Raw genomic sequence first — 56601 nt, 5'->3', positions numbered from 1 at the left:
CTGTATTCCTGCGGTAGCGCCTCCCAACGAATAGAAAGGCAGAGTGCCGCGATGGCCCCTGAGGACGTTTTACGCGCGGAGATTGCTGCGTGGGCTACCAACGACGTCGACGAGGTGATGAGTCATTTCGCCGACGACGCCACTTTCGACATCGGTCCTGACTGGCCGAAAGTATCTGGGCGCGAGGCGATCTACGACTTGATGAAAGGGTTCTTCGGTCGTGGAACGGTCGTAGACCTCAAGATTCGCTATCTGGCTGCCGACGGTGACGTTGTTTTGATGGAGCGCTTCGATCACTGGATTATCGAAGGTAAGCCGTTGTCCTGGCCGGTCATGGGTGCCTATCAGGTCCGGGACGGCAAGGTCGTGGCTTGGCGGGAATACTACTGGCCGCCGAACAAGGCCTGAGACGGCATGGTGGATTGCCCCTGCTCGGCACGCCGAGCGGGAGAACCTCTGATGCGTAGAGCGATTCGCCTGTGGCCTCGCCAGGCACTCCAGATCGCCGACTGACGCGTGCGAAGTCAAAGCAGCTCAACTGAAGGGGACGGGAGCGCTGCCCGGTCCGCAGAAATCCGTGTTGGAGATATGCCCCGAGGATCTGGCGGTGCGGAAGTTGTTGGGGCAGAGGAGAGTCTAGAGCGCTATCGACTGATGGTTGTCGCGCCCGACGTCGCCGAGCTCGTGACCGTTGCCGGTGGCTGGCTCTTCGATCGGGCGATGGCCGGCTGGGACGTCACCGCGCTTGTCAACGAAGGTTCCGATGTGCGCCCGTTACGCATTCTCGGTGTTGGTGCGGCGGAACTGGAATCCGTATCGTCCGCGGATGGTCCTGCAATTGCGCCGCGTGCCATCTCTATCGGGGGTCACTACTACTCGAGCGATCCTCGGATGCGCGAACTCATCCGCCGCATTGCGGACGGCGGCGCGACCGAGCTGACCGTATGGGGATGTGTGTGTCCGGCCGACTTGAGTGCGAGCCTGCTTCCGGTGAACTATGAGTCCACGTCTGCGGCGCGGGTGTTCAAGAAGCACGCACTTGCCGCGGTCGGGTGCCTGGATCCAGCGGTCGAACCAAACGAGTCATTCTGGTGTGGTGTCACCGCACTCAAACACATCGACAGCATCTAGCCAATACCCCTGGGAGGTTCATGTGTTCAGTGTTACCGAGAACATCGATATCGCGTCGACACCGGAGGCGGTCTGGTCCCTGGTAGGTGATCCGGCGGCCATCTGCGTTTGGCACCCGGGCGTTGCTACCTCGCCGCTCGTCGACGGCGTGCGTTACTGCACGCTGGCCGATGGGGGAGAGGTCGCCGAGCAGATTGTCGAACACTGCGATCGGCTGCGTTACTACATCTACGCAGTACGGGGCAGCGAGTTCGGAATGGTCGACTATCAATCGCGTATCAATGTGCTCGGTATTGACGGTGGCGGTGCACGGATGGAGTGGACCGGGCAGTTCGACGCCGCCGAGCCGGCGCACGGCGGTCTTATCGCGGAGTCGGTCGCCGCCACCTACCGGGATGGTCTGACCGCGGTGCGGAACCGCTTGGTGTGCTGACCGTTTGGCTCTTTAATACCTTGCAGGACTCGATCCCACCGAACTAAGGAGCAGCTAGTGCTGACACTGGCAGGCAAAGTCGCGATCATCACCGGAGGCGCCCAGGGCATGGGCGCCGAGCACGCCCGGACGTTCGTCGAACTCGGCGCGAAAGTCGCAGTTACCGATGTGTTGAGCGAGGAAGGGCAGTCTGTCGCCAAAGAGCTTGGCGCAGAAGCAGAGTTTTTCGATCTGGACGTGACAGAGCCGGAGCAATGGATTGATGTGGTCGACCGGGTCACGGCAAAGTGGGGGCCAGTGACAGTCCTCGTGAACAATGCCGGCGTTCCCGGGCCACTCGTCCACACCGCCGACCTGACCGTAGGCGACTACCTGAAGACGATCGCAGTCGATCAACACGGGGTGTTCTACGGCATGCGAACGGTGATTCCGGGCATGATCGACGCCGGTGGCGGGTCGATTGTCAACATCGCCTCCGTGGCAGGATTCGCACATGTCCGGCACGTTCCGAACGCTGCCTACACCGCCGCCAAGTTCGCGGTGCGCGGCCTTACCCGGGCGGCCGCAGTCGAGTATGCGAAGAAGGGAATCCGGGTCAACTGCGTGATGCCGGGACCGGTGGCCACTCCGATGATGCTCAATTCCGGCATGGAGGAAGTGCGCAAAATAGTAGGCAGTGCCGCGGCGATGGATCGCTGCGCGGAGCCACGAGAGGTCTCGAACATGGTGGCGTTTCTCGCCTCTGACGCGGCCTCGTTCATCACCGGCGGCGACCATTTCGTCGACGGCGGTCAAGCTGCCGGCTGGTGATCTCGGGGATCAGCCCTGACGCGGTTTGGAACCGCATCAGGGCTGACCCCCGCCACTCAGGTGAGCTTGTAGAGATTGATCGCGTTCTCGCTGAGGATCTTTCGGGCGTTTTCGGGTGACGTTGCAGCGACGACGTCGTTGATCGCGCTCGCGGAGTATCCGAATGTGCCCTCGCTGTGTGGGTAGTCCTGTGCCCACATCACGCGGTCAGCGCCCAGATAGTCCAGCAATTTCAAGCCGATTGTGTCGGTCTGGAAGGTCGCGAACATATTGTTCTGCCAGTAGTGGGTTGGGCGGTGCTTCATGGGCCAGTCGAAGAGCTCTCGATGTGCGCCATAGGTGAGCTCGGCGTCCTGGAGCGCACCGGCAATCCAGTTGATGCCACCCTCGGCGAACACGACCTGCAGGTTGGGGTGGCGGTCGAAGATGCCACCGAAGATCAGGGCGCCAAAGGAGCGGCGGAAGGGCGCGGCCTGCATCAGGAAGAACGTTCCGAAGCCCCCTCGGCCACCCGAGGACGGTACTTCTCCGATGTGGAAGTTGACCGGCAGGTTGGCCTCGGCAACGCAGGCCCAGAAGCGGTCCATCTCCGGGCTGTCGTAGTCGATGGCCTCGCCTTGGGCGTTCTTGCCTGGGCTGAACGGAAGCATGAAGCTCTTGAGGCCGAGGTCGACGATCTGTTGAATTGCCTGTTCCGCGTGGTCCGGGTCCCACCAGTTGCTGCAGATGCCGACGCCGTAGAAGCGGCCGGGATTCTTCTTGTCGAGCTCAGCGATGTACTCGTTGTAGGTCCGGTACATGAGCTCTTGCATCTCTTGGTCCGGATAGCGGATGAAGGCCAGCAGGCTCTGTGGATAGACGATCTCCTTGTCGATGCCCTCGGCATCGAGATGGCGGTTGCGCACACCGAACTCGAACCCGTCGTTGAGTACCGAGCGGGCTAGTGCGGTGTCGACGTCGGCGCTTTCCGGATAAGCCTGCATCGCGTCTTTGAATCCGACGCGCCAATAGCGGTCGAACCACACCCGGGGCGCGGCTTCGCGGCGGTCCGCCGGGAACCGCTCGTAGAAAATGTCCTCGGTGAGTTCGATGTGGTTGTCGGCCGACACCAGGACGAGATCCTGTGGCAGCTTCGCGGCTTCCCGGGGCTGGCTTGTCCGATCGACGATCATGCCGGCTTCGGCGGTCAGCGGGTTCTCAAATGTCAGGCGTTCGTCGAGCATGTCGGCCTCTCCGTCGAATATGTTTGCAGGACATGGGGCTTGGCGGTCCTTGACGGCGCATGCCGAACTGGACCTCTGCTGCAGATTGTGCGGCTGCGACATTGTGATGCTAACCACATCGAGCCCGATATGCAACACTGTTGTAATTATAGCTCGCAGTGGCAGACATCCCGGTGCGTCGGCCAATGAAGTGTCGGAATCGGCTGAGGTGGAAGGTGTTTCACCTAACCGCGCTCGCTGGCGACGTACTCTTTGACGTTCCATTCGCGAGGATCGTGTGCCGCGATCGGTACGGCGCTGTCGGGAGTCCCGGCGACCACTTCGTCCCAGTGTTCGGCGACCGTCTCGATGGTCAGCGGGTTTTCGGTGAAGCCCCCGGTCTCGGCAAGGTAGACCCGGTTCACGAGCCCACCGACGCCATTGATGGTGTCGCCGTTGACCGGACAGCTCTCATGCGCCAGTGCCGCCGCGACCGGGGCCACCAGCTCCGGCGGGAGGCTTGTTTGTGCCAGCTGGTACATGGGCGAGCTCTCGTCCTGCTGGGCGGCGACCATGCGGGTGAACGCACCGGGATTGAGGTTGTTGACCTTTATGCCGTGTGCGGCGCCTTCACCGGCGAGCGCACGCGTGAACGAAAAGACACCGCCCTTGCTGGCGCTGTAGGCAACGAGGAGTGGCGCGCCGGCGAACGCGCCCGAGCCGGTGTTGACGATACGTCCGTACCCGTTGGCTTTCATATGCGGCCAGGCGGCGCGACACGTCCATATCGTGCCCATCAGATTGATGTCGATGTGCTGTCGGATGTCGTGTGAGGTCATCTCGTCGAATGCTGCGGCGATCGAGATACCGGCGTTGTTGACCAGGACGTCGACCCGGCCGAATGCCTCGAGCGCGGTTTCGATCAGCGCTGCGGCGCCCTCTTCTGTGGCGATTGAATTGTTGTCTGCCACAGCGGTTCCGCCCGCGCGGCGAATCTCATCGACGACGGCTTCGGCCGACGCCGTCCCGGCATATCCTGGCGCCGCGGTACGACCGATGTCGTTGACGACGACGTTCGCGCCGCGCTGGGCCAGCAGCAGCGCGTGGGAGCGGCCAAGGCTGGGATTACCGCCCGCGCCCGTGACGACCGCGGTCCGGCCGTCGAACCTCAGTTCGGTCATGGAGTGCCTTTCTCGATTGGACAGTCCGATGCACTCTGACGTGATGTGCAACTTCTTGCACCGACAGCCTCGACCTGCTGTCCCTCTTGGCCATGACGCCCTGATGTGGGCAGTGCGATGCTAACCACACGTCGATAAAATATGCAACGGTGTTGTAAATATAAACCGGCGTGGCAAGACATCGCAGGCTCAGCCGTTCTGTGCCGCCGCAGCTCCGGCACGGTAACCGAACACCATGGCGGGCCCCAGCGTGCCGCCCGCGCCGCCGTAGGCCTTGCCGGTCACCCCGGCCATGGCGTTGCCCGCGGCGAACAAGCCCGGGATCGGGGCACCGCTGACATGCAGAACCCGGCCGTCGCGGTCGGTGCGCGGGCCGCCCTTGGTGCCCATCGCGCCGACCTTCACCGGCACGGCGTAGAACGGCGCGGAGTCGACCGGTCCGAGCGTCTGTCCGGCCGGGGTCGCCGCCGTCGTATCGCCCCAATACCCGTCGTACGCACTGGAACCGCGGCCGAACTCGGGATCCACCTCAGCCGCGACGTTGTCGTTCCACTGCAGCAGGGTGGCGGCAAGCCCGTCGGCGTCGATTCCGGTCTTGGCTCCGAGCTCGGCGAGGTCGGCCGAGGCGCAGAACCACTCCGGCACAGGCTGACCCGGCTCGACGCCGAGGAACCCGTAGCGCTGCAGGTGCACCGAGTCGAACACGATCCAGGCCGGGTCGTTGGCAAATCCGGCCTTGGGATCGAGGTACTGGAACGGACCGGCCATCGAGTTGTACTCACCGGCCTCGTTGACGAACCGCTTGCCTACCCGGTTGACGATGATGCTGCGCGGTCGCGTGCGCTCCAGCCGTACGCTGCGACTGCGCGGGTGCCCGTCGATGGTGTCGCCCGGAATCTGCACGATCGGCACCCACCAGGCCTCACCCATGTTCGCCAGATCCGCGCCGTGTGCCATTGCCATCCGCAGCCCGTCGCCGGTGTTGTTCGGCGGAGACACCGGACCGCGCATGGGCCCGCGCAGATACGCCTCGACCAGTTTGGCGTCCCACTCGAAGCCACCTGTCGCCAGGACCACGCCGCCGCGGGCACGCACGCGAATATCGCTGCCGTCCACACTGATTCGCACACCGGTGATACCGGTCGCGTCACCCAGCAGTTCGACCGCCCGCGCGCCGGTGACCGGCTCGACGCCGCGGTCGAGCAGCCCGCGCAGCAGGCCCGCGATCAGGGCGGTGCCCGCAACGCACAGGTCGGCGTTCGGGTCGTCGAACGTCGCGTGGATGCGGGCACGGGTCTCGGCGTCGATGCCGACATTGCTGAAATCCGCAGGGAACGACGTGATCCGCTCGCGCCACTCGCCAAGCTTGGCGAGGTCAACCGGACCCGCGCTCAGCGACCGGCCACCGCCGGGCCGCCCGCCCGGGAGTTCGGGCTTGTAGTCCGGGAAGCCCTCGGCGACGGCGAACCGCAATTCGCTGTGTGCCTCGACGAAGTCGAGCATCGCCGGGCCCGTGCGCACGAACGTCTCGACCAGGTCGGTGTCCATGTAGCCCAGCGACTGGGCGCGCAGGTAGGCAAGCGCGTCGTCGACCGGCAGTGGCGCCTGGGCGCGGTCGTGGGCCGGAACCCAGACGATGCCGCCCGACACGGCCGTCGTCCCACCTACGGTGGGCGCCTTCTCGTACACGGCAACGGATGCGCCGCTGACGGCAGCCGTCAAGGCCGCAGTCAGCCCCGCGCCGCCGCTGCCGAGTACCACGACATCGACCTCGTCGTCCCAATCAGTCATGCGCGCATTGCCTTTCAGTGCAGGATCGCCGACAGTTCATGTGCGGCCCGGACCACCGCGTCTTTGCCGCCGAGTACGACGTCTTCGCGGTGCGAGATGAGATTGATGCAGGTGGGCGGTGACGGCGGGCGTCTGCGTACCGGCACCGCCAGGCCGAAGGTGTTCGGCTCGACCTCGCCGTGGGTGATCACCCAGCCCTGTTCGCGGGTCTGGCGGACCAGTTCGCGCTCGCCGGGCCGGGGCGGCATGCTCGCCAACAACGCCAACCCGGCCGCGCCGCGGTCCAGGGGATGGCGGCTGCCTTCGTGGAACGACAGTTGGTAGAACACCTGGGACGGCACGATCACCGCGATCGCCACCTGTTGGTCCCCCTCGGCGACCAGAAGCGACACTGTGGTCCCGAGTTCGTCGGCCAGCGTGCGAAGGGTCGGCACGCTGAGCTGGCGCAGGTTGTTGTCGAAGGACGAGCCGAGTACCGCCAGCGCGGCCGCGGGCCGGTATCTGCCGTCTTCACCCTTTGCGACGTAACGGAATTGGCTCAGGGTTGCCAGTAGGCGGTAGGCGATCGTGCGATGGGCCCCGAGGTGGTCGGCGACCTGCTGCACGGTCAGCCCGGTGGGCGCGCTGGCAATGGCTCCGAGTGCGCTCAGGCCGCGCGCGAGCGTTTGCGAACCGGGCGCGCCGGTTTGTGTGGCTTCGGCCTGCGACTGCGCTTCCGGCTGGGTTGCCTTGGCGGGCATCGCGCACCTCCTTGACAGATAGAACCGTGAGAGTGATGCTCTGATAATAATGCACGCTCGTGTGCGCTATATGAGCAAAGTGCTTACATAAACGGAGAACATCATTCTCCCTACCGCGCGAGAGGGGACCATGACAAGCACTGCCGCCGAGCCGGCGCGCTCCGTTTCGGCCGCCGAGTACGAGAGCGTCTGGAGCGACCTTCAGGGCGTCGCGTTCTCGCAGGGCTACCTTGACGTGGGGGGAGTGCGCACCCGCTACCTGCACGCCGGTGATCCGAAACTGCCTGCGCTGGTACTGTTACACGGTTCCGGCGGTCACGCCGAGGCTTACGTACGCAACCTCGAATCCCACGCCGAGCACTTCTCGACGTGGTCGATCGACATGGTCGGACACGGCTATACCGACAAGCCCGGCCACCCGCTGGAGGTACCGCACTACGTCGATCATCTGATGGGTTTCCTCGACGCGATCGGTGCGCAGCGAGCCCACATCTCGGGTGAGTCCCTGGGCGGCTGGGTGGCCGCCCGCGCCGCCGTCGACCATCCCGACCGGATCGACCGGCTGGTGCTCAACACCGCGGGCGGATCGCAGGCCGATCCGGAGGTGATGAAGCGCATCGTCACGCTGTCGATGGCTGCTGCGGAGAACCCGACCTGGGAGACCGTGCAGGCGCGCATCAAATGGCTGATGGCCGACAAGAGCAAGGACTACGACGACATTGTCGCCAGCCGTCAGCGGGTCTACCGCCAGCCCGGGTTCGTCTCGGCGATGAGCGACATCATGGCGTTGCAGGATCCCGACATCCGGGCCCGAAATCTGCTGGGGGAGAAGGACTACGGCTCGATCACCGCGCCGACGCTTGTGGTGTGGACCAGTGACGACCCGACCGCCGACGTCGCCGAGGGCAGACGGATCGCCTCGATGATTCCGGGTGCCCGTTTCGAGGTGATGCCGGGATGCGGACACTGGCCGCAGTACGAGGACCCCGAGACGTTCAACCGTCTGCACCTCGACTTCCTGCTGGGGGCGTGATGGACCAGGCGGATGTCGTCATCGTCGGCGCCGGACCGGTAGGACTGACCCTGGCGAACATCCTTGGCGCCCAGGGGGTTCGGACTCTCATCGTGGAGGAACGCGACAGCCTCATCGATTACCCCCGCGGCGTCGGACTCGACGACGAATCCCTGCGCACCTTCCAGTCGATCGGCCTCGTTGAGGCGATCCTGCCGCACACCGTGCCCAACCAGATCCTCCGGTTCTACGACGGGCACCGCCGCTTGCTGGCCGAAATGGCGCCGCCTGACGCGCGGTTCGGTTGGCCCAAGCGCAACGGTTTCGTCCAGCCCATGGTCGACGCCGAACTGCTCGCCGGGCTGGACCGGTTCGAGCACGTCGAGGTGGCCTGGGGCCGGCGGATGGAATCGGCCACCGAGAACGCCGACGGGGTCACCGTGGAATTCGAGGGTGGCGCACCGGCGGTGACCGCGCAATACGTCGTCGGCTGTGACGGCGGGCGCAGCGCCACCCGCCACATGATGGGCGTGTCCTTCGACGGCACCACCTCGGCCACCCGCTGGGTCGTGATCGATCTCGCCAACGACCCGCTGGGGCATCCGAACAGCGAGGTGGGGGCCGACCCCAAACGGCCGTACGCCTCCATCTCGATCGCACACGGTATCCGGCGCTTCGAGTTCATGATCCACGCCGACGAAACCGACGAGCAGGCAACCGATCCCGCGTTCGTCGCGCGGTTGCTCGCGCCGTTCGTCCCGCACCCCGACAAGGTGGATGTGATCCGCAGCCGGGTCTACACCCACCACTCTCGCATCGCCGGCTCGTTCCGCAAGGGTCGGATGATGCTGGCCGGTGACGCCGCGCACCTGATGCCGGTGTGGCAGGGGCAGGGGTACAACAGCGGTATCCGCGACGCGGCGAACCTCGGCTGGAAACTTGCCGCGGTGGTCAACGGCCATGCTGGTGCCGAGTTGCTGGACAGCTACGACGTCGAGCGACGTAAGCACGCGCGCGCGATGATCGACCTGTCCACGCTGGTCGGCCGCGTCATCTCACCCACCAACCGCAGGGTTGCGGCATTGCGGGACAAAGTTATCCGCGGTGCCTCGGTGGTGCCCACGCTCAAGCGCTACATCCTGGAGATGCGGTTCAAACCCATGCCCCGCTACGAGCAGGGCGCTGTCCACCATGCGAAACCGCCTACGGCGACCGCACCGGTGGGGACGCTGTTCATCCAGCCCCGGGTGGACACCCGCGAGCAGTCGAACGTGTTGCTCGACGACGTGATCGGCGCGGGTTTTGCCGTGTTGTGCTGGAACAACAACCCGCGTGCGTTGCTCGGTGCCGAAGCCTTCGACCGTTGGAAGACGTTGGGTGCCAAGTTCATTGCCGCCCGACCGTTGACCCAGTTGCACTGGACGGGCCACGATGACCCTGATGTCGTGATTGTCGGTGACCGTACGGGAGCGCTCAAATCCTGGTTCGACGCGCATGCCGAATCGGTTCTGGTGTTGCGGCCGGACCGATGCATCGCCGGAGCGGACATCGCCCAGCGGGCCCCCGAACTGAGCGCCGCGTTGTTCGACGTTCTGCATCTGACTCAGGGAGGAGGAAACGGTGTCAGTAGCCCTGTGCTGTATGTCCCACAGCCCACTGCTGAATCTTCCGGGACCATCGCAGGAACTCCTTGACGAGATCGACGGGGCGCTGGCCGGCGCCCGGGAGTTCGTGGCGGATTTCGACCCGGAGTTGGTCGTCACGTTCTCGCCGGACCACTACAACGGGTTCTTCTACCGGTTGATGCCGCCGTTCTGCATCGGCACCGCCGCGTCCGGGGTCGGTGATTACGGAACACACCTCGGACCGCTGGACGTCGACGCCGACATCGCAGAAGAATGCGCACAGGCGGTGTGGGAATCCGGTGTCGACATCGCGATCTCCACGAGCATGGACGTCGACCACGGCACCGTGCAGCCGCTGCAGGAGTTGTTCGGCGACGCGACCGCCCGCCCCATCGTGCCGATCTTCATCAACTCGGTCGCCACGCCGCTGGGTCCGCTGGCCCGGTCGCGGGCTCTGGGCGCCGCTGTCGGCTCGTACCTGGCCACCCTCGACGTACGAGTGTTGGTGTTGGGATCCGGAGGACTGTCCCATGATCCGCCGGTGCCGACCCTGGCCACCGCCCCGCCCGCGGCGCTGGACCGGATCGTGCACGGCGTCCCGATGACGCCCGAACAGCGGTTGGCGCGCCAGGAGGCGGTGAGCCAGGCGGCCAACGACTTCGCCCACGGCGACAGCCCGCTGCGTCCGCTGAACCCGGATTGGGACCACAGCTTGCTGGAGATCCTCGACGAAGGCAGGCTCGGCGAACTCGACGGCTGGTCGAATTCGTTCATCGCCGGTGAGGGTGGCAACTCGGCGCACGAGATCCGGACCTGGGTAGCCGCATTCGCGGCGCTGGCCGCCCAGGGTCCGTACCGGACCGGTAACCACTTCTACCGGGCAGCACCGGAATTGATCGCAGGCTTCGCAATCAGGACGGCGGTAGGAAGCACATGACCACAGAAGCGTTCGACCAGACCGTCGACCTGCTTGTCGTCGGGTCGGGCGGGGGCGGCATGACCGCCGCGCTGGTCGGCGATGCCGCCGGGCTCGATACCCTCGTCGTCGAAAAGTCCCCTCAGTTCGGCGGTTCCACCGCACTGTCGGGCGGCGGCATCTGGGTTCCCGGCGCCCCGGCGCAACGTCGGGCCGGTTATGTGCCCTCACCCGACGGCGTCTTCGAGTACCTCAAGCTGATCACCGAGGGCACGGTCAGCGACGCCAGGCTGCGCCAGTACGTCGAGGCCGCCCCGGAGATGATGGATTTCCTGGAACGCACGAGCGACTGGTTCGAGTTCGTCTGGAAACCCGGCTATGCCGATTACTACCCGGAACTCCCCGGCGGCTCCGCGCAGGGCAGCACCATCAACGTCCCCGCCATCGACCTGCGCAAGCTCGGTGACGAGGAACGCGACCTGCTGACGCCGCTGGCGCTGGCGCCCAAGGGAATCTGGTTCGCGCCCAAGGACCTTCGGCTCTTCTACCAGATCCGGCAGAACTGGCGCGGTAAGGCGGTGCTGCTCAAGCTGATCTGGCGCATGGTGCGCGCCCGGGTATTCGGCGACCGGATGGCCGCCATCGGTCAGTCACTGGCCGCCCGGATGCGGCTGGCGATGAAGCAGCACGGCATACCGCTGTGGCTCAACGCGCCGATGATCGAGTTGATCACCGGTGACGACGGCGCCGTGCTCGGCGCGGTCGTCGAACGCGACGGCAAGTCGCTCCGGATCCGGTCCCGCCGCGGTGTCATCCTGGCCTCCGGTGGCTTCGACCACGACATGGCTTGGCGCAAAGAGCATCTGCCGGTCCTGGAGCAGGACTGGAGTTTCGGCAATCCCGCGGCTACCGGCGACGGCATCCGGGCCGGCCAAAAGGCAGGCGGTTCGACCGATCTGCTCGACGAGGCATGGTGGTTCCCGGCTATCTGCTGGCCCGACGGCCGCCTGCAGTTCATGCTCAACGAGCGGATGATGCCGTCGCAGTTCGTGGTGAACGGGGACGGCAAGCGGTTTATCAACGAGGCTGCGCCGTATATGGATTTCGCGCACGCGATGATTGAAGGCCAGCAGTCCTTCCTGGGCGAGCGGAGCGACGGGGGAGGGGCCGTGACTCACATCCCGTGCTGGCTGATCACCGACATCGACTCCTTCCACCGGTACGTGGTGGCCGGTCACCTGCCCATCCCGAAGATTCCGTTCGCGCCGGTGCCGACCGGACGCAAGGTGCCTCGAGCCTGGCTGGAGTCCGGGGTGGTCAAGGAGGCGCACAGCTGGGAGGAACTCGCTCGCAAGATCGAGGTCCCTGCCGAGAACCTGAGGGCCACTGCTGAACGGTTCAATCAGCTGGCGCGGGCCGGCCATGACGACGACTTCAACCGCGGGGACAGCGCCTACGACAACTACTACGGCGATCCGACCCTTGACAATCCGAACCTGCGCCCGCTCGGTAAACCCCCGTACTACGCGTTCCAGATCATCCTCGGTGACCTTGGCACCTCGGGTGGCTTGCGCACCGACGAATTTGCCCGGGTACTGCGGGCCGACGAGACCCCGATAACTGGTCTCTACGCGACGGGCAACGTGTCGGCGGCGGTGATGGGCCGCAGCTACGCCGGCGCCGGAGCCACCATCGGCCCAGCGATGACGTTCGGATATATCGCCGCCAAACACGCCGCAACTCAACAAGTTAACGAGTCCGCCGACAACTCACTGCAGCACCGGATTTCTTAGGAGGAAATGTATGAAGATCTCGCTGTTCTACGAGTTCCCGCTTCCCCGGCCGTGGTCGGAGGATGACGAACATCAGCTTTTCCAGCACGGTCTGGACGAAGTCGAGGCTGCGGACAAGGCCGGCTTCTCGACGGTGTGGCTGACCGAGCATCACTTCCTGGAGGAGTACTGCCACTCCACCGCGCCGGAGATGTTCCTGGCTGCGGCGAGCCAGCGCACCAAGGACATTCGGCTCGGTTTCGGTGTCATGCATCTGCCGCCGCCGATCAACCATCCGGCGCGCATCGCCGAGCGAGTCGCGACCCTCGACCACTTGTCCAACGGCCGAGTGGAGTTCGGCACAGGGGAGGGGTCGTCGGTGGCTGAGCTCGGCGGGTTCAACATCGACCCGGCCGACAAGCGGGCACAGTGGGAGGAAGCTCTCGAAGTCGCGATTCGCTGCATGGTCGAGGAGCCGTTCAGCGGGTTCAAGGGTGAGCACGTCGAGATGCCTGCCCGCAACGTGATCCCCAAGCCGCTGCAGAAGCCGCACCCGCCGGTCTGGGTGGCCTGTACCCGCCCTTCGTCGGTGCAGATGGCAGCCCAGAAGGCCATCGGCGCACTTAGCTTCGCCTACACGGGACCTGAAGCGCTCAAGGAGCGGGTCGACGGCTACTACAAGGAATTCGAAGAACAGGGTGCGCCTGTCACGCCGGCGATCAACCCCAATGTCCTCGCGATCGGCGGTGATCTGTCGATGATGGTGGCCCGCTCCGACGAAGAGGCGCTCAAGCGACTCGGCATCGGCGGTGGATTCTTCTCGTTCGGGATCATGCACTACTACCTGACCGGTATGCACACCCCAGGCCGTACCAAGGTGTGGGAGCGCTACGAGCAGGCGGTCAAGGACGATCCGACGTTGGCGTACGGTCCGGGCCGCGGCGCCATCGGGTCACCCGACACCGTGCGGGAGTTCCTGCGTGGCTACGAGGCGAGCGGCGTCGACGAGATCATCCTGCTGCTCAACCCGCGCAGCCACGAGGGCACCATGGAATCCATTGAGATCATGGGCAAAGAGATCCTGCCGGAGTTCATCGAGCGCGACGCGAAGGCAGTGGCGGACAAGACCAAACGCCTTGCGCCGGTGATCGAGAAGGTCGAGGCTCGCCGGCAGCGCTCGGACGCACCGCTGTTCGACGAGACCTACGCGTTCGGCGGCCTGCCGACCGGCCGCGGTGGCAAGTTCACCGCCGGGGAGATCCCCGAGGCCATGGCCGAGATCAACGAAGGCCGCGTGAAGGCCGCACAGCAGGAGAAGGCTACGCGGGAGCAGGCCGGCTGAGCGTGAGCGCACTCGACAAGTTGGTGCGCTACGACGGCAAGCACGTCGTAGTCACCGGCTGCGCGTCGGGCATCGGCGCCGAGGTCGCCTGTCAGCTCCGTGAACTCGGAGCTCGGGTGACGGGCCTGGATGTCCGCGCTCCCGAACAGATGCCCGACGCGTTCATCGAAATCGACCTGGCGGACCCGGCTTCCGTCGACCGGGCCGCCGCTGCGGTCGAGGGTTCGGTGGACGCGGTGTTCAACGTCGCCGGGGTGTCGTCGGGGATCGGTGACCCGCCACTGGTGGTGCGGATCAACTTCCTCGGTACGCGGCAGTTCACCGAGGCAGTGGTGGATCGCATTCCGCCTGGCGGGTCGATCACGTCGGTATCCTCCCTGGCGGCGTCGGCGTACCGCGAAAACATCTCCACCACTGCAGGATTGCTCAACACCGCGTCGTTCTCCGAGGGGGTGCAGTGGTGTGCCGAACATCCCGAGGCGCTGGCCGACGGCGGCTATCGGCTGTCCAAGGAGGCGACGATCCTCTACGCGTCGTGCAAGGCCGTTGAACTGGGTGCCAAAGGCATCCGGATCAACTGCACCGCACCGGGGGTGACCGAGACTCCGATTCTCGACCAATTGCGGTCGGCCTACGGGCAGCAGTATCTCGACTCGTTCACCACACCGCTGGGCCGCAAGTCCGAGGCCGGTGAACAAGCCGCGGTGCTGGCGTTCCTCGGCAGCCCGGCGGCCAGTTACATCACGGGCCAGGTGATCTGGGCCGACGGAGGTATTCTCGCCGGACGCCTGGCGGCAATGTTGGAAGGAGCCCGATAGTGGCGAGTATGAGTGACTTTCGCCGGGTCGCCGACGACGTCCGCAATTGGGGCCGCTGGGGGGACGCCGACGAACTGGGGACGCTCAACTTGATCACTGCGGACAAGGTGACCGAGGCGGCGAGTCTCGTCAAGCAGGGCAAGGTGTTCGCACTCGGCGGTGACTTCGGCTCGGCCGGGCCGCAGGGCGCCTTCCAGTTCCGCCAGAACCCCACGCACGTGATGACCGTCGACGGCGGCGACGCGGACACTCTTGCGCAGTACGGTCCGCAGTGGCTGCGTAACTCGGTGGCCCATCAGGTCAGCGAGTTCTTCGTCGACAATCCGTTCCGGTTCAACGACGACATGATCGTCATGCCGCTGCAGGCCGCCACGCAGTGGGACGCGTTGAGCCACGTCTACTACGAGGACAAGCTGTACAACGGGTTCCCGGCGGATTCGGTCACCAGCTTCGGCGCGTTCCACTGCGGGATCGACAAGGTGGACGGCAAGGGCATCACCAGTCGCGGTGTGCTGCTCGATGTCGTGCGGCATCGGGGTGCGTCGATGTACCTGGAACCCGGGAACCCTGTGACGCCTGCCGAACTCGACGAGGTGGCGAAGGCGCAGGGCGTCACGATCGGTAGCGGCGACATCGTGGTGGTGCACACCGGATGGTGGACCCGCTTCCTGTCCACGGGTGACGGCACTGAGCCGGGCTCGGGCTTGGACTGGACGTGCGCGTCGTGGCTGCACGATCTGGAGGTTGCCGCGGTCGCGGCCGATAATCTCATGGTCGAGGATCCCGACCCGGCGTCCGGCGTCGACGGGACCTTCCTGCCGATGCACATGCTGTGTCTGCGGGATATGGGTCTGATGCTCGGCGAGTATTGGGATCTGACCGCCCTGGCGGCCGACTGTGCTGCCGACGGGATCTACGAATTTCAGCTCATCGCGCCGCCACTGCGCGTGACCGGAGCGGTGGGATCCCCGGTGAATCCCATTGCGATCAAATGAGGAAACCATGACGTCAACTGAGAAGGTCCCGTTCGTCGTCGGCCTGGGCGGGACACTGCGCGCCGATTCGTCGACCGAACGCGCGGTGCGGTACTGCCTGGAATCGGTTGAGCGCCAGGGCGGCCGGACCCGGATGTTCGCCGGGCCAGACCTGGAACTGCCGATGTACGCACCACATTCCCTGGACCGCACACCGGCGGCCCTGGAGTTCGTGAAGGCATTGCGCGACGCCGATGCGGTGGTCGTCGGATCGCCGGGCTATCACGGCGCCATCTCGGGTTTGGTCAAGAACGCCCTGGACTACATCGAAGATCTGCGCGAGGATCCGCGCGTCTACCTCGACAACACCCCGTGGGGCTGTATCAGCTGCGCATACGGGTGGCAGGCTGCCGTGGGGACGCTGGGGCAGCTGCGTTCGATCGGGCACGCGCTGCGGGCCTGGCCGACCCCGCTGGGAGTGGCGATCAACTCTGCCGACCAGATCTGGTCTGAATCAGGCGAATTGGCCGGCGGACCGGTGCGTGACCAGCTCGACATGCTGGCCAACCAGCTGCTCACCTTCGCGCGGTCCAACGGGGCCACCACGTGACGTTCGAGCGCCGCCGCATCGACGTCGACGGCCTGGCGACCAGCTACCTGGAGGCCGGTACGGGGGATCCGGTGGTGCTGCTGCACGGCGGTGAGTTCGGTGTCAGTGCCGAGCTCGGCTGGGAGCAAACCGTTGGGGCACTCGCGGAGCACTATCGGGTGCTGGCGCCGGACATGCTGGGCTTCGGCGAGAGCGCCAAGGTCATCGACTTCAATGACGGCCGAGGGATGCGCATCCGGCACATCGCCCGCTTCTGTGCGGAATTGGACGTCAGCGCAGCGCATTTCATCGGCAATTCGATGGGCGCGATCAATCTGCTCGTCGACACCACCTCGAGCGCTCCGCGGCTGCCGGTGCGCTCGCTGGTGGCGATCTGCGGCGGCGGTGAGATCCAGCGCAACGAGCACATGGCAGCCCTGTACGACTACGACGCCACCCTGGACGGGATGCGGCGCATCGTCACCGCATTGTTCGCCGATCCGGCCTATCCCGCCGACGACGAGTACGTGCGCAGGCGGTACGAGTCGAGCATCGTGCCGGGGGCGTGGGAAGCGTTGGCCGCGGCGCGGTTCCGCCGTCCGGGACTCGAGACGCCGGCGGCTCCGTCGCCAAGCCGCGATTACCACCGCATCGGCGTACCGACCCTGATCGTCGAGGGTGAGCGTGACAAACTGCTGCCGTCGGGCTGGGCGGCCGAGATCGCCGGCCAGATCAGCGGGGCGCGCAGCGCCGTCATCCCGGCGGCAGGCCACTGCCCCCAGATCGAGCAGCCGGATGCCGTCAACCGCCTGCTGTTGGACTTCCTGAAAGAGGCATCATGACTAACGAACTAGCTGGCCGGGTCGCGGTCGTCACCGGCGGCGCCTCGGGCCTCGGTGAGGGGCTGGTGCGGCGATTCGCCGCCGAGGGTGCCGCGGTGATGATCGGTGACGTCGACAAGGATCAAGGCGCGGCGCTGGCCGCCGAGCTTGGCGAGAACGCCGCGTTCCTGCCCACCGACGTGTCCGATCCGGAGCAGGTCAACGCGCTGGTGAGCGGCGCGGTCGAACGGTTCGGCGGACTACACGTCATGGTGAACAACGCCGGGGTGTCCGGCACGATGCACCGGCGGTTCCTCGACGACGATCTCGCGGACTTCCACAAAGTCATGGGCGTCAACGTGCTCGGTGTGATGGCCGGGACCAGAGATGCCGCCCGCCACATGGTCGAGCACGGCGGCGGTTCGATCCTCAACCTGACCTCGATCGGCGGAATCCAGGCCGGCGGGGGAGTGATGACGTACCGGGCGTCCAAGGCCGCCGTCATCCAGTTCACCAAGTCCGCGGCCATCGAACTGGCGCATTACGAGATCCGCGTCAATGCCATCGCCCCAGGCAACATCCGGACCGCGATCGTCGCGAAATCCGCCGTGGGGGAAGATCGCGAGCGGCTGGAGCAGTTCGAGGCGGGCATCCGCGCGCAGATGCGCGCGGATCGTCCGCTGAAGCGCGAGGGCACGGTCGAAGACGTCGCAGAGGCGGCCCTGTACTTCGCCGGCGACCGGTCGCGTTACGTCACCGGAACGGTCCTGCCGATCGACGGCGGGACTGTCGCGGGCAAGGTCATCGTCCGCAAGGAGAAGTCCTAGCATCAGCTTTAAATCAATCGCTTGACTTAATTACAGGAGCAGCGTTGACTGTAACGGTGACCGCAGTCAGACCCCTGCGCACCGAACGCGCCAGCTCCACCCGTGAGGCCATTCTTACCGCCGCCGAGCGGCTCTATGCCGAACACGGCGTGTTCGCGGTGTCCAACCGCCAGGTCAGCGAGGCGGCCGGGCAGGGCAACAACGCCGCTGTCGGCTACCACTTCGGCACCAAGACCGATCTGGTCCGGGCGATCGAGCACAAACACCGTGGCCCCATCGAGTTCCTGCGCGAGCAGATGGTGGACCGTGTCGGCAATTCGACCGAGCTGCGGGACTGGGTCGCATGTTTGGTGCAACCCCTGACCGATCACCTTGCCGCACTCGGTAATCCGACGTGGTATGCGCGGTTCGCCGCCCAGGTGATGACCGATCCGGCATACCACAACATCGTCGTGCGCGACGCGCTGAGCTCGCCCTCGCTGGTTCAGGTGATCGACGGGATGAACAACTGCCTGCCGGATCTGCCCGCCGCGATCCGGGTGGAACGCAACATCATGGCGCGCAACTTGTTGATGCACAGCTGCGCCGATCGCGAGCGGGCTCTGGTCCAGGGGGTGAATGTGCCGCGGTCGTCCTGGCCGGGCGCGGCATCCGGCCTGATCGACGCGATTGTCGGGTTGTGGCGGGCGCCCGTCACAGAGGAGAGCGTGTGACGCGCACGTGAGGAGCACGAAAATGAAAGTGACTGTCGATCAAGACAAGTGTGTTTCGTCAGGACAATGCGTGCTGAACGCCGCCGAGGTGTTCGACCAACGTGACGAAGACGGCGTCGTGGTGCTACTCGACGACAGCCCCGGGCCCGACCAATCCGACAATGCCCGTCGCGCCGCGGCGGCCTGCCCAGCCCTTGCCATCGCCATACAAGACTGACCCGAGGAAACCAATGTCCGAAACCCTGACCGGCACATCACAGACCACCGATATCCCCGAGTACCCCATGGAGCGGGCGGCGGCCTGCCCGTTCGCCCCGCCGCCGCAGGTGCTCGAAATGGGCAAGGCCAAGGGGCTTTCCCGGGTAAAGATCTGGGATGGCAGTACCCCGTGGCTCATCACCGGGCACGAGGAGGCACGGACGTTGTTCGCCGACTCGCGCGTCAGCGTGGACGACCGGCGCTCGGGTTTCCCGCACTGGAACGAACACATGCTCTCCACCGTCAACAAGCGGCCGCGTTCGGTGTTCACCTCCGACGCCGAGGAGCACACCCGGTTCCGTCGGATGTTGTCGAAGCCGTTCACGTTCAAGCGTGTTGAAGGCCTGCGTCCGGCGATTCAGAAGGTCACCGACGAGTGCATCGACGAGATCCTTGCCGGCCCGCAGCCCGCCGACATCGTCGCCAAGCTTGCACTCCCGGTTCCCACCGTGGTGATCAGCGAAATGCTCGGTGTCCCTTACGAAGACCACAAGTTCTTCCAGGAGCACGCCAATGCCGGCCTGGCCCGCTACGCCGCCGCGGACGCCATGCAGAAGGGTGCGATGAGCCTGCATCAGTATCTGATCGACCTTGTCGAAGCCAAGATGGAGAACCCGGCTGAGGACGCGGTCTCCGATCTCGCCGAGCGCGTCAAAGCTGGAGAGATCAGCGTCAAGGAAGCCGCACAGCTGGGCACCGGGTTGTTGATCGCCGGGCACGAGACCACCGCGAACGTGATCGGCATCGGTGTGCTTGCGCTGCTGGAGAATCCCGAGCAGGCTGACTTCCTGCGCGACGCAGAGGATCCGAAGGTGATCGCGAACGCGGTCGAGGAACTCATGCGTTACCTGTCGATCATCCAGAACGGCCAGCGCCGGGTGGCCATCGAGGACATCGAGATCAGCGGCGAAACCATCCGCGGCGGCGAGGGCATCATCATCGACCTGGCCCCGGCCAACTGGGACGAGAAGGCCTATTCGGAACCCGACAAGCTGGACCTGAGCCGCGACGCCGGCCAGCAGCTCGGTTTCGGCTACGGCCGCCACCAGTGCGTCGGTCAACAGCTGGCCCGCGCCGAACTCCAGATCGTGTTCCACACCCTGCTGCGCCGTATTCCGACCATGCGCCTGGCCATTCCATTCGACGAGGTGCCGTTCAAGCATGACCGCCTCGCCTACGGCGTGTACGAACTTCCCGTCACCTGGTGACTTCAGCCCTAACAGCCCGATTGGAGTGCCCCCAATGTCATCCCTGACCGCAACGCTCTATCCACCAGAAGGTTTCGGTGCGCCGAAGGACCGGCACGGCCATGCCTCAGCGGACGGACTCACCGGATTTCCTGAAGGCACGGAGATCTTCTCCGCCGACAACCACATCTCGGTGGCCGACGACATCTTCTACGAGCGCTTCCCCGAAGAGCTCAAGGGTGCGGCGCCGCGCATCTGGTACGAGGATGGCGCCTACATGGTCGGCATGAAGGGCAAGGCCTGGACCGGTGGTGACTTCGGCCGCGTGCTGATGCAGTACGACGACCTCGCGGGCGCCGCGTCGAACAACATCGAGGCGCGGATCCGTGAACTCAAAGAGGACGGGATCGACAAGGAACTGGCGTTCCCCAACGCGGTGCTGGCCCTTTTTCATTACCCGGACAAGTCGTTGCGCGAACGGGTGTTCCGGATCTACAACGAGCACATCGCCGACCTGCAGGAACGAAGCAACGGTCACTTCTACGGCGTCGGGCTGATCAACTGGTGGGACCCCAAAGGGACCCGGAGCACGCTCGAAGAGCTGAAGGCGTTGGGGCTCAAGACCTTCCTGCTGCCCCTGAACCCCGGCAAGGACGACGACGGCAACATCTACGACTACGGCAGCGCGTCGATGGACGCCGTCTGGGACGAGATCGAGGAGGCGGGTCTGCCGGTCAGCCATCACATCGGCGAGACCCCGCCGAAGACGCCGTGCGAGAACAACAGCGTCGTCGTCGGCATGATGGTCAACGTCGACTCGTTCCGCGAGCAGTTCGCCAAGTACGTCTTCTCCGGCATCCTGGACCGCCACCCCAAGCTCAACATCGGCTGGTTCGAAGGTGGAATCGCCTGGGTACCAACCGCTCTGCAGGATGCCGAGCACATGCTGGCCTCGTATCAGCACATGTTCAACCATCAGCTGTCCCACGACGTCCGGCACTACTGGAACAGGCACATGAGTGCCTCGTTCATGGTCGATCCGCTCGGCCTGCGCCTCATCGATGACATCGGCGTGGACAACGTGATGTGGTCGAGCGATTACCCGCACAACGAGAGCACCTTCGGCTACTCGGAGAAGTCGTTGGCCAGTGTCGTCGAGGCGGTCGGCCCGGAGAATGCCGTGAAGATCGTGAGCACCAACATCAAGAACTTCCTGGGGGTCTCATGACAGTGACTTCTGTCGGTTCGGCCACTCGGTCGGGAACCGTAGTGCTCGACATTCCGGAGCTCCCCGACCTTGGCCGGATGTACCGCGAATGCGGTGCGCGGTTGCGTGATTCGATGCGGGACAAGGGCGTCGACGCACTCGTGCTGCTCGGCAACGGCAACGTGGTCTACGCGACCGGCGCCAGCTGGCCGCTCCTGGACGCGGGGCTGTCCCACGTCGAGCGACCGGTGGCCGTAGTGCTGGCCGACGACGAGCATCCCCACCTGTTCATGCCGTTCCGGGAGGGCAGCTCGTTCGATTCGGAGCTGCCCGCCGACCATGTGCACGGACCGCTGTACCTCGAATTCGAGGAGGGCGTCGAGAATTTCGCCAGGATCCTGGCCGGCCTCGTCCCCGCCGGCGCGACCATCGCGGTCGACGAGCTCACCGGCGCGATGCGCCGGAGTGTGGATCGGCTGTTCCGCGCCGGACCGCCGTCCGATGCCGCACAGGTGATCGGCCCGGCCAAGCTGGTCAAGACGATCGATCAGATCTCTGCCATCCGTAAAGCCTGCCGCATCACCGAGCAGGCTGTCGTCGACGTGCAGTCCTCGCTCGCCCCCGGTGTGCGCCAGATCGATCTGTCGGCGCAATTCGTCCGTCGGGCCTTCGAACTGGGCGCCACGGCCAACATGCTGGAAGCCATCTGGCAGGTGATGCCCACCACCCGGGACAGCGGCGCGGTCTGGACGACGACCGGTGATCTCGCACTGCCGTTGCTGACGACGGAAAAAGAACTGGCGAAGGGCGACGTGCTCTGGACCGATGTCAGCATCACCTATGAGGGCTACTGTTCGGACTTCGGCCGTACCTGGCTGATCGGCGAGGAACCCTCGGCCCGCCAGCACGCGCAGTTCGCCAAGTGGCGGGAGATTCTCGACGCCGTGCTCGCGGTGACCAGGGCCGGCGCCTCGTGTGGGGACCTGGCGCGCGCCGCCATCGCCGCCAACGGCGGGGCCAAACCGTGGCTTCCGCACTTCTACCTGGGTCACGGCATCGGCACCAATGCCGCCGAAATGCCGATGATCGGAACGGATCTCGGTCAGGAATTCGATGACAACTTCATCTTCCCGGCCGGGATGGTGCTCGTGCTCGAACCGGTGGTGTGGGAAGACGGCACCGGCGGCTACCGCAGTGAGGAGATCGTGGTCATCACCGAGGACGGCTATCAGTCGATCACCGATTACCCCTACGCACCATATGGACTGAGCGCATGAGCACAGAGATCCTGCCCGACGACTTCGCATTGCGGACCGGGCGCCGCGAACGCGCACTGGCCCAGATGGAGGCCAACGATCTCGACATCCTCGTGCTCGGCCGCCAGGCCAACGTGCGTTACGTGACCGGTGCGCCGCAACTCTGGGTCGCGGGTACTCGCCCGTTCGCCCCGATCTGCGTGGTGGTCCGCGGGACCGGTGAGATCCATCTGAACAGCACCTGGGACGAAGGCATTCCGGACGAGATCGGCCACGACCACCTCTACGGCCTGGCATGGAACCCGATGACACTCATCGAGGTGCTGAAGAAGATCGACGGCGCCGCAGACGCGAAACGGGTCGGAACCGACGCCATGTCACCGACATTCGGTCAGCTGCTACCCATGGCGTTCCCCAACGCCGCGCTCGTCGACGGTGAGGCGGCGATGCGGGCCGCACGTCGGGTGAAGACCGACGAGGAGATCGTCGCCCTCCGTGGTGCGCTCAGCGTGGCCGAGGACGGATTGGCCGCCGCGGTGGCCGGGCTCGCAGCGGGAACCACGGAGCAGGCTCTCACCGGAGTCATGTTGGAGGCGATGACCGCCGGCGGGGTGAGCACGTCGGCCACCCAGGACGGAGCCTGGATCACACCGCGCGAGCACACGTGGCGGGTGGGCCGCCGCGACCGCAAGGTGTCAGAAGGTGATCTCGTGGCGTTGGCCTCCGGTGCGTTGGCCAACGGCTATGTCGGCGAGGTCGGGCGTACCTGGCCCGTCGGCGAGGTCAAGGGTGCAGACGCCCTGTATGCGCGGTCAAATGAGCTGTGGGACAGGCTCGTCGCGGCCTGCCGGCCGGGTGCGTCGGCCGCTGACCTCTTCGCGGCGTACAGCGCCGCAGGGGAGCCGATGCCCCCGATGCCGGTCGCCCACGGACTCGGGCTCGGTTTCGATCCGCCGGTGGTCTCCCCGGATCTGCCGCAGACGTCGGCGGCCGAACGACTCGACCCGGGCACGGTGCTCGCGGTGACGGCTTACGTGTGGGAGGGCGGCATCGGTGCGGTGTTCCGCCGCGACGCGGTGTTGATCACCGCCGACGGGCCTGAGGTACTCACGGCCAGCCCATCGTTCAACCAGGCGGTCGGTGCCGTCAATGGCTGAGCAGCCGGCCGCGGGTCGGCCCAGTCCTGAGGAGATCATCCTCTACGAGAAGGATCCCAAGACCAAGATCGCCACCATCACGTTCAACCGTCCCGAGTTCCTCAACGCCCCGACGTCGTTGGCCCGGTTGCGGTACGCAGATGTGCTGCGCGCTGCCAACGCGGACAACGACGTCAAGGTCGTGATCGTCCGGGGAGTGGGTGACAACCTGGGCAGCGGCGCCGATCTGCCGGAGTTCATGGAGGGCAACGACAATCCGGCGGTGCGACTGGCCGAGTTGCGGCTGGAGGATGACGGTGTCGGCGAGGTGACCTATCCGCCAAAGGGCACGTTCCGCAACGGCGCCACCATCAGCTCCTGGTACGCCAACTCGCAGGCCGGTAACCGGGCGCTGCAGGATTTCAAGAAGATCAGCATCGTCGAGGCGAAGGGCTACTGCTACGGCTGGCACTTCTACCAATGCGCCGACGCCGATCTGGTGATCTCTTCCGATGATGCGCTGTTCGGGCATCCGTCGTTCCGGTATCACGGCTGGGGCCCACGGATGTGGACGTGGGTCCAGATGATGGGCCTGCGCAAATTCCAGGAGATGGTGTTCACCGGCCGGCCGTTCACCGCCGCGGAGATGTACGACTGCAACTTCCTGAACAAGGTGGTGCCGCGGGATCAGCTGGAGGCCGAGGTGGCCAAGTACGCGATGGCCTGCACTCGGAACCGCCCGGTGGACACGGTCTTTCAGCAGAAGATGTTCTTCGAGATCTTCAAACAGCAGCAGGGTGAGTACATGGGCAGTCTGCTCAGCGCGTTCTTCGAGTCGATGGGCAACGGCGTGGCCAACGACAGCGACGACGACCTGGACATGTTCGAGTCGATCGATTCCGGTCTGTCGGCCGCGGTCAACGACAACGACAGCAAGTTCCCACCCGATTTCAGGCTGAGCAAGAAGAACCGGAACAAACCGGAATAGGTCGCATGAGTTCACCACTGACCGGGTACAGCGTCGTCGACCTGACCAGCGGGATCGCCGGGGCGTATGCCACAAGGATTCTCTCCGACGGCGGCGCCGATGTCGTCAAAGTCGAAGCACCGGAAGGCGACCCGCTGCGCCTGTGGTCGGCTTCGGGGGCAGCGATCCCGCCCGATGGCCACGGCGCGTTGTTCAGCTTCCTGGCCGGGGCGAAACGCAGCGTCGTCATCGACCCGGCCGCGCCCGTCGATCTCGAGCTGTTGGATCGGCTGGTTGCCTCGGCGGATGCGGTGCTGTGGTCGCCGGAATCGCCGGTGGCGCAGCGTTTGTCGCCGGGCGAGCTGTACCGACGCCATCCGCACCTCATCGTCACCGCCATCACCCCGTTCGGCCTGGATGGTCCATGGCACGACCGGGCCGCCACCGAGTTCACCCTGCAGGCGTGGTCGGGTGGCGCGATCGGTATCGGTCGCGGGACTCAGGATCGGGCGCCGGTGACGATCGGCGGCCAGGTGGGGGACTGGCTCGCGGGTGCCTATGCCGCCGCGATGACGCTGGCGTTCCGGTTGCGCGCGCAGCGCGACGGGCACGGCGAGTTGATCGACCTGTCCATGCTCGAAGCCCAGATCCTGTGCCTGACCTACTATCCCGTCACCTACTTCGAGATGCTGGGACGGCCCTGGCGCACCGAACGCAGACCCACCGTGCCCGGCGTGGCGCAGGCCGCCGACGGTCTGGTGGCGCTGGGCTGCGGCACGGCCCAGCAGTGGTGGGATCTGTGCGCGATGTCGGGTCACGATGAGTGGATCGATGAGACCACGGAACTCACCATCACCGAGCAGGCGAACCTGCACGCAGAGGAACTCTACGAGTGGCTGAGGGATCAGAAGGTCGACGACGTTCGTGATTTGGCTTCGGCGTTCCGGATCCCCAACTCCCCGGTGGGTAATGGTGAGAATGTCACGGGGATGGACCATTTCGTGCAGCGCGGTGCGTTCGTGCCTCACCCCGACGGGTTCACCCAACCTGACCACCCGTATCGACTCGGCGGTGTTCCGTTACAGCCGGCCGCCGCGGCACCCCGGCTCGGCGAGCACACCGAAGAGATGCGTGCCCGGGCCCTGACGCCGCGGCCCGCGCCGGACCGGGCGCCCGACCGTGACCGGTTGCCGTTCAGCGGATTGCGGGTCTTGGATATGACGACGTTCTGGGCGGGGCCGTCGTGCACGCACCTGTTGGGCATGCTCGGCGCCGAGGTCATCCACCTGGAGTCCACCGCCAGGCCGGACGGCACCCGGTTGATCGCGGGAATCCCGGCGTCCGAGGAGCAGTGGTGGGAGCGGTCGCCGATCTTCAGCGCGCTCAACACAAACAAAAAGGGACTGACGCTCGACTTCCAGACCGAGCAGGGCCGCGACCTACTGCACCGCCTGATCGCCCGGTGTGATGTGGTGGTGGAGAACTTCACTCCGCGGGTGATCGATCAGATCGGGTTGGATTTCGAATCGGTGCGTGCGCTGCGCGAGGACATCGTCATGTTGCGGATGCCCGGTTTCGGCTTGGACGGGCCGTGGCGCGACAATCCTGCCTTCGCCTACATCATCGAGGACGCCTCTGGCCTGAGCTGGCTCACCGGATATCCGGATCGGACGCCGTTCGAGCCGTATTCGGTTGGCGATCCCAATGCCGGCATCCACGCGTTCAACGCCCTGATGCTGGCGCTGGAGCACCGCCGGCGCACGGGCGAGGGCGTTCTTGTCGAGGCCGCCATGGTGGACGCCGCCCTCAATATTGCCGCCGAACAGGTCATCGAGTGTTCGGCGTACGGCGTGCTGTTGCAGCGTGATGGCAACCGTGGCCCGGTTTCAGCTCCGCAGAACCTGTACCAGACCGCCGATATCGATGAGTTCGACCGTGCCGACAGCTGGGTCGCGATCGCGGTGAGCACCGATGCTCAGTGGGAAGCGCTGCGGGAGGCGATAGGACGGCCGGACTGGGCGCGCGATCCTGAACTGTCCACGGCCGCAGGCCGGCGCGCGCAGCACGACCTGATCGATGAGAAGCTGGCCGCGTGGTGCGCGCCCCGAAGCGGTGACGACATCGTGGGCACCCTGTGGCCCGCCGGAGTGCCGGTGGCCAAAGTGATGCAGCCGCACCGCCAGTCGGAGTTGCCGCAGCTGTGGCACCGGCGCTTCTTCGAACACGTCGGACACCCGGTGAACACAGCCGCTCCGCACAGCACTCTGCCCGTGACTCTGGCGAACGGGCCGCGGGAGTTCCACCGGGAGCCGGCACCGTTGCTGGGCGAGCACAACTACGAGGTGTTGGCGGAGTTGGGGCTGGACGAAGACGACATCGCCGCGTTGGTCGATGACGGCGTGATCGGAACTGAACCGGGCGTGGGCGGACGTCGTAAAGCCGCACGCTGAGGCGCGATACCGCTAGCCTCAAATACTGTGGCTATCAATCCTTCTGACATCATGCTCACCGGCCGTGTCGCGGTCGTCACCGGCGGTGGCACCGGGATCGGCCGCGGCATCGCGGCCGGACTGGCGGCGTTCGGGGCATCAGTGGCGATCTGGGAGCGTGACGAGGAAAGTTGCGCGGCGGCAGCAGAAGCCATCGGCGCACTCGGCATCGTCACCGACGTCCGCGATTCCGAACAGGTGGACGCCGCCTTGGCACGCACCACCTCTGAGCTAGGAGCGGTCACCATCCTGGTGAACAACGCCGGCGGCGTGTTCGCCTCGCCGCTGCTGGAAACCAGTGAGAACGGCTGGGATGCGCTCTACCGGAGCAACCTGCGCCACGTGCTGTTGTGCACACAGCGTGTCGCTCGGCAGCTGGTCGCAGCCGAAATGCCGGGAAGCGTCATCAATCTCACGTCGATCGAGGGTGTGCGCGCGGCGCCGCGCTACGCGGCCTACGCCGCTGCCAAGGCCGGCGTGATCAACTACACGCAGACCGCAGCGTTCGAACTGGCGCAGCACGACATTCGGGTCAACGCACTGGCGCCGGACCTCACCCTGACCGAGGGTCTGCTGCGGCTGTCTCCTGCCGGTCTGCCGCCGGGTATCGCCGACGGCATACCGATGAGCCGGCCCGGCCACGTCGACGAAATTGCCGGAGCAGCAGTGTTTCTGGCCTCCGGCATGTCCAGCTACATCACCGGCCAGACCATTCACGTCGACGGCGGCACCCGGGCTGCGGGCGGCTGGTACAACCACCCGCAGACCGGTGCCCCTACGTTGGGACCGGGCTAAGGATCCGGTCCTACTTCAGGCAGCTACCCGCGTCGACCGGAAGCGTCACGCCGGTGATGTAACGCGCCTCGTCAGACGACAGGAAGAGCACGGCGTTGCTGATGTCGACGGCCTCGACCCACGGGATCGGCAGGGTGTGGAACATCTGGCAGATCGGCGCCATGTCATCGGCGCCCGGGTTCTCCAGGTCGGGCCGGAACATCTTGAAGGTGCCCTCGTTGTGCAGCATCGGGGTCGCGACGTGCGTGGGATGCACGGTGTTGACGCGGATGTTGTGCTGGCCCAGCTCCACTGCGAAGCCCCGCATCAGGCCGACGACGCCGTGCTTTGCCGCCACGTAGTTGCCGCAATGCGGGTAGGCCTTGAGCCCACCCACTGAGCTGGTCAGGACGATGGAGCCGCCACGGCCACCGGCAATGAGGTGAGGCACACCGGCTTTGACCGACTTCCAGACGCCCGAGAGGTTGATGTCGATCATCTCGTCCCAGTCCAGCTCACTGGTCTGGTCGAGAGTGTCGCCGCCGTTGCCGATGCCGGCGTTGGCGACGATGATGTCGAGCCTGCCGAGTTGCTCGACGCCGCTGTCCACGGCGGCCTTGATGGCTGCAGCATCGCGGACGTCGACCTCGGCGGTGACGACGCGACGGTTGAGACCCTTGATCAGGTTCGCGGTCTCGGCCAGGTCATCGGAAGTCGATGCCGGGATGGCGGTTTCCACGCCCGGCCGGATCGGCCCGCAGATGTCGATGGCGATGATGTCGGCGCCCTCCTGGGCCAGCCGCAGTGCGTGGCTGCGACCCTGGCCGCGGGCCGCGCCGGTGACGAAAGCGACCTTTCCCTCCACCCGTCCAGTCATTGGTTACCTCAGTTCTGTAGTACGTGAATTGATGCGACTTCGGCGAAATCTGTGCACCTGCTCAGCACTCTGTCACCGGCCTACCATTGTGTCAACGGCGGACTCGTTTGAGGCAATTTGTACTCTCTGCTTAGAAGAATCATCTTCTCGCGAGCTCAGCGCGTGGCGATTTGGGAGAGATTCAGCGTGGAATGACTGCCGGGTGCGCGGGCGCGCATGTCGGGGACGGGTTACACCGCCCGATTGGCGGCGTAACCCGGTGAAATAGCGGCCAGGCGATCCAGCGGGAACCGGCATTCGCACGTCGATGTGCAGGGGCGACCGGCATGTAGAGCGCACAGTCGGGAGCCGTCGAAGACGTAAACGCCGGTGAGTTGAAGGTGTGGATGTTCGATGACGACGCGCAGCGCGCGGGACCCGATGGTTCCGGTGGACCACTGGACGACGCGATACGGGTCGGACCGGAGATTAGCTACGCCGCCCAGTGTAAGGCGGGTTCTTATTATAGGAGAACGGAATTCTCAGCTAGCTGTGGCGGCGAATCCGTTGGCGCAGAAGTCCCAGACTTCGTCGGCCGTGATGGGGTTTGGCGTGGCCTCGTCAATGCCGCCGCTCGACTGCGCGACGAACATCACCGTCTGCATCGTCATCGCCGCCATCCGGCGCGGGTTGATGCCCTCGCGCAGTACGCCGGCTTCCGAGGCGTCGACCATCAGCTCGGTGAGCAGGGCCAACAGCGGCGCGTGCGCGACCTTGACCTCGGATGGATGCGATACCAATAGCCGCGGAGCGAAGTCGGTGAACAGCGGCCGTTGGGCCGCCGGGTCCGGCCGTGACGACTCGAACAGCAGCTCGATCGCCACTTTCAGCCGCTCAAGGGGGTCCGTGTGATTCGCGGTCGCTGCGCGGATCTGATCGGCCGAGCGGCTCAGGGCGTCCTCGAACAGGGCCAACAGCAGCTCGTGCTTACCGTCGAATTGCAGGTAGAAGCTCCGCAATGACTGCCGCGAGCGGTCGACGACCTCTTGCACGGTGAAATCGGTGCTGCCCTTTTCGATGATGATCGCCTGCGCGGCGTCCAAGAAGCGCTGCACGCGCTGGGCGGCGCGCAATTTGGCGGTTTTGATCGACCGCTCGACTGCCCGTTGCTTCCAGGCGGGTTCTTCGCCAGCGCTGGTCACAGGCAGCTCAGATGCGTGCCGAGTCGGGAGAACATGAACTGACTGTACCGGAGAACGCCTTGCCATTGTGGTGCCAGACCCCCTCGCGGCCAACGTGTCGGAGATTGTAACTTTCGTACGGTGAGAATAGTATTCTCATGACGGGAATTATAGAAGCCTTTCGCAAAGAAGGGCCTCTCATCGTCTCCGTGCCACCGGACACAGTGCGCGGTATTGCTGAGGACTGTGGCAGTGGTTGGTTCGAGCGCTAACTAGCCGCTCCCAGAAAGCAGAGGAAGCCACGTGTACATCGACTATGACGTCGCCGAGGCGATTGCCACCATCACGCTCAACCGACCCGAGGCCGCCAACGCGCAGAATCCGGAACTGCTCGACGAACTGGACGCCGCGTGGACCAGGGCAGCGCAGGACCCTGAGGTGAAGGTGATCGTTTTGCGCGCCAACGGCAAACACTTCTCCGCCGGGCACGACCTGCGCGGTGGCGGTCCCGTGCCGGACAAGATCACGCTGGAGTTCCTCATCGAGCACGAGTCGCGTCGATACCTCGAGTACACGTTGCGCTGGCGCAACGTGCCGAAGCCGTCCATTGCGGCCGTTCAGGGCCGGTGCATATCCGGCGGTCTGCTGCTGTGCTGGCCGTGCGACCTCATCTTGGCCGCAGACGACGCGCTGTTCTCCGATCCCGTGGCGCTCATGGGAATCGGCGGCGTCGAATACCACGGCCACACCTGGGAACTCGGCGCCCGCAAGGCCAAGGAGATCCTGTTCACCGGTCGGGCGCTGACCGCTGAGGAAGCCGAACGCACCGGCATGGTGAACCGGGTGGTGCCGCGCGACGAGCTCGATGCCCAGGCCATCGAACTGGCCGGCCAGATCGCCAAGATGCCGTCGTTCGCGCTGCGCCAGGCCAAGCGCGCGGTCAATCAGACCCTTGATGTTCAGGGTTTCTACGCTGCCATCCAGTCGGTGTTCGACATTCACCAGACCGGTCACGGTAATGCGTTGAGCGTCAGCGGCTGGCCGGTGCTGATGGACATCAACGAGATGAAGGCCAACATCAAATAGCCCTTCATATGGGCGCCATTCGGCTCAGTGTGCGCTACGCCGCCGGGCTGACCTACACACAGATCACCGCCGCGACGGCGGTGCTGCTGGTGGTGCTGGCGCTGAGTCGCAACACCGTTGGTGACGCGCGGCAATTGTTGACCCAGGCGAACCTGGTCGCGATGATCGCGTTGATGGTGGCAGCCGCGATCATCGATACCGCCGTGGGTTACGTCAACGTGCATCCGACGTTCAAATGGTTTGCCGCAGGCCAACACCCAACACCGGACCAGCAGCGCGCCGCGATGCGCATCGGGCCTCGCCAGTTCATCGTTCAGTTCGCCACCTGGGCGGTCAGCGCGGTGGTGTACACAGTGGTCAACCGGGACCTCGGCGGGGGAGTGGCCTATGTGATGGGCGGGGCGATCCTGTTCGGCGGGGTTGCTGCCGCGTGCATGGGATTCCTGGTGACGCAACGGATGTTGCGTCCGATCGTGGCTGCGTCGCTTACCGCCTCCTCGGCCTCCAGCTCGCCGATGCCGGGCGTGCTGGCCCGGCTGATCACCATCTGGGTGTTGTTCAGTGGCTTGCCCACCGTGGGTATCGCGCTGATCGTGCTGGCCCGCTCCAACGGTTGGTTCGTGCAGAAAGATGCTCCGGTGGAAGCGGCCGTACTGGCGCTGGCCATGGTTTCGCTGGTCTTCGGGATGCGGTCGATGGTTCTGGTGGCACGCTCGATCTCGGACCCGGTGCGCGAGGTGGTGCTGGCGATGAAGGCGGTCGAGCGGGGCTGGTCAGGGGTCTCGGTGAAGGTGTACGAGCCGTCCGAGATCGGCCGGCTGCAGTACGGCTTCAACCGGATGGTCACCGGCCTGGCCGAGCGCAACCGGTTGCGCGACCTCTTCGGCCGGTATGTGGGTGTCGACGTAGCGCGCCACGCCCTGGAGCAAGGTGGGGCAACCAGCGGCGACGTGCGTGAGGTCGCGGTCCTCTACGTCGACCTGGTGGGGTCGACGGCGCTGGGCGCCTCCCGGCCGCCACAGGAAGTCGCGCAGTTGCTCAACGGCTTCTTCCGGATCGTGGTCGATACCGTGGAACGGAACCACGGCTTGATCAACAAGTTCGAGGGCGACGCAATCCTGGCCGTGTTCGGTGCGCCACTGCGGCTGGACAACGCCGCGTCCTCGGCGCTGGAGACGGGACGGGCCCTGGTGCCGAGGCTCCGTGAGCTGCCCGACGTGGAGTCCGGTGTCGGCATCTCGTACGGCTCGGTGTTCGCCGGCAACATCGGTGCCGAAAACCGCTATGAATACACGGTTATCGGTGACGCGGTCAACGAGGCCGCGCGGCTGGCCGACCACGCGAAGGACCGGGATACGGTGGTGCTGTGCTCGGGCAGCGTACTGGCCGGCGCCGACGCTGACGAGGGCCGGCACTGGATGGTGCGGGGTTCCACAGTTTTGCGCGGTCGCTCGACGGTGACCGTGTTCGCCGAACCGCTCACCCCGTAGCCCGTAGCGCGGGCTACCTCAGCGGGCTACCTCATTAGCGCGAGCGTGCGGGTCTGCCGCCCGACACGCCTTCGCACAGCAGCAGTTCGTGCACACTCGACCCGTCACGAGTGTGCGCAAAATATTGTCCGGAGGCGGCGTGTTGGGCAGCAGACCCGCACGCTCGTGAAGATCAGAGCTGGGCCAGGCGGGGTGCTGAGCCACGGGCCCGCAACCCCGCCCCGGCCTTCCGGGTGAGTTCCCTTGAACTGCCGAGCAATGCGTCGAGCACCAGGACCCGCTTCACGTGGTGGTGCAGGTCGTGCTCTTCGGTGAAGCCGATGCCGCCGAGCACTTGCTGGCAGTTTCGGGCCGCCGTGAGCGCGGCCTTGCCCGCGGCGGCCTTGGCCAGCAGCGCGGTCAGATCGGGGTTGTCCTCGGCGGGCAGGTTCAGCGTCGCCTCGGCGCCTTCGATGGCCACCAGCGTCTCGGCGAGCCGATGCCGGATCGCCTGGAACGATGCGATCGGCCTGCCGAACTGGACGCGGTCGAGCGCATGGCCGCGGGCCAGGGTCAGCATCGCCCTCGCCGCACCGACCAGCCACCATCCCACGGCAAGGCGGGCATCGGGCAGTCGTGGGTGCCCGCCCTCGTCGACCCGGCGCAGCGGCAGCCCGCCGAGAGCCGAGCTCTCGGTCTCCATCGTGTAGTCCCACACCACCCAGCCGCCACCTGCGAAGGGCAGCGCCGGAGTCGTCGTGCCGACGTCGCGGCCGGCGGTCAGGAGCACCACGTCGTTGAGAACCGATGCGTGTGAACCCGTTTCGCCGAGCAGCCGGAACACCAGCGGGATGGCCAGCTCGGACATGTCGGACAACATCTCGGTCCAGCCCAAATCGGCGAGCGCAGCGTCCAACTCGGCGCCGGACGTTGCGAGCATGGTCTTGCGCAAGGTGTTTTCGAGTAACTCGAGTGACTCTTTATCCATGTGGGCGGCCATCGTCACTCCTTCCCGAGGTCGAGCAGTCGGCGAGCGATGATGTTGCGCTGTACTTCGGCGGTGCCGCCGTAGATGGTGGCGGCCCGCGAATAGAGAAATTCGGTGCGCCAGTCGGTGTCGTCGAGTTCGATGGCGCCCGGCAGCAGATCGCGGGCTGTGTCGTAGAGCTTCTGTTCGGCGCCGGCCAGCAACACCTTGTCGATCGAGGTGTCCGGACCGAGCTTGTGCCCCTCTGCGAGTCGATGCTGGGTGGCGCGGGACCGGCACCGCAGCGTGTGCAGGGCCAGGTACGCCTCGCCCATCTCCGAGTCCGCCGCCTGGCCGATACCTTTGACGTCATCGATCAGCGCGTCGAGCCGCGAGTACAGGTAGGCGATGCGCTGCCAGAAGCACGTCGAGCGTTCGTACGGCAGCAGATCCATCGCGAGTTTCCAGCCGTCGCCGGGCTTGCCGAGCATCCGACTCGCGTCGACCGCTACGTCGTCGAAGTACACCTCGCAGAACTCATCGACATCGTGCATGGTGCGCAACGGGCGCACGGTGATGCCGGGGGTGTCGACGTCGACGAAAAAGGCAGTGATCGCCTCGTGGTTGGGGGTGTCTGCGTCGCCCGTGCGGGTGAGCAGGATGCAGCGGTGCGAGTACTGGGCGAAACTGGTCCACACCTTCTGGCCGTTGATGATGTACTTGTCGCCCTGCTGTACGGCTCGCGTCGTCAGCGACGCCAGATCGCTGCCCGAGCCCGGCTCGGAGAATCCCTGGCACCACTGCTCTTCGCCGCTGAGCAATTTCGGCACCATCTCGGCGGCCAGTTCAGCGGGTGCGTAGTCGATCATCGTCGGCGCCAGCACTTCGAGCATCGAGTACGGTCCGGGCTCGGCCAGTCGGCGGCCCACCACTTGCTCGCCGACGATGGCCCGCAACATCGCCGGACCGCCGAGTCCGCCGGCGTGCTCGGGCCAGCCGTAGCGGCTCCAGCCGGCGTCGTAGAGCGCCCGCTGCACTCGGGCGAACTGGCGCATGTGGCCGGCGAGCGAATGATCGTCCGGTGGGGTCAGGTCGTTCTCGGACAGCCAATCCTGCAGTGCTGCACGGAATGTGGCCGGGTCGTGGAGCGCGGCAGCGCGACCTTCGGCGTGGAGCTCGGTCATCCGGCTTCGGGCCTGCCGATCGCGTGCGGGCGTCCATGGTCGTGGTCACCGCTGCGTCGGATGAAGGTCATGGCACGGGTTTTCAATCGCCATCCGTCATCGGTACGCACATAGGTGTCCCGGTAGTAACCGATACGCATGTCGTGCTTGGAGTGCTCGATGAAGCACAGCGGCTGGGTACCCGTTGCAGTATCCCGGGTGTCGTCGTCAAACTCGACCAGTGCCGTGCCCGTCATGAACAGCCCTTTGGGGGCGGCGTCGACGAGTACCGGGAACCGGTTCAACGTGTATGTCTCACCGAAAGCGCTGTAGGTGCCGTCAGGTGTGAAGACGGTGACCAGCCCCTCGACATCGCCCTGCGTGATCGTCACGGCGTATTTGGCCAGTAGCTGCTGAATTTCGACCAGGTCGTCAGTTCGGGTTGGCGTACTCATTGCGGTAGACCCTACCCCCCTTCATTACAAAATTCACATCTCGTGTAACGCTGATGTCCTGCAGCGGATTGCCCGGCACCGCGATGATATCGGCGAGTTGCCCCTCGGCGAGTCGGCCTCGATCGGTGACGTTGATCAGGTCCGCGGCGACCACGGTCGCGGCGCGCAGCACCGCGGCCGGCGGCATGCCCCACTCGACCAGGGTGACCAGTTCGTCGGCGTTCTTACCGTGCGGAATGGCCGGCGCGTCGGTGCCGACGGCGATCTTGACTCCGGCCTCGTACGCCGCCCTGATCGAGGTCTCGGCCTTCGGGAACATCTGGGCTGCCTTGTCCTGCAACACCTTCGGAGCCTTGGACACATCCATAGCCTGCGCCAGCCGCCGGGTGGTGACCAGGAAGCGGTCGTTGTCGACGAGCATCTGGATGGCTTCGTCGTCCATCAGGAACCCGTGCTCGATGCAGTCGATGCCACACGCCACTGCATGTTTGACCGCCTCGGCGCCGTGCGTGTGCGCGGCGACCCGCAGCCCTCGCCGATGCGCCTCGTCGACGATCGCCCGCAGCTCTTCATCCGAATAGTGTTGTGCCCCAGCTTCGCCGGTGAGCGACATCACGCCACCCGACACGCAGACCTTGATCAGCTGGGCGCCGTGCTTGATCTGGTAGCGCACTGCCTTGCGGATCTCGTCGACGCCGTTGGCGATGCCCTCCTCGATGGTGAGCTCCAGCACGCCCGGCATGAACGCCGCGAACATGGTCGGGTCGAGGTGCCCGCCCGTCGGTGTAATGGCATGGCCCGCAGGCACTATGCGGGGTCCGTCGATCCAGCCGGCGTCGATCGCCTTGCCCAGCGCCACATCCAGCAGGTAGCCACCCGTCTTGACGAACAAGCCGAGATTGCGCACGGTGGTGAACCCGGCATGCAACGTGCGTCGGGCATTGCCGACCGCACGCAGCATCCGCGTCGGCGGATCGTCCTGCACCTGGGAGAGGCCGGGGTTCTCACCCCGGCCACCCATGAGCAGGTTGACTTCCATGTCCATCAGGCCGGGCAGCAGGATCGCATCGCCGAGATCGATGACGTCGCCTTCGTCGGCGGAGCCGACACGGCTGGCTTGAGCTTCTCCTCCGACCGAAACGATGCGGTCACCGTCCACCTTGACGATGCCTGGCCGGACGATCTCGCCGGCGTCGACGTCAACCAGACCCGCTGCTTTGAGGGTCAGCACCTCAGACCACCGGCTCCTTGATCAGTCGAATGTAGGCGGCGCCGCTGTCGAGCACGCGTGGTTGCTTCCACACCTCGATGGGGAAGCTCACCATGACGATCGATTGTCCCAGATGCACCAGCGCTTTGGCGTCCTCCGGCATCCCCTTGAGCGGGAAGCGCGCGTCGACGTAGACCATGATGTCCTCGAGACGCGCCATGCCGGCATCGTAGAGTTCCTGCATCTCTTCCATCGTCGAGGCGAGGCGCTTGGCGTAGCGCTCCTCCTCGGTGGGCAGGCACCAGTCGCTGAACCGCTCCAGGTCGGCGAATTCCTCTGGCAACTTAGACATTTGCTGATTCCTTCTCGGTCTTCGTGGTTGCGGCGCCGTTCACAGACCCGTTCGCTGCCTTTTCTTCGAGGCTCGCCTTGTACCTGTCCACGTACTGATGCGCGGTCATGTGGAGGTGGCGCAACAGGATCTCCTGGTCGCACAGCGGGAAGTCCGTAACCACGCGGGTGCCGATCTGCGTCTGGGTTGCCTCAAGGGTATTGGCATCTTGGAACGCGTACTCCTTGAATGTCACCGCGGCGAGTTCCTGGGACAGCCGTTCGCGCAGGTTCTTCGGTGGCACGAAGTAGAGGTCGGCCTCGAAGATGTGCTTGTCGACCGCGGTCGGCCAGTAGTTGTAGGTGAGGTACCAGCCCGGCGCCCAGAACAGCAGGGTGAAGTTGGGGAAGAACTCGAACGAGTCTGTGCCCCAGGTCTTGTGGCGGCCGGGGTTGATGGCCGGCGGTAGCTCGTCGGGCAGGATGCCCTTGATGTCGGGGCGGTCCCACGGCCCGAACAGACCGCTGTGCAGGATGCGCTCGATGGGCTTGACCATGTTGAGGTCCTTCGGAGGGCTCATGCCGCCCCATGACGACACCATGGAGTGGTCGCCCTTGATGTCGTAGGCCAGCGCCTCGAAGCCGAACTGGGCCAGCTTCTCGGCCTCCTCCTTCTCCGCCTGCTTCATGTGCAGGATCGGTGCGTGGTAGAACTCGGTGAATGCGTCGATGAACAGCTTCCAGTTCGCGTTGATCTCCGAGCGGTAGCTGTAGTGCTCGGTCATCTCGTGGAACGGGTAACCCTCGAGGCCCTCGGCGAATTCACCGAGGTAGTCCCGCAGCGGGGCCGCGTCGTCGTCGTAGTTGATGAAGATGAAGCCCTCCCACACCTCGCAGCGCACGGGCACGAGTCCGTAGTCGCTCTTGTCGAGGTTGAAGAACTCGCCCTCCTGCTGAACGAAGGTGAGATCGCCGTTGAGTGCGTAGCGCCAGGCGTGGTACTTGCAGGTGAACTGGCGGCAGACACCCGAGACTTCCTCGCCGGGGTAGTCGCTCCAAACCAGTTTGTTGCCGCGGTGCCGGCACAGATTGTGGAACGCGCGGACGACGTTTTCCTTGTCCTTGACGATGATCACCGAGGTGCCCGGGCCCACTGACGGCATCTCGCGGGTGAAGTAGCTGCCCTTCTTGGGCAACTGCTCCACGCGGCCCACCTTGAGCCACGTCTTCTTGAAGATCGCCTGCTGCTCGAGCAACCAGTGCTCGGGATCGATCGAATCCTCATAGTTGACCGGGGCAGTGCCCAATTCGGGCCAGTTCTCGGTCCAGCTACCCGCGGCAGGTTTGGGGAAATGTGCCACTTGTCTACCTACTTTCTTCCGAGCCGGTTTCAGGCTCAATGCCAAAGGTGTTGTAGGCCATGGCCATGAGGCCGTAGCCGCCGATTGTGAAAACCAGGTCCATGCGCTGGCGCTCGTCGAGTTGCTCGCTGAGCGCAGCCCACGTTTCATCGGAGATCCGCGACTGTTCATCGAGTTCGTCGACAGCGTTCAGCACGGTCTGGTCGAGCGGGTCGTCGGCCTCGCCCCGCTTGATGCCCTCGAGCTGCTCATCGGTGAGCCCCTCGGCCTTGCCGATGAAGACGTGGTGCGACCACTCGTAGTCGCACTTTCTGCGGTGGGCGATCCGCAGGATGGCGAGTTCGCGCATGCGCGCGTCCAGCGTCGAGCGGAACAGCAGGTGATTGCTGAACCGCAGGAACGCTTTTGTGAGCCGCGGGTGGCGGGCCAGCGTCGACAACGCGGTGCCCGCGCCCTCGGGATTGAGCCGTTCCTCGGGCAGCATGACCGACAGCGCACGTAGCACCTCGTCATCCCACTCTTCGGCGGGCAATGGGGGCAGGCGCACGTGCCCTCCTCCTCTCGCTGGCGAGAATCAGGTTCTCATTTCCGACTAAGAGGTTTCCATCTTTTCGGCAAATGGTCAATGGGAACTCGCCCGGTTGGTGGCTGACCAGGCTGAACCCGCTCGTCAACGATGGCAGACATTGATTCTCTGTAGACGAGAAGCTAGTTTCCTCTAGTAGAGAACCGGTGTGGAGCACCTTGTCGCACGATGCAGCCTGAGCGTCGACGCCGAAATGGAGAACCTGTCATGACCACCGCGGACGTGAGGAGCAAGATGAAAAAAGAAGACATGATCTTGATCAGCGTGGATGACCACATCATCGAGCCGCCGAACATGTTCAAGAATCATCTGCCTGCGAAGTATCGGGACGAGGCGCCGCGGTTGGTGCACAACCCGGACGGTAGTGACACCTGGCAGTTCCGCGACACGGTGATTCCGAATGTGGCGCTCAATGCGGTGGCGGGCCGGCCCAAGGAGGAGTACGGGCTGGAGCCACAGGGTCTCGATGAGATCCGCAAGGGGTGTTACGACCCGGATGAGCGGGTCAAGGACATGAACGCCGGCGGGGTGTTGGCGACGATGAACTTTCCGTCGTTCCCGGGTTTCGCCGCTCGGTTGTTCGCCACCGAGGACGCCGAATTCTCGCTGGCGTTGGTGCAGGCCTACAACGACTGGCATATCGACGAGTGGTGCGGCAGCAATCCAGGGCGGTTCATTCCGATGGCGATCCCGGCGATCTGGGACCCCCAACTGTGCGCCGACGAGGTGCGGCGGGTGTCGAAGAAGGGCGTGCACTCACTGACGTTCACCGAGAACCCGTCGACGCTGGGTTACCCGAGCTTCCACGACCTGGAGTACTGGAAGCCGTTGTGGGAGGCCCTGGTGGACACCGACACGGTGATGAACGTGCACATCGGGTCCTCGGGCAGGCTGGCGATCACCGCCCCGGACGCGCCGATGGACGTGATGATCACTTTGCAGCCGATGAACATCGTGCAGGCCGCGGCGGATCTGTTGTGGTCGGCGCCCATCAAGGCGTATCCGGATCTCAAGATCGCCCTGAGTGAGGGCGGCACCGGGTGGATTCCGTATTTCCTGGACCGGGTGGACCGCACCTATGAGATGCATTCGACGTGGACGCATCAGGACTTCGGTGACAAGTTGCCGTCGGAGGTGTTCCGTGAGCACTTCATGACGTGCTTCATCTCCGACCCGATCGGGGTGAAGAACCGCCACGAGATCGGGATCGACAACATCTGCTGGGAGATGGACTATCCGCACAGTGACTCGATGTGGCCGGGGGCGCCCGAGGAACTGTGGGCAGTGTTCGACACCTACGACGTCACCGACGACGAGATCAACAAGATGACCCACGAAAACGCCATGCGGCTGTACCATTTCGAGCCGTTCGCTCACCTTCCCAAGGATCAGGCGACCGTCGGCGCGTTGCGTAAGCAAGCCGAGGGCCACGACGTGTCCATCCGTGCCCTGAGCCATGAACGAAGTGGTGAGAAGACGAGTTTCGCCGACTTCCAGGCCAACGCCAAAGTCGTCAGCGGCGCCAAAGAGTAGCTAGGAGACACACGTGTCGGGCGGTATGAATTTCGAGCTCACCGAGGACCAGGAGCTGATCCGCAAGTCGGTCGCCGAACTGGCGTCGAAATTCGACGACCACTACTGGATGACCAAGGATCAGGCCCACGAATTCCCCCAGGAGTTCTACGACGCCATCGCCGCCGGCGGCTGGCTCGGGATGACGATTCCCGAGGAGTACGGCGGGCACGGCCTCGGCATCACTGAAGCGACCATCCTTGCCGAGGAAGTCGCCCGGTCCGGCGGTGCGATGAACGCCGCCAGCGCGATCCACATGTCCATCTTCGGTATGCAGCCGGTCGTCGTCTTCGGATCCGACGAGATGAAGGCGGCCACGCTGCCCCGGATCGTGAACGGGGATCTGCATGTGTGCTTCGGCGTCACCGAACCCGGTGCGGGCCTTGACACTTCGCGGATCACCACGTTCGCCAAGCGTAGTCGGGACGGTTCCGGCGAATATTACACAGTCAACGGCCGCAAGGTCTGGATCTCCAAAGCGCTTGAGTCCGAGAAGATCCTGCTGCTGACACGGACCACTCCGCGTGACGAGGTCGCAAAGCCGACCGACGGGCTGTCGCTGTTCCTCACCGACCTCGACCGCGACCACGTCGACATCCGACCCATCAGCAAGATGGGCCGAAATGCGGTGTCGTCCAACGAGTTGTTCATCGATGACCTGCGGGTGCCGGTCGAGCACCGCATCGGTGAGGAGGGCAAGGGTTTCAGCTACATCTTGCACGGGCTCAACCCGGAGCGGATGCTCATCGCCGCGGAGGCGTTGGGCATCGGCAGGGTCGCGCTGGACCGCGCGGTCAAGTACGCCAACGAGCGCGTGGTGTTCGACCGGCCCATCGGCATGAACCAGGGCATCCAGTTCCCGCTGGCCGACTCGTTGGCACGCCTGGACGCCGCCGAGCTGATCCTGCGCAAGGCCACCTGGCTCTATGACAACGGCAAGCCCTGCGGACGCGAGGCCAACATGGCCAAATACCTTTGTGCCGATGCCGGTTTCGATGCTGCAGACCGCGCTTTGCAAACACACGGCGGGATGGGTTACTCCGAGGAGTACAACATCTCCCGGTTCTTCCGGGAATCCCGTCTGATGAAGATCGCCCCCGTGAGCCAGGAGATGATCCTGAACTTCCTGAGCTCACACGTGCTGGGCCTACCCCGTAGTTACTGAGGAGTTACTGACTTGAACCCACTGTTCGATCTCACCGGCCGCGCGGCCATGGTCACCGGCGCGGGTGCCGGCGGCGGGATCGGCGCTGCCGCGGCCGCTGCGCTCGCACAGGCCGGGGCCGCCGTGCTGGTCACCGACATCAACGGCGAAGCTGCCGCCGCTGTCGCCGAGAAAATCCGGACCGACGGCGGCAAGGCCGACTCGTGCGCACTAGACGTCGGTGACCGTGCGGCGGCCGACGCGGCTGCGGCACAGGCGGCGGGGCTCGGCGGGGGAGCGCTGCACATCCTGGTCAACAACGCCGGCGTGACCGCGCCTGCGATGTTCCCCAAGCTGACCGACGAGAGCTTTCGGCTGACGTTCGACGTCCACGTGATGGGCACCTTCCACTGCACGCAGGCGGCTTTGCCGCACATGCCCACCGACGGCACCGGCCGCGTCATCAACGTCACGTCCGCGGCGGGGATCACCGGAACGCTCGGCCAGGTCAACTATTCGGCCGCCAAGGCCGGGTTGGTCGGATTCACCAAGTCGCTGGCCCGCGAGTTGGCCGCCAAGAACATCCTGGTCAACGCACTCGCACCGCTCGCGGCCACACCGATGACCGAAACCATCCGCACCAATGAGAAGTTCGCCGCCAACATGATGAACCGGATTCCGCTGAAGCGGTGGGCTGAGCCGGCCGAGGTCGCGGGCGCGTTTGTGTTCCTGGCGTCGGATGCCGCGTCGTACATCACCGGGCAGGTGCTGCCGGTCGATGGCGGCATGGTTATGTGACGGGCATGCCGAGATCTGACAATCCGGGGCCGCTGGCCGGCATCACCATCGTCGCTCTGGAGCAGGCGGTGTCCGCGCCGATGTGCACGCGGGTACTTGCCGACTTCGGCGCGCGGGTGATCAAGGTGGAGAACCCCAAGGGCGGAGATTTCGCCCGCGACTACGACGATGTGGTGAACGGCCTTGCCGCCCACTTCGTCTGGGCCAACCGCGGCAAGGAATCGATCACCCTCGATCTGAAAACGGCTTCCGGCCTGGATGTTCTGCACCGGTTGCTGGACGGTGCCGACGCGCTGGTGTCCAATCTCGCGCCCGGCGCGATTGCCCGGATGGGGTTGTCGCCGGCTGATCTGGCAGAGCGTCATCCGCGGGTGATTCCCGTCGAGATCGACGGCTACGGCACCGGCGGTCCGCTGTCGCACAAGCGTGCCTATGATCTGCTGATCCAGGCGGAATCGGGGGCGTGTGCCGTCACCGGTTATCCGGACATGCCGGCGAAACCCGGTCCGCCGGTTGCCGACATCTCCACCGGCCTCTATGCCGCGCTGTCGATCATGGCGCTGCTCATCGGTCGGCAACGGGAACCCGACGGTGCCGCCTCCGCGGTGGCGGTGAGCCTGTTCGACACGATGACCGACATCATGGGATATCCGCTGACCTACACCCAGCATTCGGGCATCGACCAGCAGCCCCTGGGTATGAGCTCTCCGGCGGTCTCCCCGTACGGCGCATTTCCCACCCGCGACGGACAGACCGTCGTACTCGGCACCACCAACGACAGGGAATGGCAGCGGCTGGCCCGCGAGATCATCAATCGCCCCGATCTGGCCGAGGACCCCCGCTTCGCCACCAACTCCGACCGCTGCGCGCACCGGGATATTCTCAACGAGGCGATCGGAACCTGGTGTGCCGAGCACGATCTCGCCGAGATACAGCAGATCGCCGACGAGGCGGGCATCGGCAACTCGCGGTACAACCGGCCCAGTGAAGTCATCGCGCACCAGCACCTCAAGGACCGTGACCGCTGGCGGCCCGTCGCCACCCCCAACGGCGAGATTTCGGCGCTGCTCCCGCCCCCGGTGATCTCGGGTTACGAGCTACCGATGGGTGCGGTTCCTGGCCTGGGCGAACACACCGATGCCATCCTGGCAGGTATGGGCCTATCAGCCGAGGACATCGCGGCTCTGCGCGGGCAGGGCGCGATCGGCCCGGCCTACTCGCCTTCCTCATCCAGATCGGAGCAGTCCAATGCGTGAAACCGTCATCGTCGAAGCCGTCCGTACTCCGGTCGGCAAGCGCAACGGCGGGTTGTCCGGTGTCCATGCCGCCGACCTGTCCGCGATGGTGCTCAATGCGCTGGTGGAGCGCGCGGGCATCAGCCCCGAGATCGTCGACGACGTGGTGTGGGGCTGCGTCTCGCAGGTGGGTGACCAGTCCAGCAATATCGGCCGCTACTCCGTGCTGGCTGCAGGCTGGCCCGAACACATCCCCGGAACCACCGTCAACCGGGCTTGCGGGTCCAGCCAGCAGGCGCTTGACTTCGCCGTGCAGGCCGTGATGTCCGGTCAGCAGGATGTCGTCGTCGCAGGCGGTGTCGAGGTGATGAGCCGCGTTCCGCTGGGCGCCGCCCGGGCCACGGACCAGCCGTACGGGCCGAAAGTGCTTGACCGGTACCGGGATTTCTCGTTCAACCAGGGCATCTCGGCCGAGCTGATCTCGCAGAAGTGGGGCTTCGGTCGGACTCGGTTGGACGAGTACTCGGCCGCTTCGCACGAACGTGCTGCCGCCGCGCAGGACGCGGGTGCCTTTGAGACGCAAATGATCACGGTGTTCCCCGACGACGGTGATCCGGTGATCGCCGATGAGGGCGTGCGGCGAGGCACAACCGTCGAGAAGCTCGCCGGTCTGAAGCCGGCGTTCGCCGAGGACGGCGTGATCCACGCGGGAAATTCGTCGCAAATTTCCGACGGAGCCGCGGCGCTACTGGTCATGACTGCGGAAAACGCTGTGACAATGGGTCTTTCGCCGATCGTGCGCTACCGTGCCGGTGCGGTCACCGGTGCCGATCCGGTGCTGATGCTGACCGGTCCCATCCCGGCGACCGAGAAGGTATTGCACAAGGCCGGGGTGAGCCTCGACGAGGTCGGCGTCTTCGAGGTCAATGAGGCTTTCGCGCCGGTGCCGCTGGCCTGGCTGGCCGAGACCGGCGCCGATGAAGGCAAACTCAACCCGCTGGGCGGGGCGATCGCACTGGGTCATCCGCTGGGTGCATCGGGTGCGGTGTTGATGACCCGCATGATCAACCACATGCGCGACAACGGTATTCGTTACGGGCTGCAGACCATGTGCGAAGGTGGCGGCACCGCCAACGCCACCCTCGTCGAACTTCTCGCCTAGATAGGACAACGCATGCAGCGCAACCTCTTCACCGAGGACCACGAGGCATTCCGTGCGCTGGCACGGGATTTCGTCGAGAAGGAAGTCGTCCCGCAGTATCCCGAATGGGAGAAAGCCGGGCGGATGCCGCGCGACGTCTTCAAGCAGATGGGCGAGCTCGGCATGCTCGGCATGGCCATCCCCGAGGAGTACGGCGGTGCCGGTATCGCCGACTACCGCTACAACGTGGTGCTGCAGGAGGAAGCGGCGAAGGCGCTGGTGACGCTGTCGACGGTACGCACCCAGCTGGAGGTGATCCTGCCGTACTTCCTGCACTACGCCAACGAGGAACAACGGCAACGCTGGTTTCCGGGTTTGGCCGCCGGCACGCTGCTGACCGCGGTTGCCATGACCGAGCCGGGCACCGGTTCGGATCTCGCGGGCGTGCGCACCACCGCAGTGCGAGACGGCGACGAGTACGTCCTCAATGGCGCCAAGACATTCATCACAGGCGGCATCCAGGCTGACCTCGTCGTCGTGGTCGCGCGGACTTCCACCGATCCGGAGAACCGCCGCAAGGGGTTGACCCTGCTGGTGGTCGAGGACGGGATGGCCGGCTTCGAACGGGGTCGTGAGCTGGAGAAGATGGGCTGCAAGGTGCAGGACACCGCGGAGCTGTCGTTCACCGATGTGCGGGTTCCGGTCGCCAACGTGCTGGGCTCCGAAGGCGAGGCATTCAGCTACCTCGGCCACAATCTGGCGCAGGAACGGTTGACTGTCGCCGTCGGGTCGGTGGCCCAGGCCCGCTCGGCCATCGCCGCGGCAATCGACTACACCAAGGATCGCAAGGCGTTCGGGACGCCTGTCGCTTCGTTTCAGAACACCAAGTTCGAGTTGGCGGCCTGCTCGGCGGAGGTCGAGGCTGCGCAGGCGATGCTCGACCGTGCCGTCGCGTTGCACGTCGACGGGGAGTTGTCCGGCGCCGACGCGGCACGGGTCAAGTTGTTCTGTACGGAGATGCAGGCGCGCGTCATCGATCGTTGCCTACAACTCTTCGGCGGGTACGGATACATGATGGAGTACCCCATCGCCCGGCTCTACACAGACGCCCGCGTGGCCCGTATCTACGCCGGCACCAGCGAGGTCATGAAGGTGATCATCGCCAAGTCACTCGGGCTGTGACCTGCGCCATTCACGCGTTGTGACGGCTGTCAAGATTTCCGTGCGCTGAGACACTTGTCACAGCGGTCAAACCAACCTACTGTGTGTTCACTAGGTTGGTTTGACGAAGGAGTTCAGTGACTTCCGTTTCTGATCCAGCAGGGCCCTCCAGGCCCTATGCGACACTCCTGGCCAAGGGGGAAGACCGCAGGCAGCGGATCCTTTCGGTGGCCGAGAAGCTGCTCGCGCGGAACGGATGGCGCAACACCTCGCTGGCCCAGATCGCCAAGGAAGCCGGCGTCACGTCCGCCGGTCTACTGCATCATTTCGAGTCCAAAGAGCAACTGCTCAACGCGGTGCTCGATGCTCGCGATGACGATGATGACGCCCATGCGGACCGGTCGGGCGAGCTTGCCGACGAGATCAAACGGGTCGCTGAGCGGTTCGTCCGGGCGCCCGAACTGGTGGGCACTTTCACGGTGCTCCTGGTGGAGAACATCCAGCCTGATGCTCCGCTGCACGATCGTTTGCTGAAACGTCAACAGGATGCGCGTGACATCGTCGCCGACATCATTCGCCGTGGCCAGATCGGTGGCCATTACCGCACAGATTTCGATCCGGCCGTCAAGGCCGTGGAAATACTCGCCTTCGTAAACGGAATGGAGACCTCATGGTTACTCGATCCCTCACTGCCACTGGCGGACGTGTTCAAGGGGTACGCCGAGATGCTGGCTCGAGAGATCGAGGCACCGTCCGGCCGCAGCGCAACGGCCAGTCTGTGAGATTGGAGGAAGACATGAGGTACCGGCTTGACGTCGTCGCCCCGTGTGTGGTCGACGCAGTGCGGTTCGCGGGCGGCTGGCTCGTCGATCGGGTGATGGCTGGTTGGGACGTCACGGTGCTCATCGGCGCCGACGAGGATGTGCGACCGCTGGAGATCCTCGGTGTAGAAACCATGGACCTCGAGAGCGTGCTGGCGTCCTGGGAGGACCGGCCGCATCCTCAGACCGTCGCCGTCGCAGCGGATCTGTTCAACACCGACGAGCGGGTCCGGCAAGGTGTCCTCGGCGCTCTGGAGCAAGGGCGCACCGAGGTGACGCTGTGGGGCGACCAGTGTCCCGACGATCTGAGCGTCGACCCTGTGCGTCATGAATTGTCAGCCGCAGCACGCGCATTCAAGGCTCATGCGCTTGCAGCGGTGAACCATCCGGACGCCGGCCTCGTCGGAGACTCCGAAGCATTCCGCTGCGGCACGATGGCCATCCGTTCGGTGCCGGCGGACCTCACGCCCGCCAGCTGATCGCCGAGCAGGCACTCCGGTCTAGGGCACTCATCAACGCCAACCTCCGGCACACCTACGGACAGTGAACGTCGATGATCACCTTGCCGATCGCATGTCCATCGGCGACGTGCCGTAGTGCCGCGGCGGTGTCGGCCAGCGAGTACACCGCTCCGATATGTGGCTTGACGGCGCCGGTCGCCAGCAGTCCGCGTAATTCGGATTCGTTACGCAAAAACTCATCTGGCGCAATGTCCTGGAACTGGAACCCGAGAATGTGCACACCTTTGACGAGCACCAGATTGAGCGCAATGCAGGGAATGACGCCTGACGCGTAGCCGACGGTGACGAACCGGCCGCCGCGACGCAACGACCGCAGTGCAGGTTCGGACAGGTCGCCACCGACCGGGTCGATGACGGCGTGTGCACCGTCGGGCAGCGCCGCCCGCAGCGCGGAGCGCAGCGGAGCAGCAGTGTGGTTGACGAGGTTCTCTGCCCTGTAATCAGCTGCCACGGAGAGCTTTTCATCCGACGAGGCCACCGCCGTGACCCGCGCACCGAGCGCAACCGCGAGCTGGACGGCCGCCAGTCCGACGCCACCGCCGGCGCCCAGCACGATCACGTCGTCGCCGGATTGCACCCGTGCCACCGAGCGCAGGGTGTGATACGCGGTGCGGTGCGTGACCCCGAACGCTGCCGCGGTGCGATCGTCGACACCATCGGGAATCCGAGCCAGCACACCGGTATCCACGCAGACCTCTTCGGCGAACGCGCCGAACATTCCCGTCCCGGTCACCCGGTCACCCGCCGCGAAATCCCCGGCGTCACCGGAAACCTCGGTGACTACTCCGGCGAACTCACTGCCCGGGACGAATGGCACAGGCAGGTGTACCTGATACTGGTCGGCCACCAGCAGTACGTCGGGGAAATTGACTGCCGCCGCGCCCACCCGCACCCGCACCTGCCCGGCCGCGATTGTCGGGGAGGGCAGTTCCTCGACGCGAACCACCTCCGGTGGCCCGTGCTGCGGGCATACCGCGGCCTTCACCGGTAATCGGTGGACTCGGCGAGTTCGGCCGCCGAGGCCATGAGGTCCGTCACCACTGGCCCGAAGGCGAGCAGCTTCTCGTCGTCGCCGGCACGCTGAAAACCCTGCTCCAACACGATCGCCAGCTTCCACTTCGCCAGCACCAGGTAGTAATCCAAATCGTCGACCTGCCGACCCGATATCTCGGCATAGTGCGCCACCACGTCGTCGCGCGAAGGCATTCCGCGCATATCGACGTAGCTCATCTCGGATTCCTCAGTTGCATCAGTGCTTTCGGGCCACGACTGCACCATCCAGGCCAGGTCCAGCTTGGGATCGCCGACGGTACCCATCTCCCAGTCGACGATCGCGGCCAACCGGGCCGGGGCGCCGTGCCGATACATGACATTGGCGAACTGGTAGTCGCCGTGCATCAGGCCGGGGATGAAGTCGAGTGGTTTATGAGCGCGCAGCCAATCGGTGGCCACTTCCAGTCCGGGCAGCTCACGCTTCTGGATTCGTTCGAGGAAGCCGATCCAGCGGTCCACCTGACGTTCGTGGTAGCCGTCGGGCCGGCCGAGATCGCCCAGACCGCGCGCCTTCCAGTCCACCTTCGACAACAGTGCAATGCCTTCGGCAAGTTGGTAACTCAGCTCGGGCCGGGTGTCGAGCTCACTGTTGAACGGCTCGGGCCACCGACCGTGTTGGTCCATCGGCGACCAACCGTCGACGAAACCCATCAGGTAGAACGGCCGGCCCAGCACATCGGGGTCCGCGCACACGCCGACCGCCTTGGTATGCGGGACATCGGTGCCGTCGAGCGCTTCGATGATGCGCCATTCCCGCAGGATGCCCTTGTCACGGTCGGGCGGTGCGCCCGGCGGAGGCATCCGGATGACGCATCGCTCGTCGCCGCGGCGCAACTCGTAGATCACGTTCTGCGTTCCGCCGGAAAGGAAGCGGGCGGTCAGGGGCTCGCCCTTGCCCGGCAGCGCCGTGCCGTCCATCCAATCGGCGAGGCGCGCAACATCTATCTCGCTCACAGATTGCCCACCTCAGCTTCCAGGTAGTCGGCGAACTGGGCCCTGGCTGCCTCGCGTTTGCGCGGGATCCACTCGGTGGGCCAGGTGTCGTCGGTGGGTTGATAGTCGCGCAACACCTGCCGGGCCACCGTGGTCTTGTGCACTTCGGTCGGACCGTCGGCGAGCCCCATCACCGCTGCGCCGGTGACCATGCCGAGGAACGGCATCTCGTTGGTGACACCGAGCGCACCGTGCACTTGCATTGCCCGCCAGGCGATGTCGTGCAGGACAGTGGGCATCACCACCTTGACCGCGGCGATGTCCTTGCGGACCTTCTTGTAGTCGTTGTACTTGTCGATCTCCCACGCGGTGTAGAGCACCATCAACCGGAACTGCAGCAGCTGGGCATACGAGTCGGCGATGTAGCCCTGCACGAACTGCTTGTCGGACAGCCGGCTGCCCTGCGTCTCGCGGCTCAACGCCCGTTCGCACATCATGTCCAGTGCCTTGCGCGCCAGCCCGATGGTGCGCATGGCGTGGTGAATCCGGCCGCCGCCCAGCCGAGTCTGCGCGATGACGAATGCCTGCCCCTCGCCGCCCAGCAGTGCCTCATTGGGTACCCGGACATTGTCGTAGTGGATCAGTGCGTGTGAACCCTCGTTGTCGCGTTCGCCATAGAGCCCGACATTGCGGACGATCTTCACGCCCGGCGTGTCGGTGGGAACCAGGAACATCGACATGCCCTGGTAGGCGCTCACATCGGGATTGGTCACCACCATCACGATCAGAAATGATGAAGTTGCGGCGTTGGAGGAGAAGAACTTCCAGCCATCTATAACCCAATCGTCCCCATCGCGAACCGCAGAGGTGGTGAACAGCGTCGGATCTGCCCCGGCGTGCGGCTCGGTCATGGAATAACACGAGAACAGTTCGCCGTCGAGCAGCGGGCGCAGGTACCGCGCCTTCTGCTCATCGGTGCCATAGTGAGCGATGATCTCCGCATTGCCGGTATCCGGTGCCTGGCAACCGAAGACGATCGGCGCCCACTGTGAGCGACCGAGGATCTCGTTGAGCAGCGCGAGCTTGAGCTGGCCGTAGCCCTGGCCGCCGAGTTCGGGGCCGAGGTGCGTGCCCCACAAACCCTTCTGGCGTACCTCGTCTTTGAGCGGATCGATCGCCTCGCGGCGTTTTCCTTCCAGCGGTGTGAATTGCTGGTGCGGCCACACCAGATCAAGCGGCTCCACCCGGTCGCGGACGAACTCGTCGGCCCAGTCCAGCACCTTCTGGTACTCGGGGTCGGTTTCGAAATCCCATGCCATCGTCGGCTCCTCGGATCTACGGGTTGATGGTGTTGAAGCCGGTGACCAGCGCAGCGATATCGCCCGTCACCACCTCGGAAAACGAACGGTCGCCGTAACTGCCACCGGCCCAATGCCGGACGCCCTCGCTGACGAGGATCTGCGCCAGGTGTGACAGATGGCCGACATCGACGTGGGTTGCGAGCTTGCCGTCGGCCTGTGCCTTGGCGAACAATTCGCCGAACATGTCGGCGCTCGCATCCTGCTCGGTCTCGCCGGACAGAATGCGGTGCTCGTGCCGGTAGCCCTCCAGGATGGTCTCGATGATCAGCTCCGGCGGGTTGCGAAGCATCGACCGTTCGAGACTGCGGAGCGCTTCGGTGACCACCGGCATCACCTCATAGTCGGTGTTCAACAGCGATTGCACGCGCTTGCGCGCAGAGCGGGTGGAGAGCAAGCCCACCTCGAAGAGCACGTCTTCCTTGGCCGGGAAATAGAAGTAGAACAACGCCCGAGATACCCCGGCTGCCCGGCAGATCTCGGCGACCGTGGTTTTGGCATAGCCGTTGGTCCGCCACAGTGCCATCGCCGCCTGCACCAACCCGCGCTTGGTCTCGTGTGAACGGGCCCGCTGATACGACGCCCGGCGCTGACCCCCGTCAGCCACAGCCTGCGCGGCGATCTTCGGCATATCTGGACTCTAACAGTGGTTTCGACCGTTGAAAATAGTTGACGGATGTCTAACTAAGGCGATTTGAGCCATCCTCGTCCGGCAGCGGGGGCGGCCCTACGTTGACGCGCACCCAGCGCTGTGGAAATCTAATGTTCAAAGATGAGAGCCGCATTCTCATGGTGGTGGCGGCAGGAACGGGAGCGACATATGGCGATCGACCCAACCGGTATCGATTTCTTCCGCGATGAACGATTGGTCGATGACCCGTACCCATTCTTCGAGGCGTTGCGGGACAAGTGCCCGGTCACCCGCGAGGACCACTACAACGTGACGATGGTGACCGGCTGGGAGGAAGCGGTACAGGTCTACAACGACGAGCAGAGGTTCTCGTCGTGCATTTCGGTGACGGGGCCGTTCCCGGGATTCCCTGTTCCGCTCGAAGGTGACGACGTCACCGACCTGATCGAGAAGCACCGCAACGAACTGCCGTTCAGTGACCAACTGCCGACACTGGATCCGCCCACCCACACCGACCACCGTTCGCTACTGATGCGGCTCATCACGCCCAAGCGCCTCAAGGAGAACGAGGACGCGATGTGGCAGCTGGCCGACGAGGTGCTCGACGGCTTCCTGGCTCCCGGCGAAGGTGAGTTCATCAAGGGCTTCGCGAGCCCGTTCACCCTGTTGGTGATCGCCGATCTGCTGGGTATTCCGCCGGAGGACCGCGAGGCCTTCGTCGACGGCATCAAGCACCATTCCGGCGGTGGCGTCGGCAGCACCAGCAAGGAATCGCTGTCACACAGCCCGCTGGAGTTCCTCTACGGCCAGTTCGCGGACTACGTGGCGGACCGGCGGGCCAATCCCCGCGGCGACGTGCTCACCGGGCTCGCCGAGGCCACGTTCCCGGACGGCTCGACACCGGACGTCGGTGACGTCGCTCGCGTTGCGACGAACGTCTTCTCGGCCGGTCAGGAAACCACTGTGCGGCTGCTGAGCACAGCCCTCAAGGTAATGGGCGAGCAGCCCGAGATTCAGCGGCGGCTGCGCGAAGACCGCAGTCTGATACCCAATTTCATCGAAGAGGCGCTGCGGATCGAGAGCCCGGTGAAGGGCGACTTCCGGCTGTCCCGAGTTCCGGTGACCATCGGGGAGACCGACCTGGGAGCGGGCACGACCGTGATGGTGCTCAACGGGGCGGCCAATCGTGATCCGCGCCGGTTCGAAGATCCCGACACCTTCGACCCGGCACGCAAGAACGCCCGCCAGCACCTGGCTTTCGGCCGCGGAATCCACAGCTGCCCGGGTGCGCCGCTGGCTCGCGCGGAAACCCGGGTCGGCATCGAGCGACTGCTCGACCGGACCACCGATATCCGGATCTCCGAGGCCAAGCACGGACTCTCGGGGGAGCGTCGCTACAACTACATCCCCACCTTCATCCTGCGTGGGCTGACCGAACTGCACCTGGAGTTCGATACCTGATGCGGGTGTCGGTTGACGAGGACCGTTGTGCCGGCCACGGTATGTGCCTGACGCTGTGCCCCGAGGTCTTCGAGATGTCAGACGATGGTTGGGCGGTCGCCGACCCGGGCGAAGTGCCCGCCGAACTGGAAGACGCCGCCCGCGAGGCGGTGCAGAATTGCCCAGAACGTGCGATCAATGAAATCAACGACTAGAGAAAGAGATTCGTAGTGGCTAACGGCGCCAAGGGATATGTGATCATCACCGAGGACATCAAGGACCCGGCTGGCATGGCCGAGTACGGAAAGCTGGCGATGCAGGCGATGGCCGGCGCCACCGTCGTGGCCGTCGACCAGAAGCCCGAGGTGATCGAGGGGACGTGGCACGGTACGCAAACCGTGGTGCTGGAGTTCGAGTCGGTCGATGCCGCCAAAGAGTGGTACTACTCCGACGCCTACCAGGAGGCTGTCAAGATCCGCTCGCGCGCTGCTGATTGCAACGGCGTCATCCTCTCCGGCTTCCCAAGCTGATCCGGACGGCTGCAGTGCGCTACAGCATCACCCACCCGATGCACACTCACCCGTACCACCCGGATTTGGTGAGCGGCAAAGGTATTGCTGCTGTGGCCGCTGCGGCCGAGGCGGCGGGATTCGACGGTTTCGGCTTCACCGACCATCCCGCGCCCTCGCAGCGCTGGCTGGACGCCGGCGGGCACGATGCGGTGGATCCGTTCGTGGCGATGGCATTCGCCGCGGCGGGTACCACGACGCTGCGGCTTGTGCCGAACATCGTCGTGCTGCCGTACCGAAATCCTTTTGTGGTGGCCAAGGCCGGCGCGACGCTGGATCTGCTCTCCGGTGGCCGATTCACCCTTGCGGTCGGTGTCGGGTATCTCAAGAGGGAATTCGCGGCGCTGGGAGTGACGTACGACGAACGTACCGAGCTGTTCGACGAAGCCCTTGAGGTGATCCGGGGCATCTGGACCACCGACGATCTGACGTTCGAAGGCAAGCACTTCAGCGCCCGGGGCATCACCGCTCATCCCCGGCCGATGAGCCAGCCCCATCCGCCGATCTGGATCGGCGGCAACACTTCTGCGGCCCGGGCGCGGGTGGCCAAGCACGGTGACGGCTGGTGCCCGTTCGCTGCGCCGCCGGGGCTGGCCCAGACCGCGGGCACCGCCGCGATCGACTCGATGGAACGGCTGGCTGCCGGGATCGAGGACCTGCGTGCGCGGCTGACCGCAGCCGACCGTGACCCGACGTCAATCGACGTCGTATTCAACAACTTTGACGGTGGTAATCCCGGCGACGACGACTTCGACCCCGACGCGTATCTGGCCGGAGTGGAGAAGCTCGCCGCACTCGGGGTGACATGGTTGCATGTGACGTTGCCCGGCGACAGCCTGGCCCATGCGCTGGAGGCAGTCGAGAGCTTCGGCAAATCGGTGATCTCCGCCGCGGCGTAAGGCCGGCTCCGCGTTCGTAGCACGGTGGCGATTGTCGGGCGCCTTTTCCGCCATAGCGCTACGCGCGTGCGTTCCAAAGAGCCGACGGCGCAACGAGATTGCACTGAGGTACAGAAGCGGCGCCATCTTTGTCCGTGACTTCAATTTCGCCGAACTAGGCCGGGGTCAATGGCGCGACGGGGACGGTGGTGGTCGCATGCACCAACAGGTCCGCCAATTCGCGTGGCCGACTCAAGAACGGCGAGTGCGAGGTGTCGATGGTGAGCTGCTCCACACCGAGACGCTGGGTCACGGTGTCGGCCAACCAGCGCGGCATCGAGCGGTCCTGCAGGCACCGGATGAAACTGCGCGGCAGGTCGGCCGCCCAGAACTTGGGCACCGAGACCGGCGTGACGGTGGTGTCGCCGAACCGCTCGGGGCCCAGGCGCTCGAAAGCCCAACGGGCCGTTGCCTCGTCGCAGTCGTGATAGAAGTACTTCCACGCACCTTCGAAGTCGGCGAACGTCATCGCGCCGGTGTCGTCGAAATGCAGGTAGCCGAGCATCTCTCCGACATCGCCCTCGAATTCCCCGTCCGGCGCATCGTCGGCGGAGCGCATGGCCATGGCCTCGGGATAGGTTCGGCCTTCTCTGGGCAGCGCCGCGGCGAGATACACGATGTGGCCGACCAATTCGGGTGCCGCATCAGCGGCAAGAGTGGCGTCGAACCCGCCGCCGGAATGCCCGACAAGCACGTCACCGGGCTGCATCGCCTCAACGATCGCCCCTTGCCGGTTCGTCAGCGTCGACTCCTCGTCGACCCGGGCGCCATGTCCGGGCAGGTCGACCGCAACACCATCGTGACCTGACCGGTTCAGCTCGGCGATCGTGCGTTCCCAGCACCACGCGGCGTGAAACCCGCCGTGTACGAAGACAAATCGCAACGGCTACTCGTCGTCGATCGAGATGGCCTGCCGCGGGCACTGCCTGACCGCTTCGAGTACCTGGGCCTCGTTCTCCGCGGTCACATCCTCCTGCAGTACGTGCAAATAGTCATCGTCGTCAAGGTCGAACACCTCTGGAATGACGCCCATGCACACGCCATTGCTCTCGCACAGCCCGAAGTCGACGTGGATCTTCTTGCTCATGAGCGCAACACTTTCACCGGCACATTCGAATACCCCGCAACGTTCTGCATGTGCACCCGCTGCAGACCGTCCCACTTCACCTCGTACCGCGGCATGAAGTCGAGCAGTTTCTCCAGGGCGATCGTGCTCTCCATCCGGGCCAGCGCGGCCCCGAGGCAGCTGTGGATGCCGTAGCCGAGGCCGAGGTTCTGTGCCTCGGCGCGGTCGCGGTCGATGTCGAAAGTATCGGCATCGGTGAACGCATCGGGATCCCGGTTGGCCGCGGCGCTGAGCAGGAACACCGGCTTGCCGGCCGGGATGGTGCCGCTTGGCACGTGGGCTTCCTTGAGCGTGTAACGCACGTTGTACTGCACGGGCCCCTCGTACCGCAGCAGTTCCTCGACCGCCGCCGGGACCTTGCTGCGATCGTCGAGAAGCTTCTGCCACTGCTCGGGATTGCGGGCGAACAGCACCATGGCTGTGCCGACGAGCTTGGTGACGGTCTCGGCGCCGGCTCCGCCGAGCAGGGTGGCGAAGCCGGTGATCTCGATATCGTCGAGGCGGCGCATCTGGCCGTCCTCACCGGGGATCTCAGCGGCGATGAGCCGGCTGATCATGTCGTCCTGCGGATTCTCCCGCCGCTTCTGCACCAGCGAGTAGTAGTACATCCCGGTATCGATATTGGCCTGCATCCCGGCCTCGGAAACGCCGATTTGTCCTGGCTCGCGGGACAGGCTGGTGTCGATCCAGTGCCGGACCTGCTGGCGGTACTCTGGGTCGACGCCGGCCATGCGGGTGATGACCTCGACCGGGAACGGGCCGGAGAAGTCCTGCACGATGTCGAACTCGTCGGAGTCGATGAGTCCGAGGAAGTGGTCGATCTGTTCGACGATCGTGTCTTTCTGGGCTTGGACGGCCCTCGGCGTGAACGCCTTGTTCAGCAGACTGCGCATATGCCGGTGGTCCGGCGGGTCCATGAAGATGATCGACTTCTGCGGGGGCTCCTCGCCCTGCACCATCGCCAGATCGCACCCGCGCGACGACGAGAAGGCCTCATGATCCTTCAGTGCGGCCGCGACGTCCTCGTGGCGCGTGAGGGCATAGAAGTCCTGCTCCTCGCTGTAGTACAGCGGGGCCTCCGTGCGCATCTGCCGGTAGATGTCAAAGGGGTTGTTGAAGTACTCCTCGGAGAACGGATCGAAGATTACCTGGGGCTTGGTCATGGGCTCCTCCTCCACGGCGGGGCTGGTGCCGGAAGCGCTGCGCGAGCGTTACGGGAAACTACTGAACTGTAACGGTAACAGTAATGGTCTTCGGTATGGAGGAAAAGCGCCAAATACCGTTGGGTGTGGCGGATTACTTCAGCGCGGCGTCCACCGCGGTATCCAAGATGCCGAGGTCGCTGTCGAGCTCGGCCGCGGTCTTCCGGACGACCGCCACATCCTTGCCGATGAACTCGCCGACCCTGGTGATGAACGCGTCAGCCGACCCGGTGGCGGCGATACCGCCCAGCGCCCGGCTGCTCGCGCTGCCGTGCGTGAGGGCGGTCAGCAGAGTCGCCTCCTCGACGCCGAGCTGCCTGCCG

The 56601-nt window shown here is 65.0% G+C and carries 59 protein-coding genes (2 of these 59 running past the window's edge); 38 read left to right on the top strand and 21 right to left on the bottom strand.

From position 1 onward, the window contains the following. The 5 genes from ABQF30_RS26795 to ABQF30_RS26775 form a co-directional block, all read left to right on the top strand. Positions 1-17, top strand: partial view of a cytochrome P450 gene (locus tag ABQF30_RS26795; RefSeq protein WP_448469548.1) — the 3' portion only. It extends 1186 nt beyond the left edge of the window; only the last 17 of its 1203 coding nucleotides appear in the window; its start codon lies off the left edge, out of view; it ends in the stop codon at positions 15-17. Between the two features lie 34 nt (positions 18-51). Next, a complete protein-coding gene (locus ABQF30_RS26790) occupies positions 52-408 on the top strand; it encodes a limonene-1,2-epoxide hydrolase family protein (RefSeq protein WP_448469546.1) in 357 nt (118 codons plus the stop codon). Positions 409-654: 246 nt separating this feature from the next. Further along, positions 655-1131 (top strand): hypothetical protein, encoded by a 477-nt coding sequence (locus ABQF30_RS26785; protein WP_448469545.1) that lies wholly within the window; start codon positions 655-657, stop codon positions 1129-1131. Positions 1132-1153: 22 nt separating this feature from the next. After that, entirely contained in the window at positions 1154-1564 is a 411-nt protein-coding gene (locus tag ABQF30_RS26780) for an SRPBCC family protein (RefSeq protein WP_448469543.1), read from the top strand. A gap of 57 nt (positions 1565-1621) precedes the next feature. Beyond that, entirely contained in the window at positions 1622-2374 is a 753-nt protein-coding gene (locus tag ABQF30_RS26775) for an SDR family oxidoreductase (RefSeq protein ID WP_448469541.1), read from the top strand. Positions 2375-2430: 56 nt separating this feature from the next. Here the strand turns inward: ABQF30_RS26775 and ABQF30_RS26770 are convergent, their stop codons facing one another. From ABQF30_RS26770 to ABQF30_RS26755, 4 genes are all read right to left on the bottom strand, one after another. Next, entirely contained in the window at positions 2431-3597 is a 1167-nt protein-coding gene (locus tag ABQF30_RS26770) for an amidohydrolase family protein (protein WP_448469539.1), read from the bottom strand. A gap of 224 nt (positions 3598-3821) precedes the next feature. Next, positions 3822-4757, bottom strand: coding sequence for an SDR family NAD(P)-dependent oxidoreductase (locus ABQF30_RS26765; protein WP_448469537.1), 936 nt, complete (start codon positions 4755-4757; stop codon positions 3822-3824). 189 nt (positions 4758-4946) lie between these two features. Then, a complete protein-coding gene (locus ABQF30_RS26760; RefSeq protein ID WP_448469535.1) occupies positions 4947-6548 on the bottom strand; it encodes an FAD-dependent oxidoreductase in 1602 nt (533 codons plus the stop codon). A 14-nt stretch (positions 6549-6562) separates the two neighbouring features. After that, positions 6563-7288: an IclR family transcriptional regulator gene (locus tag ABQF30_RS26755; RefSeq protein ID WP_448469533.1), complete on the bottom strand. Its 726-nt coding sequence runs from the start codon at positions 7286-7288 to the stop codon at positions 6563-6565. Between the two features lie 130 nt (positions 7289-7418). Between ABQF30_RS26755 and ABQF30_RS26750 the strand changes: the two genes are divergently transcribed. Genes ABQF30_RS26750 through ABQF30_RS26660 form a run of 19 tightly spaced genes read left to right on the top strand, consistent with a single transcriptional unit; the run spans position 7419 to position 27992 of the window. Beyond that, complete coding sequence (locus tag ABQF30_RS26750; protein ID WP_448469531.1) at positions 7419-8321, top strand: alpha/beta fold hydrolase; 903 nt, start codon at positions 7419-7421, stop codon at positions 8319-8321. After that, positions 8321-9994 (top strand): bifunctional 3-(3-hydroxy-phenyl)propionate/3-hydroxycinnamic acid hydroxylase, encoded by a 1674-nt coding sequence (locus ABQF30_RS26745; protein ID WP_448469530.1) that lies wholly within the window; start codon positions 8321-8323, stop codon positions 9992-9994. The genes ABQF30_RS26750 and ABQF30_RS26745 overlap by 1 nt, the downstream gene beginning before the upstream one ends. After that, the gene (locus ABQF30_RS26740; protein WP_448469528.1) at positions 9942-10862 is read left to right on the top strand and encodes a 3-carboxyethylcatechol 2,3-dioxygenase; all 921 of its coding nucleotides are present in this window, start codon (positions 9942-9944) and stop codon (positions 10860-10862) included. Before ABQF30_RS26745 ends, ABQF30_RS26740 begins: the two co-directional genes overlap by 53 nt. Next, positions 10859-12634, top strand: coding sequence for an FAD-binding protein (locus ABQF30_RS26735; RefSeq protein WP_448469526.1), 1776 nt, complete (start codon positions 10859-10861; stop codon positions 12632-12634). The genes ABQF30_RS26740 and ABQF30_RS26735 overlap by 4 nt, the downstream gene beginning before the upstream one ends. A gap of 10 nt (positions 12635-12644) precedes the next feature. Further along, the gene (locus ABQF30_RS26730) at positions 12645-13955 is read left to right on the top strand and encodes an LLM class flavin-dependent oxidoreductase (protein ID WP_448469524.1); all 1311 of its coding nucleotides are present in this window, start codon (positions 12645-12647) and stop codon (positions 13953-13955) included. 2 nt (positions 13956-13957) lie between these two features. Beyond that, positions 13958-14773: a coniferyl-alcohol dehydrogenase gene (locus tag ABQF30_RS26725; protein ID WP_448469522.1), complete on the top strand. Its 816-nt coding sequence runs from the start codon at positions 13958-13960 to the stop codon at positions 14771-14773. 8 nt (positions 14774-14781) lie between these two features. Further along, positions 14782-15768, top strand: a complete 987-nt coding sequence (locus ABQF30_RS26720) for a cyclase family protein (RefSeq protein ID WP_448469520.1) — start codon at positions 14782-14784, stop codon at positions 15766-15768. A gap of 7 nt (positions 15769-15775) precedes the next feature. Beyond that, complete coding sequence (locus tag ABQF30_RS26715; RefSeq protein ID WP_448469518.1) at positions 15776-16357, top strand: NADPH-dependent FMN reductase; 582 nt, start codon at positions 15776-15778, stop codon at positions 16355-16357. Then, the gene (locus ABQF30_RS26710; RefSeq protein ID WP_448469516.1) at positions 16354-17178 is read left to right on the top strand and encodes an alpha/beta fold hydrolase; all 825 of its coding nucleotides are present in this window, start codon (positions 16354-16356) and stop codon (positions 17176-17178) included. Before ABQF30_RS26715 ends, ABQF30_RS26710 begins: the two co-directional genes overlap by 4 nt. Beyond that, positions 17175-17984 (top strand): SDR family NAD(P)-dependent oxidoreductase, encoded by an 810-nt coding sequence (locus ABQF30_RS26705; RefSeq protein WP_448469514.1) that lies wholly within the window; start codon positions 17175-17177, stop codon positions 17982-17984. Before ABQF30_RS26710 ends, ABQF30_RS26705 begins: the two co-directional genes overlap by 4 nt. 56 nt (positions 17985-18040) lie before the next feature. Continuing rightward, positions 18041-18697 (top strand): TetR/AcrR family transcriptional regulator, encoded by a 657-nt coding sequence (locus ABQF30_RS26700; RefSeq protein ID WP_448469512.1) that lies wholly within the window; start codon positions 18041-18043, stop codon positions 18695-18697. Between the two features lie 22 nt (positions 18698-18719). Then, complete coding sequence (locus ABQF30_RS26695) at positions 18720-18914, top strand: ferredoxin (RefSeq protein WP_448469510.1); 195 nt, start codon at positions 18720-18722, stop codon at positions 18912-18914. 13 nt (positions 18915-18927) lie between these two features. Continuing rightward, positions 18928-20163: a cytochrome P450 gene (locus tag ABQF30_RS26690; protein ID WP_448469508.1), complete on the top strand. Its 1236-nt coding sequence runs from the start codon at positions 18928-18930 to the stop codon at positions 20161-20163. A gap of 34 nt (positions 20164-20197) precedes the next feature. Next, positions 20198-21370, top strand: coding sequence for an amidohydrolase family protein (locus ABQF30_RS26685; protein ID WP_448469506.1), 1173 nt, complete (start codon positions 20198-20200; stop codon positions 21368-21370). Beyond that, on the top strand, positions 21367-22626 hold the full coding sequence (locus ABQF30_RS26680) for a M24 family metallopeptidase (protein WP_448469504.1): 1260 nt from the start codon (positions 21367-21369) through the stop codon (positions 22624-22626). Before ABQF30_RS26685 ends, ABQF30_RS26680 begins: the two co-directional genes overlap by 4 nt. Next, complete coding sequence (locus ABQF30_RS26675; RefSeq protein ID WP_448469502.1) at positions 22623-23762, top strand: M24 family metallopeptidase; 1140 nt, start codon at positions 22623-22625, stop codon at positions 23760-23762. Before ABQF30_RS26680 ends, ABQF30_RS26675 begins: the two co-directional genes overlap by 4 nt. Next, entirely contained in the window at positions 23755-24729 is a 975-nt protein-coding gene (locus ABQF30_RS26670; protein ID WP_448469500.1) for an enoyl-CoA hydratase/isomerase family protein, read from the top strand. Before ABQF30_RS26675 ends, ABQF30_RS26670 begins: the two co-directional genes overlap by 8 nt. A 5-nt stretch (positions 24730-24734) precedes the next feature. Continuing rightward, a complete protein-coding gene (locus ABQF30_RS26665) occupies positions 24735-27158 on the top strand; it encodes a CaiB/BaiF CoA transferase family protein (RefSeq protein ID WP_448469498.1) in 2424 nt (807 codons plus the stop codon). 27 nt (positions 27159-27185) lie between these two features. Continuing rightward, positions 27186-27992, top strand: a complete 807-nt coding sequence (locus tag ABQF30_RS26660) for an SDR family NAD(P)-dependent oxidoreductase (protein WP_448469496.1) — start codon at positions 27186-27188, stop codon at positions 27990-27992. A gap of 10 nt (positions 27993-28002) precedes the next feature. Here the strand turns inward: ABQF30_RS26660 and ABQF30_RS26655 are convergent, their stop codons facing one another. Both ABQF30_RS26655 and ABQF30_RS26650 read right to left on the bottom strand, forming a co-directional pair. After that, positions 28003-28848 (bottom strand): mycofactocin-coupled SDR family oxidoreductase, encoded by an 846-nt coding sequence (locus ABQF30_RS26655; RefSeq protein ID WP_448469494.1) that lies wholly within the window; start codon positions 28846-28848, stop codon positions 28003-28005. A gap of 521 nt (positions 28849-29369) precedes the next feature. Next, positions 29370-30029 carry a TetR/AcrR family transcriptional regulator gene (locus ABQF30_RS26650; protein WP_448469492.1) on the bottom strand — a complete coding sequence of 220 codons (660 nt, stop codon included), beginning with the start codon at positions 30027-30029 and terminating at the stop codon, positions 29370-29372. Between the two features lie 282 nt (positions 30030-30311). Here ABQF30_RS26650 and ABQF30_RS26645 point away from each other — a divergent pair, with 282 nt between their 5' ends. Next, complete coding sequence (locus ABQF30_RS26645; protein WP_448469490.1) at positions 30312-31094, top strand: enoyl-CoA hydratase; 783 nt, start codon at positions 30312-30314, stop codon at positions 31092-31094. A gap of 8 nt (positions 31095-31102) precedes the next feature. Beyond that, positions 31103-32584 (top strand): adenylate/guanylate cyclase domain-containing protein, encoded by a 1482-nt coding sequence (locus tag ABQF30_RS26640; protein ID WP_448469488.1) that lies wholly within the window; start codon positions 31103-31105, stop codon positions 32582-32584. A gap of 172 nt (positions 32585-32756) precedes the next feature. Here ABQF30_RS26640 and ABQF30_RS26635 read toward each other — a convergent pair whose 3' ends face one another. The 7 genes from ABQF30_RS26635 to ABQF30_RS26605 are packed head-to-tail and all read right to left on the bottom strand — an operon-like array spanning position 32757 to position 38596. Next, complete coding sequence (locus tag ABQF30_RS26635) at positions 32757-33563, bottom strand: acyl-CoA dehydrogenase family protein (protein ID WP_448469486.1); 807 nt, start codon at positions 33561-33563, stop codon at positions 32757-32759. Between the two features lie 2 nt (positions 33564-33565). After that, complete coding sequence (locus tag ABQF30_RS26630) at positions 33566-34714, bottom strand: acyl-CoA dehydrogenase family protein (RefSeq protein WP_448469484.1); 1149 nt, start codon at positions 34712-34714, stop codon at positions 33566-33568. Further along, positions 34711-35148, bottom strand: a complete 438-nt coding sequence (locus ABQF30_RS26625) for a nuclear transport factor 2 family protein (protein WP_448469482.1) — start codon at positions 35146-35148, stop codon at positions 34711-34713. The genes ABQF30_RS26630 and ABQF30_RS26625 overlap by 4 nt, the downstream gene beginning before the upstream one ends. Then, the gene (locus ABQF30_RS26620) at positions 35126-36379 is read right to left on the bottom strand and encodes a metal-dependent hydrolase family protein (protein ID WP_448469480.1); all 1254 of its coding nucleotides are present in this window, start codon (positions 36377-36379) and stop codon (positions 35126-35128) included. Before ABQF30_RS26620 ends, ABQF30_RS26625 begins: the two co-directional genes overlap by 23 nt. Position 36380: 1 nt before the next feature. After that, positions 36381-36710: a hypothetical protein gene (locus tag ABQF30_RS26615; RefSeq protein ID WP_448469478.1), complete on the bottom strand. Its 330-nt coding sequence runs from the start codon at positions 36708-36710 to the stop codon at positions 36381-36383. Further along, positions 36703-38049: an aromatic ring-hydroxylating oxygenase subunit alpha gene (locus ABQF30_RS26610; protein WP_448469476.1), complete on the bottom strand. Its 1347-nt coding sequence runs from the start codon at positions 38047-38049 to the stop codon at positions 36703-36705. The genes ABQF30_RS26615 and ABQF30_RS26610 overlap by 8 nt, the downstream gene beginning before the upstream one ends. 4 nt (positions 38050-38053) lie before the next feature. Beyond that, positions 38054-38596 (bottom strand): carboxymuconolactone decarboxylase family protein, encoded by a 543-nt coding sequence (locus tag ABQF30_RS26605; protein ID WP_448469474.1) that lies wholly within the window; start codon positions 38594-38596, stop codon positions 38054-38056. 273 nt (positions 38597-38869) lie between these two features. Between ABQF30_RS26605 and ABQF30_RS26600 the strand changes: the two genes are divergently transcribed. From ABQF30_RS26600 to ABQF30_RS26565, 8 genes are all read left to right on the top strand, one after another. Continuing rightward, entirely contained in the window at positions 38870-40168 is a 1299-nt protein-coding gene (locus tag ABQF30_RS26600; RefSeq protein ID WP_448469696.1) for an amidohydrolase family protein, read from the top strand. Positions 40169-40193: 25 nt separating this feature from the next. Beyond that, positions 40194-41372 (top strand): acyl-CoA dehydrogenase family protein, encoded by a 1179-nt coding sequence (locus ABQF30_RS26595; RefSeq protein WP_448469694.1) that lies wholly within the window; start codon positions 40194-40196, stop codon positions 41370-41372. 12 nt (positions 41373-41384) lie between these two features. Next, positions 41385-42149 (top strand): SDR family NAD(P)-dependent oxidoreductase, encoded by a 765-nt coding sequence (locus ABQF30_RS26590; RefSeq protein WP_448469472.1) that lies wholly within the window; start codon positions 41385-41387, stop codon positions 42147-42149. Positions 42150-42154: 5 nt separating this feature from the next. Then, positions 42155-43405: a CaiB/BaiF CoA transferase family protein gene (locus ABQF30_RS26585; protein ID WP_448469470.1), complete on the top strand. Its 1251-nt coding sequence runs from the start codon at positions 42155-42157 to the stop codon at positions 43403-43405. Further along, positions 43398-44546, top strand: a complete 1149-nt coding sequence (locus tag ABQF30_RS26580) for a thiolase family protein (RefSeq protein WP_448469468.1) — start codon at positions 43398-43400, stop codon at positions 44544-44546. The genes ABQF30_RS26585 and ABQF30_RS26580 overlap by 8 nt, the downstream gene beginning before the upstream one ends. A 12-nt stretch (positions 44547-44558) precedes the next feature. Next, complete coding sequence (locus ABQF30_RS26575) at positions 44559-45707, top strand: acyl-CoA dehydrogenase family protein (RefSeq protein ID WP_448469466.1); 1149 nt, start codon at positions 44559-44561, stop codon at positions 45705-45707. A 116-nt stretch (positions 45708-45823) separates the two neighbouring features. Then, positions 45824-46468: a TetR/AcrR family transcriptional regulator gene (locus tag ABQF30_RS26570; protein ID WP_448469464.1), complete on the top strand. Its 645-nt coding sequence runs from the start codon at positions 45824-45826 to the stop codon at positions 46466-46468. 14 nt (positions 46469-46482) lie between these two features. Continuing rightward, positions 46483-46986, top strand: a complete 504-nt coding sequence (locus ABQF30_RS26565; RefSeq protein WP_448469462.1) for a hypothetical protein — start codon at positions 46483-46485, stop codon at positions 46984-46986. Between the two features lie 55 nt (positions 46987-47041). Here ABQF30_RS26565 and ABQF30_RS26560 read toward each other — a convergent pair whose 3' ends face one another. From ABQF30_RS26560 to ABQF30_RS26545, 4 genes are read right to left on the bottom strand one after another with little or no spacing between them, the layout of a single operon-like run. Further along, entirely contained in the window at positions 47042-48013 is a 972-nt protein-coding gene (locus tag ABQF30_RS26560; RefSeq protein WP_448469460.1) for an NADPH:quinone oxidoreductase family protein, read from the bottom strand. Next, the gene (locus ABQF30_RS26555; protein ID WP_448469692.1) at positions 48010-48999 is read right to left on the bottom strand and encodes a phosphotransferase family protein; all 990 of its coding nucleotides are present in this window, start codon (positions 48997-48999) and stop codon (positions 48010-48012) included. Before ABQF30_RS26555 ends, ABQF30_RS26560 begins: the two co-directional genes overlap by 4 nt. A gap of 32 nt (positions 49000-49031) precedes the next feature. Next, positions 49032-50333, bottom strand: coding sequence for an acyl-CoA dehydrogenase family protein (locus ABQF30_RS26550; RefSeq protein ID WP_448469458.1), 1302 nt, complete (start codon positions 50331-50333; stop codon positions 49032-49034). Positions 50334-50349: 16 nt separating this feature from the next. After that, positions 50350-51003 (bottom strand): TetR/AcrR family transcriptional regulator, encoded by a 654-nt coding sequence (locus ABQF30_RS26545; protein WP_448469456.1) that lies wholly within the window; start codon positions 51001-51003, stop codon positions 50350-50352. Positions 51004-51192: 189 nt separating this feature from the next. On the opposite strand from ABQF30_RS26545, the gene ABQF30_RS26540 reads away from it, so the two are divergent. The 4 genes from ABQF30_RS26540 to ABQF30_RS26525 are packed head-to-tail and all read left to right on the top strand — an operon-like array spanning position 51193 to position 53911. Further along, positions 51193-52464, top strand: a complete 1272-nt coding sequence (locus tag ABQF30_RS26540) for a cytochrome P450 (protein WP_448469454.1) — start codon at positions 51193-51195, stop codon at positions 52462-52464. Continuing rightward, positions 52464-52658, top strand: a complete 195-nt coding sequence (locus ABQF30_RS26535; protein ID WP_448469452.1) for a ferredoxin — start codon at positions 52464-52466, stop codon at positions 52656-52658. Before ABQF30_RS26540 ends, ABQF30_RS26535 begins: the two co-directional genes overlap by 1 nt. A 15-nt stretch (positions 52659-52673) precedes the next feature. Next, positions 52674-52973, top strand: a complete 300-nt coding sequence (locus tag ABQF30_RS26530; protein WP_448469450.1) for a DUF1330 domain-containing protein — start codon at positions 52674-52676, stop codon at positions 52971-52973. 14 nt (positions 52974-52987) lie between these two features. Beyond that, complete coding sequence (locus ABQF30_RS26525) at positions 52988-53911, top strand: LLM class F420-dependent oxidoreductase (protein WP_448469448.1); 924 nt, start codon at positions 52988-52990, stop codon at positions 53909-53911. Positions 53912-54065: 154 nt separating this feature from the next. Here the strand turns inward: ABQF30_RS26525 and ABQF30_RS26520 are convergent, their stop codons facing one another. The 4 genes from ABQF30_RS26520 to ABQF30_RS26505 all read right to left on the bottom strand — a co-directional run. Further along, positions 54066-54833: an alpha/beta fold hydrolase gene (locus ABQF30_RS26520; protein ID WP_448469446.1), complete on the bottom strand. Its 768-nt coding sequence runs from the start codon at positions 54831-54833 to the stop codon at positions 54066-54068. Between the two features lie 3 nt (positions 54834-54836). Beyond that, the gene (locus tag ABQF30_RS26515; RefSeq protein ID WP_448469444.1) at positions 54837-55037 is read right to left on the bottom strand and encodes a ferredoxin; all 201 of its coding nucleotides are present in this window, start codon (positions 55035-55037) and stop codon (positions 54837-54839) included. After that, entirely contained in the window at positions 55034-56239 is a 1206-nt protein-coding gene (locus ABQF30_RS26510) for a cytochrome P450 (RefSeq protein WP_448469442.1), read from the bottom strand. The genes ABQF30_RS26515 and ABQF30_RS26510 overlap by 4 nt, the downstream gene beginning before the upstream one ends. Positions 56240-56372: 133 nt before the next feature. Further along, a protein-coding gene (locus ABQF30_RS26505; protein ID WP_448469440.1) for an NAD(P)-dependent oxidoreductase crosses the window boundary here: on the bottom strand, positions 56373-56601 show its end. It continues 560 nt past the right edge of the window; 229 of the gene's 789 nt are visible here — the last part of the coding sequence; its start codon lies off the right edge, out of view; the stop codon is at positions 56373-56375.

It is taken from the genome of Mycolicibacterium sp. XJ870 (genome assembly GCF_053483975.1).
This window is presented reverse-complemented; position numbering and strand designations above follow the sequence as displayed.

What these genes read in the sequence shown, in the direction of transcription:
- ABQF30_RS26680 (WP_448469504.1), top strand. Translation starts at nt 21,367, where the DNA reads ATGACAGTGACTTCTGTCGGTTCGGCCACTCGGTCGGGAACCGTAGTG.
- ABQF30_RS26695 (WP_448469510.1), top strand. Translation starts at nt 18,720, where the DNA reads ATGAAAGTGACTGTCGATCAAGACAAGTGTGTTTCGTCAGGACAATGC.
- ABQF30_RS26635 (WP_448469486.1), bottom strand. Translation starts at nt 33,563, where the DNA reads ATGGCCGCCCACATGGATAAAGAGTCACTCGAGTTACTCGAAAACACC.
- ABQF30_RS26615 (WP_448469478.1), bottom strand. Translation starts at nt 36,710, where the DNA reads ATGTCTAAGTTGCCAGAGGAATTCGCCGACCTGGAGCGGTTCAGCGAC.
- ABQF30_RS26715 (WP_448469518.1), top strand. Translation starts at nt 15,776, where the DNA reads ATGACGTCAACTGAGAAGGTCCCGTTCGTCGTCGGCCTGGGCGGGACA.
- ABQF30_RS26750 (WP_448469531.1), top strand. Translation starts at nt 7,419, where the DNA reads ATGACAAGCACTGCCGCCGAGCCGGCGCGCTCCGTTTCGGCCGCCGAG.
- ABQF30_RS26535 (WP_448469452.1), top strand. Translation starts at nt 52,464, where the DNA reads ATGCGGGTGTCGGTTGACGAGGACCGTTGTGCCGGCCACGGTATGTGC.
- ABQF30_RS26670 (WP_448469500.1), top strand. Translation starts at nt 23,755, where the DNA reads ATGGCTGAGCAGCCGGCCGCGGGTCGGCCCAGTCCTGAGGAGATCATC.
- ABQF30_RS26640 (WP_448469488.1), top strand. Translation starts at nt 31,103, where the DNA reads ATGGGCGCCATTCGGCTCAGTGTGCGCTACGCCGCCGGGCTGACCTAC.
- ABQF30_RS26565 (WP_448469462.1), top strand. Translation starts at nt 46,483, where the DNA reads ATGAGGTACCGGCTTGACGTCGTCGCCCCGTGTGTGGTCGACGCAGTG.
- ABQF30_RS26630 (WP_448469484.1), bottom strand. Translation starts at nt 34,714, where the DNA reads ATGACCGAGCTCCACGCCGAAGGTCGCGCTGCCGCGCTCCACGACCCG.
- ABQF30_RS26515 (WP_448469444.1), bottom strand. Translation starts at nt 55,037, where the DNA reads ATGAGCAAGAAGATCCACGTCGACTTCGGGCTGTGCGAGAGCAATGGC.
- ABQF30_RS26600 (WP_448469696.1), top strand. Translation starts at nt 38,870, where the DNA reads ATGAAAAAAGAAGACATGATCTTGATCAGCGTGGATGACCACATCATC.
- ABQF30_RS26575 (WP_448469466.1), top strand. Translation starts at nt 44,559, where the DNA reads ATGCAGCGCAACCTCTTCACCGAGGACCACGAGGCATTCCGTGCGCTG.
- ABQF30_RS26720 (WP_448469520.1), top strand. Translation starts at nt 14,782, where the DNA reads ATGAGTGACTTTCGCCGGGTCGCCGACGACGTCCGCAATTGGGGCCGC.
- ABQF30_RS26510 (WP_448469442.1), bottom strand. Translation starts at nt 56,239, where the DNA reads ATGACCAAGCCCCAGGTAATCTTCGATCCGTTCTCCGAGGAGTACTTC.
- ABQF30_RS26765 (WP_448469537.1), bottom strand. Translation starts at nt 4,757, where the DNA reads ATGACCGAACTGAGGTTCGACGGCCGGACCGCGGTCGTCACGGGCGCG.
- ABQF30_RS26755 (WP_448469533.1), bottom strand. Translation starts at nt 7,288, where the DNA reads ATGCCCGCCAAGGCAACCCAGCCGGAAGCGCAGTCGCAGGCCGAAGCC.
- ABQF30_RS26785 (WP_448469545.1), top strand. Translation starts at nt 655, where the DNA reads ATGGTTGTCGCGCCCGACGTCGCCGAGCTCGTGACCGTTGCCGGTGGC.
- ABQF30_RS26540 (WP_448469454.1), top strand. Translation starts at nt 51,193, where the DNA reads ATGGCGATCGACCCAACCGGTATCGATTTCTTCCGCGATGAACGATTG.
- ABQF30_RS26790 (WP_448469546.1), top strand. Translation starts at nt 52, where the DNA reads ATGGCCCCTGAGGACGTTTTACGCGCGGAGATTGCTGCGTGGGCTACC.
- ABQF30_RS26685 (WP_448469506.1), top strand. Translation starts at nt 20,198, where the DNA reads ATGTCATCCCTGACCGCAACGCTCTATCCACCAGAAGGTTTCGGTGCG.
- ABQF30_RS26675 (WP_448469502.1), top strand. Translation starts at nt 22,623, where the DNA reads ATGAGCACAGAGATCCTGCCCGACGACTTCGCATTGCGGACCGGGCGC.
- ABQF30_RS26625 (WP_448469482.1), bottom strand. Translation starts at nt 35,148, where the DNA reads ATGAGTACGCCAACCCGAACTGACGACCTGGTCGAAATTCAGCAGCTA.
- ABQF30_RS26580 (WP_448469468.1), top strand. Translation starts at nt 43,398, where the DNA reads ATGCGTGAAACCGTCATCGTCGAAGCCGTCCGTACTCCGGTCGGCAAG.
- ABQF30_RS26690 (WP_448469508.1), top strand. Translation starts at nt 18,928, where the DNA reads ATGTCCGAAACCCTGACCGGCACATCACAGACCACCGATATCCCCGAG.
- ABQF30_RS26705 (WP_448469514.1), top strand. Translation starts at nt 17,175, where the DNA reads ATGACTAACGAACTAGCTGGCCGGGTCGCGGTCGTCACCGGCGGCGCC.
- ABQF30_RS26740 (WP_448469528.1), top strand. Translation starts at nt 9,942, where the DNA reads ATGTCCCACAGCCCACTGCTGAATCTTCCGGGACCATCGCAGGAACTC.
- ABQF30_RS26735 (WP_448469526.1), top strand. Translation starts at nt 10,859, where the DNA reads ATGACCACAGAAGCGTTCGACCAGACCGTCGACCTGCTTGTCGTCGGG.
- ABQF30_RS26545 (WP_448469456.1), bottom strand. Translation starts at nt 51,003, where the DNA reads ATGCCGAAGATCGCCGCGCAGGCTGTGGCTGACGGGGGTCAGCGCCGG.
- ABQF30_RS26770 (WP_448469539.1), bottom strand. Translation starts at nt 3,597, where the DNA reads ATGCTCGACGAACGCCTGACATTTGAGAACCCGCTGACCGCCGAAGCC.
- ABQF30_RS26730 (WP_448469524.1), top strand. Translation starts at nt 12,645, where the DNA reads ATGAAGATCTCGCTGTTCTACGAGTTCCCGCTTCCCCGGCCGTGGTCG.
- ABQF30_RS26595 (WP_448469694.1), top strand. Translation starts at nt 40,194, where the DNA reads ATGAATTTCGAGCTCACCGAGGACCAGGAGCTGATCCGCAAGTCGGTC.
- ABQF30_RS26585 (WP_448469470.1), top strand. Translation starts at nt 42,155, where the DNA reads ATGCCGAGATCTGACAATCCGGGGCCGCTGGCCGGCATCACCATCGTC.
- ABQF30_RS26555 (WP_448469692.1), bottom strand. Translation starts at nt 48,999, where the DNA reads ATGGACGGCACGGCGCTGCCGGGCAAGGGCGAGCCCCTGACCGCCCGC.
- ABQF30_RS26550 (WP_448469458.1), bottom strand. Translation starts at nt 50,333, where the DNA reads ATGGCATGGGATTTCGAAACCGACCCCGAGTACCAGAAGGTGCTGGAC.
- ABQF30_RS26655 (WP_448469494.1), bottom strand. Translation starts at nt 28,848, where the DNA reads ATGACTGGACGGGTGGAGGGAAAGGTCGCTTTCGTCACCGGCGCGGCC.
- ABQF30_RS26745 (WP_448469530.1), top strand. Translation starts at nt 8,321, where the DNA reads ATGGACCAGGCGGATGTCGTCATCGTCGGCGCCGGACCGGTAGGACTG.
- ABQF30_RS26665 (WP_448469498.1), top strand. Translation starts at nt 24,735, where the DNA reads ATGAGTTCACCACTGACCGGGTACAGCGTCGTCGACCTGACCAGCGGG.
- ABQF30_RS26760 (WP_448469535.1), bottom strand. Translation starts at nt 6,548, where the DNA reads ATGACTGATTGGGACGACGAGGTCGATGTCGTGGTACTCGGCAGCGGC.